Raw genomic sequence first — 55,951 nt, forward strand, 5'->3', positions numbered from 1 at the left:
CGTCTCCCGGCTTTCGCCCCACCTCCACTTCGGCGAGATCTCACCCCGCCATGCCTGGCAGCGCATCGCGACCCGGGCGGAGGATTATCCCGACGGCACCGCGGCCTGGCTGCGCGAGCTCGGCTGGCGGGAGTTCGCCCACCACGTGCTCTACCACTTCCCGCGCACGACCGACGAACCGCTATACGAGAAGTACCGGGACTTCCCCTGGCGGGAAGACGGCGAGGACATGCTGGAGGCCTGGCAGCGTGGCCGCACCGGCATACCCATCGTCGATGCCGGCATGCGCGAGCTGTGGCACACCGGCTGGATGCACAACCGGGTGCGCATGATCGTCGCCTCGCTGCTGGTGAAGAACATCCGCCTGCACTGGCTGGAGGGCGCGCGCTGGTTCTGGGACACGCTGGTGGACGCGGATCTGGCCAACAACACCATGGGCTGGCAGTGGTCGGCGGGCTGCGGCGCCGACGCCGCGCCCTATTTCCGCATCTTCAATCCGGTGCGCCAGGGCGAGCGCTTCGACGGCGACGGCAGCTATGTGCGCCGCTGGGTACCCGAACTCGAGCACGTGCCCGACCGCTACCTCCACGAGCCGTGGACGCTGCCCGCGGACGAGGCCCGACGCCTCGGTTTCACGCCGGGCGAGGACTACCCGCGGCCCATCGTCGACCTGAAGCAGTCCCGCAAGGAAGCCCTCGAGGCCCTCAAATCCGTGTAACACATGTAGGAGGGCCTTCAGGCCCGATCCGTCTTTCTTTTGGCGTTGGCCCGCCATCGACCGGGGCGTACCGCGGCGGACGCTCACTCGGACGTCCTGTCCTCGCTCGCTTCGGCCAGACCTCCTTCCCGCCGTCCTGGCTCCAGTCGGTCCGGACGGCCTCCGCAGTACGCCCCGGTCGATGGCGGGCCCTTAGCCGGAGGTTTGGCACCCGTCAGTCACCGCAACTGACTGGCGCTTCCTTTACGCCACCGCGAGCACGGCCGTCATGCGGGGGTATCCATCGCCGCGACCTTTTGTCGGGAGCAAGATGGATACCCCCGCAGGGCGGCCAGGAAAGAAAGGGTAATCAGGCGCGGCGGAGCGTGTTGACCGGCGGCGCATTCACCGCACCGCGGGCGGCCAGCGTGCCGCTGATACCCACCAGCAACATGCCGGCCACCATCCCGGCCAGCCACAGCACCGGATCGACGGTGTAGTCCAGGTCGAAGAGCCGTTTCGCGGCGAGCATGCCGAGGACTGTCGCGCCCGCCGCCGCGAATACGCCGGCGAGGAGTCCCAGCGCCAGGAACTCCGAGGCGAGACCGGCCATCACCGTCCGGCGTTTTGCGCCGAAGGTGCGCAGGAGCGCGCTCTCGTAGCGGCGCTCGTCCAGGGTGGCCTGAACCGCGGCGAACAGCACGACCAGCCCGGCCAGCAGGGTGAACAGGAAGACGTACTGCACCGCCAGGGCGGCCTTGTCGATGACGCCGCGCACCTGCGCGATCAGCGCCTGGATGTCGATCACCGAGATACTGGGGTGGCTGCGCACCAGCTCCAGCAGCACGCCCTTGCTGTCCGGATCGATGTAGAAACTGGAGATGTAGGTCTTCGGGTAGCCCTCCAGCGCGCCCGGCGAGAGCACCATGAAAAAGTTGGGCTCGAAGGAGTCCCACTGGATCTCGCGGATGCTCGCCACCTCGGCAGTGAGTGGCTCGCCCGCCACCAGATAGGAGAACTCGTCGCCCAGCCCCACCCCGAGTTCCTCGGCGGCATCGGCCTCCACGGACACCAGCGGCTCGCCGTCGTAGCCGGGCGGCCACCAGTTGCCCGCCACCACCCGGTTGCTGGCGGAGAGTTCTGCGGTGAAGGAGAGGTTTTGCTCCCGCTCCGACATGCCGCGGCCCCGCTCGTCCTCGAACGTGATCCGGCCGATGGGCGTCCCGTTGATGGCCGTCAGCCGCGCGCGCACGAGTGGCACGAACTCCGGCTCCTCGATGCCGGCGCCGCGGAGGATGTCGGCGACGCTCGCCCGGTCGTCCGGCTGGATGTTGATCAGGAAGTGGTTCGGCGCATCCTCGTCCAGGGTGGCGCGCCAGCCGGCCAGGAGGTCGTTGCGTACCAGCGTGAGCAGCAGCAGGACCATCAGCCCGAGCCCGAATGCCACCACCTGCACCGCGCTGTCGCCGCCGCGGCGGGCGACGTTCGCAAGTCCGTAGCGCCAGGCGACGCCCACCCGGCCCCGCATCCGCGACAGCGCGAGCACCAGCAGACGCCCGGCCAGATACAGCACACCGGCAATCACTGCCGTGCCGCCCAGGACCAGGACCAGCAGGGCGACGTCGCGCACCGCCCAGTAGACGAGCGCCGTCAGCGCACCGAGCGCAGCCAGCGTGGTGAGCCAGGCGGCGGGCGGCGGCGGCGTCATGTCCCTGCGCAGCACACGCAGGGGTGGCGTGCTCTTCAGGCGCATCAGCGAGGGCAGCGCGAAGCCGAGCAACAGGATGAGCGATGTGCCCACGCCGAGCGCCACCGGCGTCAGAGAGGGCGCCGGCAGGTCGCTGCCGATCAGGCCGGTGAGCAGCCGCGACAGCCCGCTTTCTGCCAGGAAACCGATGCCGGCGCCGACCAAGCCCGCGGCCAGCCCGATCATCAGGAGCTGCAGCAGCGAGACCCGGAATATGAACGACTGCGACGCCCCCAGGCTCTTCATCAGGGCCACCGAGTCCAGCCGCCGTTCCGCATAGCGCCGGCCGGACATGGCCACGGCCACGGCCGACAGCAGCAGGCTCACGAGCGACGCCAGCGAGAGGAAACGCCCGGCCCGTTCCACCGCCGCATTCAGCTCCTCACCCGCATCGCCGCGGTCCTCCAGCCGCACCGTGTCGGGCAGGCGCTCCTGCCACTCCTCGACGAAGCGGCGCACCGCTTCGCGTTCGCCGGCGAACAGCTGCGCGTGACTGACCCGGCTGCCGGTCTGCACCAGGCCGGTGGCGGCCACCTCGTCGAGGTTCATCAGCAGGCTGGGCGCCAGGCCGGCAAATCCGGGTGTCTGGTCCGGACGGTAGGTCAGCACGGCGTCCACGGTCAGCGTGGACGCGCCCACCTCGACCGCGTCGCCCACACCGGCGCCGATGCGGGCCAGCAGGGCGTCGTCGGCCCACACGGTACCCGGTGGCGGCAGACCGCCCACGGTCCGCTCCGCGCCGAAGATCTCGTCGGCGATGCGCACGGCGCCGCGCAGGGGATAGCCGGGGCCGACGGCCTTGATGGTCGCCAGCGCGTTTCGCTCGCCGGCGAATACGACGCTCGGAAAGGTCAGCGTCTCGGCCGTCTCGAGCCCCAGTTCGCGGGCGGAGGCGAGGGGCGCCTCGTCCATCCCCCGGGCCGAGCGCAGGCGGATATCGGCGGCAAGCACTTCGGCGGCCTGCAGCGCCACTGCCTGCGCGATGCGATCGGTGAGGAACCCGATCGCCGTGAGGGAGGTCACCGCGATGGCCAGCGCCGCCGCCAGTACGATCAGCTCGCCGGAGCGCGCCTCGCGCCTGAGCGCCGTGAATGCGAACGCGGCGGTCTTCATCACTGCCCGACCAGGCTTCCCGCCTCCAGCGACAGGCGCCGATCGCAGCGCCCGGCCAGCGGCTCGTCGTGGGTGACCAGCACCAGCGTGGCCTCCGACTCGCTGTTCAGGCGGAACAGCAGGTCGATGATGCGTTCGCCGGTGGCCGCGTCCAGGTTACCGGTGGGCTCGTCGGCAAACAGCACCGCCGGATTCGTGGCGAAGGCCCGGGCGATGGCCACCCGCTGCTTCTCGCCGCCCGATAGCTGGTTCGGGTAATGGCCCTTGCGGGCTGCCAGCCCCACCTCGGCGAGGATGGCCGCGGCCCGCTCCCTGGCATCCTCGGCCCCGTCGAGTTCCATCGGCAGCATGACGTTCTCGATGGCCGTGAGCGACGGCACCAGGTGGAACGACTGGAAGACGAAGCCCACGCGGGCGGCGCGCACCGCAGCGCGGCCGTCCTCGTCCAGCGCCGAGAGTTCCCGGCCCTCCAGCCATACCCGGCCGGAGGTGGGCGTGTCCAGACCGGCGAGCAGCGCCAGCAGTGTCGACTTGCCGGCGCCGGACGGCCCGACGATGGCCACCGACTCCGCGCGGCCGATCGCGAAACTGACGTCGTCCAGAATGGTCAGACTTCCTTCCGGACTGGTAACCTTTTTACTGAGATGCTCGGCGACGAGCGCCGCATTTGAATCCACTGACATGAACAAGCTCTTCCTGACCCTGCTGCTGGTATTCGGCGTGCCGGCTGTTGCGGATGTTTCCCTGGCGGATACTGCGCGCAGCGATATCGCAGACGGCCCGCCGCCCACCGTCCTCGTGCTGGGCGACAGCCTCAGCGCCGGCTACGGCCTCACCGTGGAGGAATCCTGGGTGTCGTTGCTGGCCTCGCGGCTCGCGCACGAAGGTTACGGGCATCGGGTCGTCAACGCCAGCGTGAGCGGCGACACCACCTCCGGCGGGCTGGCGCGCCTCGGCTCGGCACTCACGCGCCACGAACCGGAGCTGGTGATCATCGAACTCGGCGGCAACGATGGCCTGCGCGGGCTGCCGCTGGGCGTGGTGCGATCGAATTTCGAGGCCATGATCGAGCAGAGCCGGGAGGCCGGCGCCGAGGTGGTACTGCTCGGCATGCGCATTCCGGTCAATTACGGTCCCCGCTACGCCGAGAGCTTCCATGCCCTGTACGGCGAGCTGGCCGAGACCTACGATCTGGAGTGGGTGGAGTTCTTCCTGGACGGGGTTGCGCTCGACGACGGGCTCATGCAGGCCGACGGCATCCATCCCAACGCCGAGGCCCAGCCGTTGATGCTGGACAACGCCTGGCCGGCGGTGGCGGCGGCACTGGCGGAATGATGGCCAGCTGATGACGAGCTGCCGCCCGGCAGCCGCTTGCCCGCCTGTCCTGCCCCGTGTATAGGTAGTCGGGTGACACATTCTCCCCGGCGCCCGCGGCGCGCCGGCCACACGAGGGGGATTCCGTGGAGAAATTCTGGCTGAAGGAATATGCGCCGGGCGTGCCGGCGGAAGTGGACAACGGCGGCTTCCGCTCGCTCCGGGACCTGATCGAGACGAGCTTCAAGGAGTACGGCGGGCGGCCCGCCTACACCTGTATGGACGTCACCCTGAGCTACGCCGACCTGGACCGCCTGTCCCGGCACATGGCGGCCTGGCTGCAGGAGCGGGCGGGCCTGTCGAAGGGCGATCGCATCGCGATCATGCTGCCGAACATCCTGCAGTACCCCGTGGTGCTCTGCGCGGCGCTCAGGGCCGGGCTGGTGATCGTCAACGTGAACCCGCTCTACACGCCGCGGGAACTCGAGCATCAGCTCAGGGACTCCGGCGCAAAGGCTATAGTCATACTCGAGAATTTCGCCACGACCCTCGAGAAGGTGATCGGCGAAACCCCCGTCGAGACGGTGGTCACGACGGCGGTGGGCGACCTGTTCGGCACGCCGAAACGCCAGATCGTCAATTTCGTCGTGAAGCGCATCAGAAAGCAGGTGCCGGCCTACGACCTGCCCGGGTCCGTATCTTTCCGGGACGCCCTCTACGACGGCGGCAGCCTCGTGTTCCAGCCGCCGGATATCGACCTCGGCGATCTCGCCTTCCTGCAGTACACCGGCGGGACGACCGGCGTGGCCAAGGGCGCGATGCTGAGCCACCGCAACCTGGTCTACAACGTGGAGCAGTCCACCGCCTGGCTGGGCGCGAAGCTGGACCCGGACCAGGACGTCGTCGCCATCACGGCGCTGCCGCTTTATCACATCTTCTCGCTGGAGGGGAACTGCCTGGGCATCATGAAGCTGGGCGGCCACAACATCCTGATCCCGAACCCACGCGACTTCCAGGGCTTCGTAAAGGAGCTCTCCAAGTATCCGTTCACCTATTTCACCGGCGTGAACACCCTGTTCAGCGGGCTGCTGAACACACCGGGCTTCGCCGATCTCGACTTCAGCAGCCTGCAGATCACGGTGGGCGGCGGCATGGCCGTGCAGGAACCGGTGGCCCGGCGCTGGAAGGAAGTAACGGGCAACACGCTGACCCAGGCCTACGGCCTCACCGAGACCTCTCCGGCCGCGGTCATCAACCCCATCACGGACGATGCTGCATTCAACGGCTCCATCGGTCTGCCGATCTCCTCCACGGAGGTCAGCATCCGCGACGACAACGGTGGCGAGGTGCCCGGCGGCGAGGTCGGCGAGATCTGCATCCGCGGACCCCAGGTGATGGAGGGCTACTGGAACCACCCGGAAGAGACCGAGAAGGTGATGCTCGAGGGCGGCTGGTTCCGTACGGGCGACATGGGCCGCATGGACGACCGCGGCTACGTCTACATCGAGGACCGCAAGAAGGACATGATCCTGGTCTCCGGCTTCAACGTATACCCGAACGAGATCGAGGAGGTGATCGCCGAGATGGACAGCGTGCTCGAGGTGGCGGCGGTCGGCCAGCCCGACGAGCGCGCCGGCGAGGTGGTGAAGGTGTTCGTGGTGCGCAAGGTCCCGTCGCTGACGGAGAAGGCTGTCGTCGCCCACTGCCGGGAGAATCTGACGGGCTACAAGGTGCCGAAGGTGGTCGAGTTCCGCGACGAGCTGCCGAAGACCAACGTGGGCAAGATACTCCGCCGCGCGCTCCGCGACGAAGAGCAGTAACAAGGCACCAGACGGCGCCGTGCCTCAGATGACGAACTGCCAGAGGGTGTAGAGGGTCAGCCCGACGAGCCCGCCCACCAGCGTGCCGTTGATGCGGATGAACTGCAGGTCGCGGCCGACGTGCAGCTCGATGCGCCGCGCGGTGGCCTCGGCATCCCAGCCGGAGATGGTCTCGCTGATGATCGAGGAGATGTTGGTCCGGTAGCGGGTGACCATGTAGAGCAGCGTGTCCCGGAACCAGCTGTCCAGCTCCAGGCGCAGCCCCGGGTTGGCCGCCAGCGTATCCCCCGCGCCGGCCAGCGATTCGGCGATGCGCCGGCGCATGCCCGACTCCGGATCGGCCGCCTCTACCTCCAGGAAGCGGTTCACGTCGGCTACGACGCCGGACAGGTAACGCTTCAGCGACGGGTGCTTCAGCAGCCGGTGCTTGATCTCCTCGCCGCGCTCGATCAGCGCCTCGTCGGTCTTCAGCGAAGCCACCAGCTCCTCCAGAGTGCGCCGCAGACGCTGGCGGGCCTCGGTGTCCGTGTCGCTGGCGGTGATGCCGGTGAGCACCTCCTCGATCTCGGCGACCATGCGGCGATAGATCTGCTCGTCGACGAAGTTGGGCAGCCACCACGGCGTGCGCTCGCCGATGTGCTGACGCAGCTGGAGCCGGTTCTCGTCGAGCTGGGTGCGGGCGAGGCCGACCAGGCCGTTTATCACCGTCTGGTCCGGGTCCTGCAGGAGCAGCAGGTCGAGCAGCTGGCCCACCGTCGGCGTCAGCCGGGTCTCGCTCAGCGCCCGCTGCAGGTTCGACTTGACGAGATCCCGCAGCAGCCGGTTGTCGGTGCTGGCAAGCACCCGACCCAGGATCACCGACAGGTCCTGGGTGAGCCGGTCGGCGTTGCCGGGGGTGGCAAGCCAGCGGCCCATACCCTCGGCGAAGTCCGCTTTCTCGAGCCGCGGCGCCAGCGCCTCGGCGGTCAGAAAATGGGTCTCCACGAAACCGGCCAGGCTCGCGCCGATGTCGTCCTTGCGCCGGGAGATGATCGCCGTGTGGGGAATCGGCAGGCCGAGCGGGTGACGGAACAGTGCCGTGACCGCGAACCAGTCGGCCAGGGCGCCGACGGTCGCCGCCTCCGCGAAGGCGCGCACGTATCCCAGCCACGGGTAGTGCTCTTCGCCGAAGCCTGTGACGACGTACAGGACGACCATCGCCACCAGCAGGCCGGCGGCCACCCGCTTCATGCGGCGCAGGCGCTGAGCGCGCAGCGCGTCGAGACCGTCTGACAGCGTCGCTTCCATGACTTTTCCGCGCCCGGGTGCGGCCCCGCGGTATCCCTGCCGCGGCGGCGCTCCCGTCAGGACTCCGCGTTCAGTGGAGCGGATTCAGTGACAAGGGCTCAATGGCATCAATGATACTGGGGGCTCAGCCTGTGCACGGCTTCCAGCATGGCACTGACGTGCTCCGGATCGATGTCCGGATGGATGCCGTGGCCCAGGTTGAACACGTGACCGGGTCCCTTGCCGTAGCTTGCCAGGACGCCGGCCACGGCCTCGGCTATCGCCTCGGGCCCTGCGTAGAGCATGGACGGATCCAGGTTGCCCTGCAGCGCCACCTTGTCGCCGGTGTAGCGGCGTGCATCGGCGAGGTCCGTGGTCCAGTCCACGCCTAGGCCGTCACAGCCCGTCTCCGCCATGTCGGCGAGCAACGGGCCGGCGTTCTTCGTGAACAGCACCACGGGGACGCGGCGGCCGTCCTGCTCGCGCTCGAGGCCGTCCATCACCCGCTGCATCGCCGCCAGCGAGAACCGCCGGTAGGTATCCGGCGTCAGCACGCCGCCCCAGGTGTCGAAGATCATCACCGCCTGGGCACCGGCCCGGATCTGGGCGTTCAGATAGTCCCGGGTGGTATCGGCGAGTTTGTTCAGCAGCAGCTCCATCAGATCGGGACGGTCGTAGAGCAGGGCCTTGATGCGGCCGAAGTTCTTGCTGCTGCCGCCTTCGACCATGTAGGTGGCCACCGTCCAGGGGCTGCCGGAGAAACCGATCAGCGGCACCCGGCCGGCCAGCTCCCGGCGGATCACCCGCACGGCGTCGATGACGTAGCCGAGTTTCTCCGCGACGTCCGGCACCGCCAGCTGCTCGATCTGGGCGGGGGTGCGCACCGGGTGCTCGAACTTCGGCCCCTCGCCGGTCTCGAAATACAGGCCGCAGCCCATCGCATCCGGCACCGTCAGGATGTCGGAGAACAGGATGGCGGCGTCCAGCGGGTAGCGCTCCAGCGGCTGCAGGGTCACCTCGCAGGCCAGATCCGGGTTCGAGCACAGGGCCATGAAATCCCCGGCCTGCGCCCGGGTGGCGCGGTACTCGGGCAGGTAGCGGCCCGCCTGGCGCATCATCCACACCGGCGTGCGCGGCACGGGTTCGCGCAGCAGGGCGCGCAGCAACAGATCGTTCTCGAGTTCGCTCATCAATCTACTCCGCCGGGAACAGGCCGGCGATGGTGGTCTGTATGGCTTCCGCGGCAGCCCGCGGCGAATCGGCGTCCCGGATGGGTCGGCCGACGACAATGTGATCCGCGCCGTTGGCGAAGGCCTGCTGGACGCTGACCACCCGCTTCTGGTCGTCCGCCGGGCGGTTGTCGACCGGACGGATGCCGGGCGTCACGACCAGCAGGCGGTTGTCGACGTGTTCGCGCAGGCGCGGCACCTCCAGCCCGGAGGAGATCACGCCGTCGCAGCCGGCCTCGAAGGCGCGGCGGGCCCGGGACAGCACCAGCTCCTCCACGTCGCAGTCGAAGCCGAGATCGTCCAGGTCGCCGCGGTCCAGGCTGGTGAGCACGGTCACCGCCAGCACCTTCAGGTCGCCCTTGTTCTCGGCCGCGGCCTCCATGATGGACTGGTTGCCATGCACCGTGGCGAAGGTGGCGCCGCGGGCGGCGAGATTGCGGACGGCCGCAGCGACGGTGGCGGGCACGTCGAACAGCTTCACGTCCAGGAACACCTTCTTGTCCCGCTCGATCAGCCAGTCGGCCAGCTCGAAGTAGCCACCGCTCATGGCTAGCTCCAGACCGATCTTGTAGAACGAAACGCTGTCGCCGAGCTCTCCGGCCAGGCGGCGGGCCACGGCGACGTCCGGCACGTCGAGTGCGAAGATCAGTCTGTCCCTGGCTGCTATGTCTGCGATGCTGTCGTCGGTCACGGTGTCCCCTCGGCTGCGGGCGTGCATTCTATCACCGCTCCGCGCGGCCGGGGCGCCGCGGCTCAGGTGTTGCCGACGGCAGGGTCGGTGAGCCGCTCGTGCTCCGCGATGGCATAGCGGTCGGTCATGCCGGCGACGTAGTCCGCCACCACCCGTGCGCGGGCGGCGTCGCCGTGCTCCCGGCCGGCGGAGCGGGCCGCGGTGGCGAACTCGGCCGGCATCAGCCGCGGCTCGTCCATGTAGGCGGCGAACAGGGTCTCGACGACCCGGCGCGCCTTCAGCGTCATGCCCAGCACGCGGTGATGGCGATAGAGGTTCGCGTGCAGGAATCGCTTCAGCGAGAGATGCTGCTCCCGGATCTCGTCGCCGAAACCCACCAGCGGCCCTTCCTGGTCCCGCACCTGGTCGATGGAGCGGGGGTTCGCGGCGCGCAGCCGCCCGGCGGTCTCCCGGATGAGGTCGGTGACCACCCGATTGATCATGCGCCGGATCACCTCGTGGATCAGACGCCGGCCTTCCAGACCGGGATAGCGCGCCAGCACATCGTCGTGCTGCACCGCGAACAGCGGCTCGCCGCGCAGCATCTCCACGCCCAGCAGGCCGGCGCGCAGCCCGTCGTCCACGTCGTGGTTGTTGTAGGCGATCTCGTCGGCCAGATTCGCGAGCTGAGCTTCCAGTCCCGGCTGGCGGCGCTCCAGGAAGCGCCGCCCGAGCTCGCCGAGCTCCCGGGCATGGCGGGCCGAGCAGTGCTTCAGGATGCCCTCCCGGGTCTCGTACATGAGGTTCAGGCCGGCGAACTCTGCGTACTTCTCCTCCAGCTCGTCGACGACGCGCAGGGACTGCAGGTTGTGCTCGAAGCCGCCGTAGTCGCGCATGCACTCGTTCAGCGCGTCCTGCCCCGCGTGGCCGAAGGGGGTATGGCCGAGATCATGAGCCAGGCAGACGGCCTCGGCCAGGGTCTCGTTGAGCCCGAGGGTATGGGCCACGCTGCGGGCGATCTGGGCGACTTCCAGCGAGTGGGTCAGGCGCGTGCGGTACAGGTCGCCCTCGTGGTTGACGAATACCTGCGTCTTGTAGACCAGCCGGCGGAAGGCGCTGGCATGGATGATGCGGTCGCGGTCGCGCTGGTACTCGCCGCGGTAGACCGGGGGTGGCTCGGCGTGGCGGCGGCCCGGGCTGTGCGACTCCCGCGCGGCCCCCGGCAGCAGGCCGTCGTCGGCTCGCTCCAGATCCACGTATTCCCTCGTTCCCGACACCCGCTCAGCCCGCCTCGGGAGCGGCCGGCGCCAGCGCTTCGGCCAGCGCCTGCGCGGAGAAATCCGCGGTCACGTACGCTTCGCCGATACCGCGCAGCAGCACCAAGCGCAGGCGTCCGGCCTGCACCTTCTTGTCGAACTGCATCGCCTCGCGCAACCGCGCGGCGCCCACCGGCGGCGGCGCCACGGGCAGCCCGGCCGCCGCGATCAGATCGCGGACGCGGTCGAATTCCGCCCCGCCCAGGCCGCTGGCACGGGCCGCCATCAGCATGCCCGCGGCCACCGCCTCGCCGTGCAGCCATTCGCCGTAGCCGGTGACCGACTCGATGGCGTGACCGAAGGTGTGCCCGAGGTTCAGGAGCGCCCGCCGGCCCGCCTCGCGCTCGTCCGCCGCGACGATGGCGGCCTTCATCTCGCAGCAGCGGCGCACCGCGTGCTGCAGCGCGCTCCTGTCCCGGCGCCGCAGCGCCGCCATGTTGTCCTCCAGCCAGGCGAAGAAGACCGCGTCGCCCAGCAGCCCGTACTTGATGACCTCGGCGAGGCCCGCCGCCAGCTCCCGGTCCGGCAGGGTATCCAGGGTGGCGAGGTCGATCAGCACGAAGGTCGGCTGATGGAATGCCCCGATCAGATTCTTGCCCCGGACGTGGTTGACGCCGGTCTTGCCGCCCACCGACGAGTCCACCTGGGCCAGCAGCGTGGTCGGCACCTGGATGAAGTCCACGCCCCGCTGGTAGCAGGCCGCCGCGAAACCGGCCATGTCGCCCACGACGCCGCCGCCGAGGGCCACCACGGTAGTATCCCGGTTGGCGCCCGCGCCCACCAGCGTGTCGATGATCGCGGCGACGTGATCCAGGTCTTTGTGCGCCTCTCCGTCCGGCAGCACGTGCACGGCGGCCAGCCGATCACCGAGCGCGCGCCGGGCAGCATCCAGGTACAGCGGCCCCACCACGTCGTTGGTCACTACCACCGCGTCCGGCCCGCGCAGGCGGGCGGCGAGCGCCCCGGCCTCGGCGAGCAGGCCCTCGCCGACATCGATCGGGTAGCTTCTGGCGCCCAGCTGGACGGTGAGCGTCTCGGGGTCTGTCACGGAAGGCGGCTCCTGATGCCGGCGGAACGCCTAAGTTGCCGGGCGCCGGCGGCAGAATCAAGCGCCCTGCGGACCGGTCACAGCCGGCTGCGGATATCCGCGACCACGTGGTGCACCCGGCGGCCGTCGGTCTCGATCACCAGGTCGGCGATCTCCCGGTACAGGGGCTCGCGTTCGGCGAACAAACGGCCCAGCGTCTCCGCCGGGTCGCCTTCCGCCAGCATGGGCCGCTCGCGGCCGCGGCGGGTGCGCTCCAGTTGTTGCGCGACCGTGGCATGAAGGTAGACCACGGTGCCTCGCGCAGCCAGGTTGCGACGGTTGTCCGGGTCACCCACCACGCCGCCGCCGGTGGCCAGCACCAGGTCCGGCCGCGCCGTGAGTTCGTCGACGACCGCCGCCTCGCGCTTGCGGAAACCCGCCTCGCCTTCCTTCTCGAAGATGAACGGAATATCGACGCCGGTCCGCCGCTCGATCTCGTCGTCGGTATCCACGAACTCGAGATTCAGCGCCCGTGCCAGCGCGCGGCCGACAGCGGACTTCCCCGCCCCCATGGGGCCTACGAGGAATATCCTGGAGCCGTCAGTCAAGATGCCGCCCGGAAGGAAGAAAGCCGGCCCGCAGGCCGGCTTTCCCGATCACTCGGTCAGAGCGTATCGGCGCAGCTGTTCGACTCACCGAACGGGCTCGGATTGCCCGGCGGATTCGTGTTCTGGTCGGTCACATCGCTCGCGGCAATCGGCAACCGGAACTTCGAAGTCTCCGTGGTCTCCGTCCCCTGGACCGTCGCCTGGGCGGTGAGGGTCACGTCAACCCAGCGCGCGAACTCCTGGGGATAGATCACGTCGACGATGCCGAAGCCGTTCTGGTCGGTGGAGAAGGTACCGTTGCCGGTGCTCTGGGCGGCCACCGTCGCGATATTGCCGGCCTCCAGAGTACCGTTACCGTTGTTGTCCTCGCCCGGATCCAGCACACCATTGCGATTGACGTCCTCGTCGGCACAGGGCCCGGCGGTGATCACCTGGACCCACTGGCTGGCCACGGTGTCGTAGAACCAGTAGCCCTTGTAATAGGCGTCCGACTGGATACGCATCTGCACGGTCACATCGGCCACACCTGCGCCCTGGGAGTCGGTAACCTGAACCGCGTATTCCTTGCGGTACTGGGCCTGGTTCGGCTCGTTGATCTCGTTGCCGGTACCCAGCGTGAGGAATACCTCGAGCTGGGCGACGGTGAGATTCACCGAACCGGTGACCGCCGGCGTGTCCCGCACGGTGGCGGTGATGGTGACGCCGTTGCTGGCACTCGTGCTGGAGCCGGCGGTGTAGGAGACAGTGGCCCGGCCCTGGGTGTTGGTGGTCGCCGAGCCGGCAGACAGCGAGCCGCCGGTGACGTCGTCGAGGCCGAAGTCCACGACCTTGTTCGCCACGAGGTTGCCAGCCGCATCCCGCACGATGGCGGTGATCGCGCTCTGCTCGCTGGGCGCCACGGTGAAGGGACTCGCCTGCACCTCGATGCTGTCGGCAGTGGTCGCGACGAACTGGATCTGCACCGTCGTCTCGGTGCCGTCCGGATTGGTGGCCGTGATCACCGCGGGTCCGGCATTCGACGCCTGCAGGTCGACCGAGGCGTCGCCGTTGCCGTCGGTGGTGGCCGTCGCTGCAGACAGCGTGCCGCGGGTGGTTGAGAAGGTGACGTTCTCACCGGCCTGGGCCACGCCGCCGACGGTCCAGTTCACCGTGACGGTGACCGGCGTGTTCAGCGGCACCTGGGTGCCCGAGGCCGGGGCCGTGATGACGAAGGAGTCGTCCGAGACGGTGAGCGTCACCTCGTCGGTGATCCCGAGCGCCGTCGCCGACAGGGTATCCGCACCGGCGGCCGAAGCCGTCACCTGCACCTGCGCCTGGCCGAGATTGTCCGTGGTCAGCGAACTGGAGGCCAGTGTGTTGCCGTTCGACGAGGCCACGTCCACGGTCTGGCCGGCGATACCGTCGCCGTTGGAATCCGCCAGCACGATACTGTAGGTCGCGCTGTCGCCCTGAGCCAGACTGGCCGGGCCCTGCAGCGTGATGGTCGTGCCCGCTACGTTGACGTCCACGCTGTTCGTAAGACCGTTCACGTCGGCCGTCACGGTAATGGTGCGGTTGGTGGGGTCACCCGCGGTGCCCAGCGAGGCCGTCGCAGTGCCGTTCTCCAGCGTGGTGACCTCGTTGACCGTGAGGATGCCCGAGGTGGAGGAGAACACGACCGGCTGGTCGGCCATCACCCGGTTGTCCGCGTCGCGGACCAGCGCGGTGATCGTCACCTCTGAACCGCCCGCCGAGGGCAGCTGTGGGCTGCTGGTCAGCACCGTGACGGTGGCCGGCGTGGGCGCATCGGGTCCGGCGCCGCCGCCGGTGCCGCCATTGCCGCTGCCGGCGAACGAGTTGTCGGTGCCGCCGCTGGAGCAGGCGCCGAGTGCGAGCCCCATGAATGCGATAAGCAGTGTCGGCAGAGTCGAGAGTTTTCTCATCGGTTCGATTCCCAAGCGTTAGGGCGGTCGTGCGCCATCAGTAAACGACTGCGTTCTCTTCCAGGATCTTCGGTGTCACGAAGATGAGCAGTTCCGACTTGTTCGCCACGTTCTGGGTGGAGCGGAACAGCGCGCCCACGCCGGGGATGTCGCCCAGCAGCGGGACCTTGTTGGCCACTTCTCGTCGCTCTGTCTCGTAGATTCCTCCGAGCACGACGGTCTGGCCGTCGCGCACGAGCACCTGGGTGCGGATCTCGCGGGTGTCGATACTCGGTACGAAGCCGCCGGTGGCGCTCGCCACGAGCTCGCCGACACTGTCCGAATTCACCTGCAGATCCATGATGATGTTGTCGTCCGGCGTGATCTGCGGGGTCACCGTCAGACTCAGCACCGCCTTTTTGAACTGGGTGGTGGTCGCGCCGCTGGAGGAGGACTCCTGGAACGGGATCTCCACGCCCTGCTCGATCAGCGCTTCCTTCTGGTTGGCAGTGATCACCCGCGGCGTCGAGACGATCTCGCCCCGACCCTCGGCCTGCAGGGCGGAGAGCTCGAGGTCCACGATGTAGTCCGAATCCAGGATCGCGAGCGCGATCTGCCCGGCCGGATTGCTCACCGGTAGGTTGACGTTATAGCGGTTGTTCACCGTCGGCGCCTCGACCGGGAACGGCTGACCCGTGTTAGCCAGGTTATCCAGCGCCGATGCTGTGATCACGTCGGAACCGGCGCTGCTGCCGGTGACCGAGAACAGTCCGTCGCTGGAATTCTCCTGCACGGCGGTGAGGCCGAGACGAACGCCGAGCTCGCGGCTGAAGTCGTCGTTCACGACCACGATGCGGGACTCGATCAGCACCTGGCGCACCGGGATGTCCAGGGTCTGTACCAGGCGGCGCACGTCACGCAGACGGTCCACGGTATCCTGCACGAGCAGCGTGTTGGTGCGCTCGTCGATGGCCACCGAGCCGCGCTCGGAGAGCATCGAGTTCTCGCCTTCCTTGATCAGCGCAGCCAGATCGCTGGCCTTGGCGTAGTTGACCTGGAGAAACTCGGAGAACAGGGGCTCCAGTTCCTGGATGGCCTGTTTGGCTTCCAGGTCGGCCTTCTCGCGCGCCGCGATCTCCTCCGCCGGCGCCACGATGATCACGTTGCCGTTCTGGCGCATGTCCAGACCCTTGGTGGTCAGGACGATGTCGAGCGCCTGATCCCAGGGCACGCTGTTCAGCCGCAGGGTGACATTGCCCTGGACGGTATCGGAGACCACGATGTTGCGGCCGCTGATCTCGGCCAGCAGCTGCAGCACGGCACGGGTCTCGATATCCTGGAAGTTCAGCGTGACCCGCTCGCCCTCGTAGTCCTTGTCTTCGGCGAACAGGCTGGAGACCTGCTCGTCCTCCTCGGCCACCGGATTGATCTCGATCGTGAAGACGTCGTCCGACTGATAGGCGAGCTGCTCGTAGTCACCGTCGGCAGAGATCAGCACGCGAGCGTCGGCGTTGACGCGCACCGCGTCGATGGTGGTGACAGGGGTGGCGAAGTCCTGGACGTCCAGACGGCGGATGAGTTCGCCCGGCAGGTCCGTGCCCTTGAACACGGCGACCACGCGGCCGCCTTCCTGACGGATGTCGACCGGCGTGGACGGGTCGGTGAGGTCGATGATGATCCGGCCGCCGCCTTCGCGGGTGCGCCGGAAGTCGACGTTCTCGATGGCACGCGGTCCGCTTGCGGCCGCGGAGGAGGCCGGCGGTGAGCCGGCGAACGTGGTGGTCTCTGCCACCATGTCGCCGCCCTCGCCGAGGGTCAGGATGACGGTATTGCCGGACACGCGGGTCTCGTAAGGCACCATGCTGTCCAGATTCAGCACCACGCGGGTGCGGCCGTTGGCTTCCGCGGTGAGCACGGTATCCAGCATGCGCAGGTCCACGTCACGGCGCCGTGAGCTGAGGCCGAGGGCGGTGTCGGGCAGGTCGAGTGCGATGCGCGCCGGGTTTTCGATGGTGAAGCTGAGCGGCTCCGGAGCAGGCCCCGAGAGAATCAGCCGCAGTTCCACCTGCTGCCCGGGCAGCGACTGGACCTGGATGTCCTGCAGGGTATTCCCCGGGGCGTCCTGTGCGTGGGTGCCCGCCGAGGCGAACAGCAGCACGAGGGCGGCGAGCCAGCCGAGAGGATGCCTGAGGACGTCCAGCCCGTGATTGTTCGCCGGCAGCGGCTTCGTTGTGCGAGTCATTCCAGTTTCTCCCAGTGCCATCTGCTTGGCCTCAGTCCGAAATACTGATAGCGGCATCTCTCTCCAGATACCCGCCTATGCCGTCGGAGACGATCTCTTTGACCACGATCTCCGACTCGTTTATCTCGATGATGCGGCCGTCGTTCTGGCCCACGTAATTGCCGACGGTCACCCGGTTGATGAGTCCGTCGGCCGTCTGCACGAGACCGTAGGTCGTCGCGCCCTGCTGCAGCGTGCCGACCATGTCGAGGGAATCCAGCGGGAACTGCTCCAGGTATTCCCGGCTGCGGTTGACGTCCGGACGGATGCCGCCGCCGCCCGCGGAGCGCGTATCCGCCACCGGGGAGTCCGGCACGAAGGGCGAGCGCAGCCCGTCCACGTCGGCCGTGTAGACGTAGCTCTCGTAGGTCTGGATCTCGGGCAGCGGGTCCGGCCGGTCGCCGGGCCTCGCCTTCACCTGGTCGATGTAGGCGTTGAGATCATTCATGCCGCCGCCGCAGCCGGCCGCGAGAGGCAGCGCGAGCGCTGCCAGCACGGCGAAGATTCCGGCGGGGCGCAGGCTCACGCGATTTACCCGGAAACGAGGTTCCTGCCTCATCACTCGGTCTCCTCTTCCAGGTAGCGATAGGTCTTGGCGGTCACGTCGAGCGACAGCTCGTCGAACTGCTCGTCGGTGGCCGGCTGGATCTGGATGTCGTGCAGCGTCACGATCCGGGGCAGCGCGGCCACGCTGCTGGCGAAGTTCGCGAGCTCGTGGTAGCTGCCGGCCAGCTGGATCTTGATAGGCTTCTCGGCATAGAAGTCCTTGCGGATCTCGCCCTGCGGCTCGAACAGCTTCTCCTCCAGCCCCGCCGCCAGACCGGTCTGGGAGATATCGACGATCAGGTTCGGTATCTCGGTCTCCCCGGGCAGCTGGCGCAGCATCGTGCCGAAGGACTGCTGCATCTGCGCGAGCTGGGCGCGGTAAGCGTCGAAGTTGGCCGCCTTGCTCTGCTTGGTCTCGAACGTCTGCCTGAGCTCCTGCTCGCGTGCCTCGGCGCGCTCGAGCAGCGGCACCTTGTTCTTCACCACCGTCATGTAGATGCCGAACACGGTGACCGCGACGAAGACGATGACGATGGCGCCGACCCGGAAGGCCAGCGGCCAGCGGCCGACGTCGTTGGTATCGAGATTACGCAGTTCCTCGAGGACGTTCATGCGGCCTCCTCCTCATCCTCGTCCAGGACCTTCACCTGCTTCGCCTTCAGGGTGAAATTGAAGCGCTCGGCCTGCCCCGCGTCCACGGTGCGGATCTGCTCGAGGTCCGGGTCGGTGAGCCACTCCGAGGCGTCTATGTTGCGCATGAAGGCGGACACCCGGGTGCTGGACTGGGCGGTGCCGGTGATCTGGATCTCCCGGCCGGTCTGCTTGATGCCGGTGAGATAGACGCCCTCAGGCAGCGTGCGCACCAGTTCGTCGAACAGGTGCACGACCATCGGGCGGCTGGTCTGCAGCTGCTCGATGATCTCCATGCGGGCCAGCAGGCGTTCCTTCTGCCGCTCCAGGCCCTCGATCTCCTTGATGGCCTTGTTCAGTTCGGTGATCTCGGCCTCGAGCCGCTGGTTGCGCTCTTCCTGGTAGTCGATGCGGCTCTGGTAGAACATGTTGCCCAGCCAGATCACGAGGCCGGCCAGCAGCACCGACAGCACGATGGCGATGCCGAATTGTTGCTGGCGTTGCTTGCGCTGCTCTTCGCGCCAAGGCAGTAGGTTGATACGCGGCATCAGTCGAAGCTCCTCAATGCGAGCCCGCAGGCGATCAGCAGCGCCGTGGAATCCTTGGTGACGCCCTGGGATTTGGCTTTCGATGCGATCTTCATCTGGCCGAGCGGGTCACCGATCTCCGTCGGGATGCCCACCCGGCTGGAGATGACGTCGGCGATACCCGGTATGTTGGCGCAGCCGCCGCAGACCAGGATCATGTCGGGCTGCTCGCGGCCGCCGCCGGAGGCCAGGTAGAACTGCAGTGAACGGCTGACCTGCTGGGTCATGTCGTCGATGAACGGGTCGAGCACCTCGGGCTGGTAATTGCTGGGCAGTCCGCCTTCCTTCTTCGCCCGGCCCGCGTCCTCCATGGACAGTCCGTAGGTCCGCATGATCTCTTCGGTGAGCTGCACGCCGCCGAAGGCGAAGTCACGAGTGTAGATGACCTTCAGGTCGTCCAGCACACTGAAAGTGGTGGCGCTGGCACCGATGTCGACCACCGCGACCGACTGACCCACGCCGCCGTTCGGCATCTGATGGGTGAGGAGCTGGCAGGCATTCTCCAGGGCGAAGGCCTCGACGTCGACCACCCGCGCGCCGAGCCCGGCAGCGTCGACTGCCGCCTGGCGCTGGTCCACGTTGTCCGTCCGCGTGGCCACCAGCAGCACGTCGTTCATGTCCGGGTCGTTCTCGTTCGGCCCGATCACCTCGAAATCGAAGCTGACCTCTTCCATGGGGAAGGGGATGTACTGGTCGGCCTGGATCTCCACCTGCCCCTCGAGATCCTTGTCCGCCAGCGAGGCCGGCATCTGGATCACCTTGGTAATGGCGGCATCGCCGCTGATGGCGATGGCCACGTCCTTGCACTTGGTGGCGGCACGCTTCACTGCCCGCCGGATGGCACCGCCAACGGCCTGGGCATCGACGATGTTTTTCTCGTTGATGGAATTGGGCGGGGTCGGCTCCGCCGCGTACGACTCGACGCGGTAGCGCTTGCCGCTCTGGGACAGCTCGATGAGCTTGACCGACGATGTCGTTATGTCAAGCCCCAGGAGCGGACGATTTTTCTTGCCGAATTGCACCTGTTTTCCCTTCCCAGTCCGTAGGTTACGCTAGATAAGTGGTGGGGCGCCTGAAGAAACCGGTTTAACTATATATCAACGTAATGTTAAATAAAACGACGCTGATCCCCTGCTGAATGCCCGCGTATAGTAAGGCACGCCCCGCCGCCTATTCTGTGAACTGTGTACCGGTAGTGAGCCAGGCTCGAAAGTGGAGGGTGCGGGGAGTTTCGCTGCAACGAGACGAGACAGGCCGGGTGCAGCCTGCCGGGTATGGTTGTAGACTCTCGCCGCGAAGCATTGCGGTCTGGCCCCCCGCTGACGGTATGATCCGGTCTTCGCCCTGACCCGGACCGCCCCATGCCCCCTTTTCAACAAGGAACGGTCCGCTTCGGCCGCAGTCACTATGCAGTAAGCCCCTGACGCTGGCAAGGACCGGAAAGCCCTTTGGCAACACGATCTCTCACTCGCATCCTCGCCGGACTGGCCGGCACGCTGGCAATACTCGCCCTGTCACTGGCGGCGGGCGTCGTCGGCGCGTACCACTACACCCTGGCAGGCCTGCCCGAGGCGGCGACCATCCGGGACATCCCCCTGCAGATACCGCTCAGGGTGTACAGCCGCGACGGGAAGCTGGTCGCCGAGATAGGTGAGCAGCGCCGCATACCGGTGGAGTACGAAGAGATTCCCGGTCACGTGGTGCAGGCATTCCTGGCCGCCGAGGACGACCGCTTTTTCGAACATCCGGGCATCGACTATCAGGGCGTGCTGCGCGCCGGCATCAATTTCCTGCTGACCGGCTCGCGCAGCCAGGGCGGCAGCACGATCACGCAGCAGCTGGCCCGGGACTACTTCCTCACCCGCGAGCGGCTGTTCACGCGCAAGATCCGCGAGGCGTTTCTGGCCTGGAAGATCGAGAAGGAATTCAGCAAGGAAGAGATCCTCGCCATGTTCCTGAACAAGATGTTCTTCGGCCAGCGGGCCTACGGCGTGGCCGCCGCCTCCCGGGTGTACTTCAACAAGACCCTCGAAGAGATAAACGCCGCGGAAGCCGCCACCCTCGCCGGCCTGTTGCAGGCGCCTTCTGCCTACAACCCGGTGCGCAGCCCGGAGAAGGCCACCTCGCGGCGGAGCTACGTGCTGCGCCGCATGCGCGAACTTGACTACCTCACGGCAGCCGAATACGACGCGGCCATGGAATACCCCATGGAGTCCCGCCTGTACGGGCCTGCGGTCGAGCTGACCGCCCCCTATCTGGCCGAGATGGTGCGCCGCGAGATGCTGGAGCGCTACGGGCCCGAGATCTATTCCGGGGGCTATCGGGTGACCACAACGCTCGACTCATCGCTGCAGACCGCCGCCGTGTACGCCGTGCGCAACGGCCTGCTGGAATACGACCGGCGCCACGGCTACCGGGGGCCGCTCGCGAGGCTCGAGCTGCCCGTGCCGACCGGTGGCGCAGAGGGCACGAATGGTCAGGGAAATGGCCAGGGGAATGGCCAGGGCAATGGCGGCGACGGCCGCTATTCCGGCAGCGGCTATCCGGCGCTCCCGGCGGAGGTTCTGCAGACCCTGGAAGACTACCCCGAGCCCGGCGGCCTGCGCGTCGGTGTGGTAGTCGGCCTCGGCGAGGACAACAGCGCGGCCGTCGCGCTGCGGCGCGACCGCATCGTGCGGGTACCCTGGTCGGGCATCAGCTGGGCCAAACGCTACATCGACGACGACCGGGTGGGCTCACCGCCGGAGTCGGTCGGCGAGGTGCTGGCCGTGGGCGACGTCATCCATGTGATGCCGACGGTCTCCGATAGATGGGCCCTGGCCCAGGTGCCGGCCGCCCAGGGCGCGCTGGTGTCCGTGGATCCTGACGACGGCGCAGTGGTGGGCCTCGTCGGCGGTTTCGATTACGCGGCCAGCAAATTCAACCGGGCGGTGCAGATCCGGCGCCAGCCCGGCTCCGCCTTCAAGCCCTTCATCTACTCCGCCGCGCTGGAGAACGGCTTCACGGCGGCCACTATCGTCAACGACACGCCGGTGGTCTTCGAGTCGGAGGAACTGGAGGGGCCGTGGAAGCCGATCAACTATACGGGCAAGTTCTACGGGCCGGTGCGGCTGCGCGAGGCGCTTTACCGGTCGCTGAACCTGGCCTCGGTGCGGGTGCTGATCGGCACCGGGCTTGGCGATGCGGTGCCCCACATCCGCAGTTTCGGCTTCGCCGACGAGGCCGTGCCCTACAATTACTCGCTGGCGCTCGGCAGCGGCGCCGTCTCGCCGCTGGACATGGCACTGGGCTATTCCGTGTTCGCCAACGGCGGCTACCGCGTGGAGCCTTACTTCATCGACCGCATCGAGGACAGCGTAGGCAATGTACTGCACCGGGCCGACCCGCCGCTGGTATGCCCGGAGTGCGAGTACAGCGAGGAACTGGCGGAGATCGACGCCGACCCCTTCGCGGATCCGCTCACCGGACGAGACGTCAATCGGACTGGCAATCGGGCAGACTCCCTCGCCGGCGTCGAGCAACTGTCGGCCCGGACCCTCGAGTGGCGGCCCACGGCGAATGAGGACCCCAGACTCTACGCCGGCATTCGCCTCGCCGACCGGGCGGTCACCAGGGAGAATGCCTTCCTGGTAGCCGACATGATGCGCGACGTCATCCGCCGCGGTACCGGGCGACGCGCCCGCTCGCTCGGCCGGGACGATCTTTACGGCAAGACCGGCACCTCCAACGACCGCCGCGACGCCTGGTTCGGCGGCTTCAACGCCGATCTGGTGGCCGTCACCTGGGTGGGCTTCGACGAGGACAAGCCGCTGGGAGCGGGCGAGGAGGGTTCGCGCACGGCGTTGCCGGTCTGGATCCACTTCATGGAACGGGCGCTCGACGGCGCGCCGACCGCCCGCGTCGAGGAACCGGAGGGCCTGGTCACCGTGCGTGTCTCGCCGGAGACCGGCCGGCCGGTGAGCTCGGACGACGGCAGTTTCATCTTCGAGAAATTCCGCGTCGGCAACGAGCCGGAAGCTGGTACGATCGGCGGCGCGGACGAGATCTACAACGATACCGGCTCGCGCGGCGACATCGAAGATCCCATCTTCTGAGAGCCGCCGGGTGACGGCCTGATCGCAGGAGAGCGCCATGCCGAAGCATGACGAGGTGTGCCGGACCCGCCAGCTGCTGGCACGCGAAGCGGCTCGCATCATCGCCGACCAGGGCATCGAGAACTACCGCCAGGCCAAGGTGAAGGCCGCGGAGCGGCTGGGCTTCCGGGAAAGGGGCGCGCTGCCGAGCAATAGCGAGATCGAATCGGCGCTGATCGAGCATCACCGGCTGTTCGGCGCCTCCGGTCATTCCGAGCTGTTGGAGCGCCTGCGGCGCATCGCCCTGGAGGTAATGCACCGTTTCGCCGAGTTCCGCCCCCGCCTCGTCGGCCCGGTGCTGGCCGGCACGGCGGCTTCCCATTCCGCCATCAACCTGCATCTGTTCGCCGACTCGCCGGAGGAGGTGGCCTGGCAGCTGGAAGGGGAGCAGACCGCCTACCAGCTCTACGAGCGGCGGCTGAAGAGCCGGCAGGACCGGCTGGATACTTACCCCGGTTATCGTTTCCGCTGCGCCGAGGCGACGGTGGAGGCGACGGTATTTCCCGAGAAAGGCCTCAGGCAGGCACCCATCAGCCCCGTGGACGGACGGCCGATGCGCCGGGCCGACAAACGCAAGCTGGAGAAGCTGCTGGCCGAGGCGCCCGCCCCCATAATCTGAGCGATAGTCCGAACCGGCGACCCTGGCCCCGTCCGGATGCGCCGGGTCAGCGCTGGTCCAGGGCTACGTAGTCCCGGACGCCGGGCCCGGTGTAGAGCTGGCGCGGCCGGCTGATGCGCCGCCCGGGTTCGGTGATCATCTCCCGCCAGTGAGCCACCCAACCGACCGTGCGGCCGATGGCGAACATCACCGTGAACATGGAAGTGGGGATGCCGAGCGCCCGGTAGATGATGCCCGAGTAGAAGTCCACGTTCGGGTACAGGTTCTTCTCGACGAAGTAATCGTCCTTCAGCGCGACCTGCTCCAGCTCCAGGGCGAGCTCGAACAACGGGCTGTCGTCGTTGCCGAGCTTCTTGAGCACCTTGTGGCACATCTCGCGGATGATCTTCGCCCGGGGATCGAAATTCTTGTAGACGCGATGGCCGAAGCCCATCAGCCGGAAGGGATCGTCCTTGTCCTTGGCCTTCTCGACGTACTTCGGGATGTTTTTCACATCGCCGATCTCCTCGAGCATCTCCAGGACGGCCTCGTTGGCGCCGCCGTGGGCCGGGCCCCAGAGCGCCGAGATGCCGGCAGCGATGGCGGAATAGGGGTTCGCGCCGGAGCTGCCCGCCATGCGCACCGTCGAGGTGGAGCAGTTCTGCTCGTGGTCGGCGTGCAGGATGAACAGGAGGTCCAGAGCCTCCGCGGCGACCGGATCCACGTGGTACGGCTCGGCCGGCACGGCAAAGAACATGTTCAGCAGGTTCGAGCAGTAGTCCAGGTCGTTGCGCGGATAGATGAACGGCTGACCGATGGAATGCTTGTAGGCCGCCGCGGCGATGGTGGGCAGCTTGGCGATGATCCGGTGGGCGAAGATGTCGCGCTGGCGCTCGTCGTGGATGTCCATCGTGTCGTGGTAGAACGCCGACATGGAACCCACCACGGCCGACAGCATCGCCATGGGATGGGCATCGTAGCGGAAGCCCATGAAGAACCGGGACACCGACTCGTTGAGCATGGTGTGGCGGCGGATGATCGACTCGAAGTCTTCCAGCTCGTCCTTGGTAGGCAGATCGCCGTAGAGGAGCAGGTAGCAGACCTCGATGAAGGACGAGTGCTCTGCGAGCTGTTCCACGGGATAGCCGCGGTAGAGCAACACGCCCTCGGCGCCGTCGATGAAGGTCACCTTGCTCTCGCAGCTGGCGGTGGCCATGAAACCCGGGTCGTAGGTAAAGACACCGCGCTCCCGGTACAGGCTGGAGATATCGACCACGGCCGGACCCAGGCTGCCCTCGAGTACGGGCAGCTCTGTGCCGTCCCCCTCGGGGCTCGTCAGCGTGAAGTGTTTGTTGCTCATCGTTGATTCCTGGCTTATCCGGGATCGCGCAAGCAGGCGGGCGCCGGCACACGGCGCCCGGCGCGATCCTGATTCTTTATGGTCCCGGGTCCGTGCGGTGGGCAGGACCTGCCGCGAGATGCTTCTATGGTGCCGCAGACGGAGCGGGGCCGGCAAGCGCCCGGCGCACCCGGGAAGGCGTCCCAGGACCGGACGCCGGGTCCCTCAGGACATGCCGTACTTGCGGCGGAAACGGTCGACGCGGCCGCCCGAGTCCATGATCTTCTGCTTGCCCGTGTAGAACGGGTGGCAGGCGGAGCAGACTTCAACGTGCAGCTCCTCGCCGGCGGTCGAGCGGGTCACGAACTCGTTCCCGCAGCTGCAGATCACCTTGATCTCGTCGTAGCGGGGATGGATATCGGCTTTCATCGTCATTCTCCGGTCGTCGGCCCGCCGGGCGGACAGCGAAAAGGGGCGCGGAGCATACAGCGCGGCAGGGCTGCTGGCAAGTCCGCCCGGGACCTCCGGGAGGGGCCGCCCGTTATCCACAAATCCTGTGGATAACTCTGTGGAAGGATTTTGGCTAAACGCCGCAACCCCACGATTTTCAAGCCTCCCGGTTAGAATGTCTATTTTCTGTTCACAATAATAATTACAGTAATTTCAGTCGGTTAAAAGACTCTTACAAAGTCAGGTTGCAGCTGATTGCGACTCTACAAGCCAAATATAGGGCTAGTCCCGACATTGTGCATAACGGTCGCCGGCCGGACCGGCGCGGAGTCACCCGGCGGCTGCCCCGGAAGAGGGCAGGAACAGGGCCTGGAGGTCGTTCAGAAAACGCATGCCGAGGGCGCTCGGGCGCAGCGCGCCGGCGGCGTCGGCTTCGACCAGGCCGCGTCGGCGCGCGACCGTCAGCCCGGGTTCCAGAGCCCCCTGGTCCAGACCGGTGCGGGCCACGAAATCGGGCGTCGAGAAGCCCCGGGTGAGGCGCAGCGCATTCAGCATGTATTCGAAGACGAGATCTTCCGTGGCGACGGCGGCAGCTGCCTCTGCGGTGCCCCCGGCCAGCGCGGACTCCATCCAGGCCCGGGGGCTCGCCGGCTTGGCGTAGCGGCGCACGGTGCCCTCGGCATCGGTGATCTTGCCGTGGGCGCCGGCCCCGGCCGCCAGATAGTCGCCGAATTCCCAGTAGTTCAGGTTGTGCCGGCATTCCCTTCCTGCGCGCGCGAACGCCGACACCTCGTAGCGGCGGTAGCCGGCCGCCTCCAGCGCCTCGTGGCAGCGTTCCTGCATATCCCATGCGCTATCCGCGTCCGGGAGCGGCGGCGGAGAACGATAGAAGCGGGTGTTCGGCTCCAGCGTCAGCTGGTAATGGGAGATATGCGCCGGCGCCAGGGCGAGTGCCGACGAGACGTCCGCCAGCGCACCCGCCACGCTCTGCCGCGGCAACGCGAACATGACGTCCAGGTTCAGGTTGTCGATGCCAGCGCGCCGGGCCTCGTCGACCGCCGCGCGGGTCTCCGCCGCGGTATGGATGCGCCCGAGCGCGGCGAGCGAGGCATCATCGAAGCTCTGCGCCCCCAGCGACACCCGGTTGACGCCCGCGGCCCGGTACGCCGCGAAACTGCCCCGCTCGACGGTGCCCGGGTTGGCCTCCAGCGTGATCTCGGCGTCCGCGGCCAGGGTGTAACGGTCGGCCACTGCGTCGAGCAGACGGCCGATCTGCCCGGCGCTGAACAGTGACGGCGTACCGCCACCAATGAAAACCGTCTCGAGCGGCCGGCCGGCCGCGCGGACCGCCTCCGCCTCGAGGTCGGCGATCAGCGCGTCGATATAACGGTCACGGGGCGGCTCGTCACCGGCCCGGTGGGAGTTGAAGTCGCAGTAGGGGCACTTGCGCACGCACCAGGGCAGATGCAGGTAGAGGGTGAGGGGAATAGGCACGCCAGCCACCGTAGCGGCCCGGTCCACCTCGGGGCCGGCACTCATCCCGCTTCTCCCGCCCCGAGGCGACGGGCCAGCTCCCGGAGCGCCCGCGCGCGGTGGCTCACGCGGTTCTTCTCCGCCGGCGGCAATTCGGCCGCACTCCGCCCGAGCTCCGGATCGAAGAAAACCGGATCGTAGCCGAAGCCGCCCCCGCCGCGGCGCCCGGTCAGGATGCGTCCCCGCCAGACGCCCTCGGCGATCACGGGCTCCGGGTCTTCGGCGTGGCGCAGGAACACCATGACGCAGCGGAAGGCGGCGGTGCGGTCCCGCGTGCCTTCCAGCGCGGCGAGCAGCCGGTCGATGTTCGCAGAGTCGTCGGCGGGCTCACCCGCATAGCGGGCCGAGCGGATGCCCGGGGCGCCCCCGAGCGCATCCACTTCCAGGCCGGAGTCGTCCGCGATGGCCGGCCGTCCCGCGTGTGCGGCCGCGTTGCGGGCCTTCAGGAGCGCGTTCTCGACGAAGGTGAGGCCGGTCTCCTCCACATCGCCGATGCCTAACTCGCCCTGGGAGACCACCTCCACCCGGAACTCCGCCAGGATGGCCCGGATCTCGGCGAGCTTGCCCTGGTTGCCTGTGGCCACCACGATGCTCGAGCCCGCCTGCAGCACGGCTTACTCCTCAGGCGGCGGCCAGCGCCTGGTTCTGCGCCGCCACGAGCTGACCGATGCCGGCGCCGGCGAGGTCCAGCAGGCGTTCGAGTTCGTCGCGACGGAAGGCATGACCCTCGGCGGTACCCTGCACTTCGATGAAGGCGCCCGCATCGTTCATCACGATGTTCATGTCGGTCTCGGCTTCGGAATCCTCGGCATAGTCCAGGTCGAGCAAGGGCTCGCCCCGGTAGATGCCCACCGAGACGGCGGCCACCTGGCCGTGCAGCGGGTTCTTTGCCAGGGCGCCCTTCTTCTTCAGCCGCTCCATGGCCAGGGCCAGGGCCACGTAGCCCCCGGTGATCGAGGCGGTGCGGGTGCCCCCGTCCGCCTGCAGCACGTCGCAGTCCACGGTGACGGTGCGCTCGCCCAGCGCGGAGAGATCCGCCACGGCGCGCAGCGAGCGGCCGATCAGACGCTGTATCTCCTGGGTGCGTCCGCCCTGCCGGCCGCGGGCGGCCTCCCGGGCCGTGCGCGTATGCGTGGCGCGGGGCAGCATGCCGTATTCGGCGGTGATCCAGCCCTGGTGGCGCCCCCTGAGCCAGGGCGGCACGCGGTCCTCCACGCTGGCCGTGCACAGGACACGGGTGTGGCCGCACTCGATGAGGACGGCGCCCTCGGCGTGGCGGGTGTAATCGGCAATGAAGACCACCGGACGCAGTTCGTCCGGGCGGCGCCCGCTTGGTCGCATATCGCTACTGCCTTGTTCTGTTCCGGAGAGTCATTCTCCGGAGGGTTCTGTTCCGGAGAATTGTGTTCCGGCGAGTCTGGTTGCGGCGTGGTGCCGACCCGGTCAGCCGAGCCAGCGAATGGAGGCCGCCGTCGTGTTGTCGCTGTGGGGACCGTTGGCGCGGACGGCGCGCTCGCCCAGCTCGCGCAGATTCTCCACCACCGCATGATCGGCCCGTCCGGCTATCCTGGCGATGTCGCGCTCGCCGAGCCCCGACCACAGCCCGTCCGTGCAAGCTATCAGCACATCCCCGCTTTGCAAAGGCTTCTTGCGCGTCACGGTGATGCCGGGCAGGGCCTGGTCGCCGCCCAGGCAGGACTCGACGAAATTGCGCATCGGGTGTTCGCGGGCCTCGCGCTCGTCAATCACGCCTTCGCGCAGCAGCACCTCCACGTGGCTGTGGTCACGGGTGCGGCCGCGGATGCGCCCGCCGCGTACCTGATAGATGCGGCTGTCGCCGACATGCGCCCACCAGGAGGCCTGATCCTGCACGAGGCAGACCGCGCCGGTGGCGCGGGGGCGGTGATCCACGTCGGTCTGCGCGCCCACCGCCACCACGGCGTCATGGGCGCGGCCCATGGCGGCATACAGGAAGCCCTGGGGATCGAATACAGGGTGCTCCGCGGCGGCGAAGTCCTTCTGCACCGATTCCAGCGCCACCTCCGCGGCCAGCGCGCCGTCCGAGTGGCCCCCCATGCCGTCGAACACCAGCAGCATCGCGGCCCGCTCGCTGACGACGATGGCGACCCGGTCCTGGTTGTCCCGGCGATCGCCGGTGAGAGAGATTTTCGCGTATTCGATGCGCACGTGTTCCCGGGCGGGCGCAGCGCCCGCAAGCAGCACGACTCCTGAAGAACGGTGACGGAGGGTATACCACTTGCGCCGCCCCGGGGAGGGCACGGGTCGCAGATTCGCAGAGACCCCCCGTGGCAACGATCGGTGGCAGCGTGCGCCGGGGCACGCTTACAATGCCGGCCCTCCGTCACCGCATCCCGAGTGGAGACACCGATGTTACGCAGCATGACAGGGTTCGCCCGCAGCGAGCGCCAGACAGAGTTCGGCGATCTCGCCTGGGAGGTGCGCTCGGTCAACCATCGCTACCTGGATCTGCAGTTCCGGCTGCCGGACGTGCTGCGGGGCGCCGAGGCGGAGTTCCGCCGCGCCGCCGGCGAGCGACTGGGGCGCGGCAAGGTGGACCTGAGCCTGACGCTGCGGCGCGGCGGCGGTGCCCGGCGGGAACTCGCCATCGACTCAGCGCTGGTCGGGCGCATCGCCGAGGGCGTCGCGGTGGTCCGCGAGCGATTCGGCGAGACCGGCCCGGTGGACCCGATGGAAGTGCTGCGCTGGCCCGGCGTCATCGAGGAGCCGGCCGTGGAGCAGGATGCCTTGCTCGCCGAGAGCCTGTCTCTGCTGGACGAGGCGCTAACGACCCTGGACGAGATGCGCCGCGCGGAGGGCGCGCGGCTGGCCGAGACGCTGCTGGGCCGCACGGAAGACGTGGCCCGACTCGCCGCCGCCGTGCGGGCGCGGCGCCCGGAGGTGCTGGCCGGCATCGAGCAGAAGCTGCGGGAACGCCTGGCCCGCCTGGACGTGGAGGCAGAACCCGGCCGGCTGGAGACGGAACTGGCCATCATCGCCCAGAAGATGGATGTGGATGAGGAACTGGATCGGCTGGACAGCCACGTCGAGGAGATGCGCAGCGCGCTCGAACGGGACGAGCCCGTGGGCCGACGGATCGACTTCCTGATGCAGGAGTTCAACCGGGAGGCCAATACGCTCGGCTCGAAATCCGGCGACCCCGAAACCACCCGCGCCTCGGTCGAGCTCAAGGTGCTCATCGAGCAGATGCGCGAGCAGATCCAGAACATCGAGTAGCGCCATGGCGACAGGCAGGCCCTTGGTTACACAGAGGGAAAGACAGAGCGGAAAGCTCATCGTCATCGCGGCGCCGTCGGGGGCCGGCAAGACGACGCTGGTGCACGCGCTGATCGCACGCAACCCGGACTTCGTCTTCTCGGTGTCCTACACCACCCGGCCGAAGCGGCCGAACGAGGAGCACGGCCGGGACTACTTCTTCGTCAGCGAAGAGGAATTCCGGCGCCTGGACCGGCAGGGGGAGTTCCTGGAGAGCGCCCGGGTATTCGACAACTATTACGGCACCAGCCGCAGGCAGGTGGAGAGCGAACTCGCGGCGGGCCGCAACGTGGTGCTGGAAATCGACTGGCAGGGGGCCCGGCAGGTGCGCGCCGCCATGCCCGAGTGCCGCAGCATATTCATCCTGCCGCCCTCGGTGGAAGCGCTGGAGCGGCGGCTGCGCAGCCGCCGCACCGACCCCGAGGACGTGATCCGGCGGCGTCTCCGCGACTCCCTCAGCGACCTCTCCCACTGGGACGAGTTCGACTACGTGGTGATCAACGACGACCTCGAGCGCGCCATCGACGAGCTGGAGGGCATCGCCACCGGGCGTTACCGCCGCAATCGGGTCGGCGCCGAGGCCACCCGGAAAAAGCTCGCTCACCTACTGGTTTAGGAGCGGCTCCTTACAGTACACTGACGGGTCCGGAGTCCGATTCTTCCCGCGGTCCGCAACGTTCCGCATTATTCGAGACAGGCTGGGGTCGCCTTTTTACAGCCTTGCAACAGCCTTGGAGTAGCCGATTATGGCCAGAATTACCGTCGAGGACTGCCTCGAGAACATCGACAACATTTTCGAACTCGTGCTGGTCGCATCCAAGCGCGCCCGGCGCGTCGCCAATGGTGCCGATCCCTACGTGGAGCTGGAGAACGACAAGCCCACGGTCGTCGCTCTGCGCGAGATCGCCGAGGGCCACGTGACCCCGGCCATACTCGACGAGGCGGACCAGCCTGCAGAGGACCTGCTGCGCGCGGAATCCGGCTCCGAGGACCTGATGCCCATGCGAGGGCTGTCGCTCGGCGAGTAAGCGCTGACAAAACCGGTGCCGCCCCCCGGCACCGACCGGTTCACCCCATGGATTACGCCGCCTCGATCCGCTCCAAACTGCCCAAGACGCGGCGCTCCACGGGTCTCAAGCAGCTCCTGCAGAAACTCGAAGACTACATGGCCGACGACCAGATCGCGCTGGTCGTCAAGGCTTACGAGTTCGGCGCCGAGGCGCACGCCGGGCAGATGCGCCAGTCCGGCGAGCCCTACATCTCCCACCCGGTCGCGGTCGCCGGCATCCTCGCGGACATGCGCATGGACGCCAAGGGCATAGCTGCGGCCATCCTGCATGACGTGATCGAGGACACGCCGGCGGCCAAGGGACAGCTCGAGAGCGAGTTCGGCGCGGATATCGCCGCCCTCGTCGACGGCGTCACCAAGCTGGACCAGCTGCAGTTCCGCAGCCGGCTGGAGGCCCAGGCGGAGAGCTTCCGCAAGATGCTGCTGGCGATGGTCGAGGACATCCGGGTGATCCTGGTGAAGCTCGCCGATCGTCTGCACAACATGCGCACGCTGGAAGCCCTGCCCCGCGAGAAGCAATCCCGCATCGCCCGGGAGACGCTGGAGATCTATGCCCCCATCGCCAACCGGCTCGGCATCAATACGCTGAAGGTCGAACTGGAGGACCTGGGCTTCCGCTACACACGACCCTACCGCTACCGGGTGCTGGAGCGTGCGCTGAAGAAGGCGCAGGGCAACCAGCGCCAGATCGTCAAGAAGATCAGCGACACCCTCGAGAAGGAGCTGGCGCGCCACGAGATCGCGGCCAGCGTCGCCGGGCGGCAGAAGCACCTGTACTCCATCTACCGCAAGATGCTGGTGAAGGGGCGCACCCTCGGCGAGATCGTGGACGTCTACGGCTTCCGCATCGTCGTCGAGGACGTCGACGACTGCTACCGCGCGCTGGGCCTGGTACACAAGGTCTACAAGCCGATGCCGGGCCGTTTCAAGGACTACGTGGCCATACCGCGGGTAAACGGCTATCAGTCCCTGCACACCACCTGCTTCGGCCCGCGGGGGCTGCCGCTGGAGGTGCAGATCCGCACCCGGGAGATGGAGCTGGTGGCGGAGAGCGGCATCGCCTCCCACTGGCGCTACAAGGCCGAGGACAAGTCCGCCGCCTCGCCCCAGCTGAGGGCCCGGGAATGGCTCTCCAACCTGGTGGAGCTGCAGCAGGACGACAGCTCGGAGGAATTCCTGGAGAGCGTGAAGGTGGACCTGTTCCCCGACAAGGTCTACGTGTTCACACCCAAGGGCGACATCCGCCGCCTGCCCCGGGGCGCCACCGCGGTGGACTTTGCCTACGCCGTGCACACGGATATCGGCAACCGCTGCGTCGCCGCCAAGATCGACCGGCGCCTGGTACCGCTGAGGACGCCGCTGTCCAACGGCCAGACCGTGGAGATCATCACCAACAAGGGCGCCCGGCCGAACCCGAACTGGGTCAACTTCGTGGTCACCGCAAAGGCACGTTCCGCCATTCGCCACTATCTGAAGAACCTGCGCCGGGGCGAGGCCGCGGAACTCGGCAAACGCCTGCTGGAGCAGGCGCTGAAGGAGCAGAAGTCCTCGCTGCGCAAGGTGGACAAGAGCTCCATGACGCAGGTGCTGGAAGCCTTCGGCCTGAACAACAAGATCGAGCTTTACGAGCAGCTCGGCCTGGGCGAGCGGCTGTCGCCGATCGTCGCTCGCCTGCTGCTCGGGGTCGACGCCGGCGAGGTGCAGCCGGCCGTGCGCGAGAGCACATCGCTCACCATCACCGGCACCGAGGGCATGGTGGTGACCTATGCGCGCTGCTGCCACCCGATCCCCGGCGATGCCATCATGGGGCACCTGTCCAGCGGCCGCGGCGTCGTCATCCACAGGAACGTCTGTCACAACCTGGCGAATTTCCGCAAACACCCCGAGAAGTGGGTGACGGTGAACTGGCGCAGCGACATCGACCAGGACTTCACGGCCCAGGTAACGCTGATCGCCGTCAACCGGATGGGGGTTCTGGCGGAGGTGGCGGCCACCATCTCGGCGGCCCAGTCGAACATCGAGCAGGTTTCGGTGCGGGAAGGCGACGACGACGCCTCGGTGATGACCTTCCTGCTGCAGGTGCGGGACCGCCAGCATCTGGCTGCCGTGCTGCGCAGCATCCGCAAGATGCCCAGCGTCATCAAAGTCACCCGCGACTGCGCCTGACCGGAGGAAGCATGCAGAAGAAACACGTGGTCACACCGGCCGCACCCGCCGCCATCGGCACCTACTCCCAGGCCGTCGAGACGGGCGGCGTCGTCTATGTCTCGGGGCAGATCCCGCTCGATCCCGCCACCATGCAGATCGTACAGGGGGAGTTCGCCGACCGCGTGCGGCAGGTGTTCCGTAACCTGGCGGCCATCGCGGAGGCGGCGGGCGGCAGCCTCGCCGATGCCGTGAAGCTCACCATCTATCTCACCGACATGGCCAACTTCGCCACCGTGAACGAAGTGATGGCAGAGTTCTTCGATGAGCCGTATCCCGCCCGGGCCGCCGTCGGCGTGGCCGCGCTGCCGAAGGGGGCCGACGTAGAGGCGGACGCCATCCTTATTCACGGCACCAGCATGCCGTGAACCGGGACGCCGGCGCCTCCGGGAGCCCGGGCCTCGGCTCGCCGCTGACGGCGCTGAAGGGCGTCGGCCCGGCGCTGGCGGAGAAGCTCGCCCGCCTCGGCGCGGAGTCGGTCGAGGATCTGTTGTTCCTGCTCCCGCTGCGCTACGAGGACCGCACGCGGGTGACCCGCATCGGCTCGGCCGGGCACGGCGAGCGGGTGCTGGTCGCCGGCGATATCCTGCTCTCGGAGACCGTATACCGGGGCCGGCGGTCCCTGCTCGTGCGCGTCACCGACGGCAGCGGGCAGCTCACGCTGCGCTTCTTCCATTTCTCCCGCTCCCAGCAGGCGCGCCTGTCCCGGGGCTCGCGCATCGCCTGCTACGGCGAGGTCCGTCCCGGCCCGGCGGGCAAGGAAATGGTGCATCCCGAGTACCGGCTGCTGGGCGCACAAGAACCGGTGCCGGTGGAGGACAGGCTGACACCGGTGTACCCGACCACCGAGGGCGTGCAGCAGGGTCGCCTGCGGCGCCTCGTGGCGGAGGCACTGGACATGATGCGCCGGGAGGCTCCCACCGAGCTGGTGCCGCGCCAGGTGCTGGAACGCACGGACCTGCCGACGCTGACGGAGGCGGTGCAATACCTGCACCGGCCGCCGCGGGGAGTGGACCTGGCGGAACTCGCCGGCGGCAGCCACCCCTGCCAGCAGCGCCTGGCCTTCGAGGAGCTGCTGGCTCATCACCTCAGCCTGCGACGGCTTCGTCATCGGATTCGCGACGAGCTGGCACCGGCGCTGGCCGACGACGACGGCCTGGCGCAGCGGTTCCTGGACAGCCTGCCGTTCCGGCTGACGGACGCCCAGAAACGGGTGCTGGCCGAGATCTCGGCGGACATCGCCCGGCCCCACCCCATGCTGCGCCTGGTGCAGGGCGACGTCGGCTCGGGCAAGACCGTGGTCGCGGCCGCTGCCTGCCTGAAGGCCATCGCGGCGGGGTGCCAGGCGGCGCTCATGGCACCGACCGAGCTGCTCGCCGAGCAGCATTATCGGAGCTTCAGCGCCTGGCTCGAGCCGCTCGGCATCCGGCCGGTCTGGCTCACCGGCAGCCTCCGTTCCGCGGTGCGGCGCGAGGCGCTGGCCGCCATTGCCGACGGCAGCGCGGCAATGGTCATCGGCACCCATGCGCTGTTCCAGGAATCCGTCGCCTTCGACAACCTCGCGCTGGTGGTGATCGACGAACAGCACCGCTTCGGCGTACACCAGCGCCTCGCCCTGCGGCAGAAAGGCGAGCAGGGCGTAACCCGGCCGCACCAGCTGGTGATGACGGCCACGCCCATCCCGCGCACGCTCGCCATGACCGCCTACGCCGATCTCGATACCTCCGTCATCGACGAGCTGCCGCCGGGCCGCAGGCCCGTGACCACCGTGGTGCTGCCGGAGACGCGCCGCGAAGAGGTCATCGAGCGGGTGCGGCGTGCCTGTGCCGAGGGTCGCCAGGCCTACTGGGTGTGCCCGCTGGTGGAGGAGAGCGAGCAGCTCGACTACCAGGCGGCCGAGGCCAGCTACCGGATGCTCGGCGAGGCGCTGCCCGACATACCGGTGGGCCTGGTGCACGGCCGCATGAAGCCGGCCGGGAAGGAAGCCGTGATGCAGGCATTCAAGGCCGGAGAACTCAGGCTGCTGGTGGCCACCACCGTGATCGAGGTGGGCGTGGACGTGCCGAACGCCAGCCTGATGATCGTCGAGAACGCCGAACGCATGGGCCTGTCCCAGCTCCACCAGCTGCGCGGGCGGGTGGGTCGCGGCAGCCGCGAGAGCACCTGCCTGCTCATGTACCGGCCGCCGCTGTCGGAGATGGCGCGGCGGCGCCTGGCCGTGCTGCGTGAGACGGGCGACGGTTTCCTGGTGGCAGAGGAAGACCTGAAGCTGCGCGGGCCCGGCGAGGTGCTGGGCACGCGGCAGACCGGCGCCATGCAGCTGCGCATCGCCGATCTCAGCCGCGATGCCGATCTCATGCCCAAGGTGCAGCTCGCCGCCGCAGCCGTCTCGCCGGCGGACGCCGAAGCCATCATCCAGCGCTGGCTGGGCGGCGCCAGCCGCTACGGCAGCGTTTGACGAAGCCGGGACCGCCGCGCTGCACTGTCATGGAGCGCGATCTCGTCTACACTCTGCAACCCATGCTTCCCGCTAACGAACAAGCCTCGGGCGACGGCCGCTGGTCGGAGACCATCCCGGCCTCGGTGCCCGCCGGCCTGACCGGCTGGCTGGCCGACCACGGTCTGCTCACGCCCCGTATCCGTTCGTTCCAGCCGGCGAGCTTCCGCCTCGCGGTGCACGCCGAGCGCCGCCGGCGGCTCGACAGGGAGGAACGGGCGCTGCTCGACGGCGACGCCGGGGAGGCACTGGTCCGCGAGATCAGCATGGGCGGGGCCGCCGGCGAACTGGTGGTGGCCTCGAGCATCATCCCGGCAGAGACCCTGGAGCGTTTCCCGAGCCTGGCCGCGTTGGGCGAGCGCCCTCTCGGCGAGGCACTGGCGCGCCTGGACGAGGTGAGCCGGGAGCCGTTCTGCTACGCCGTATTCGAGCCGGGGGACCGCGGCTACCCGGCGCTGCCCGAGCGCATGCCGGCCGGACGGCTGTTCGCGCGGCGTTCGGTGATCCGCGTGGCGGGCGCGCCGATTCTGGTAATCGAGTATTTTCCCGCCAGCCTGGCGGCACCGGAGGGCGCGGCGCTGTGAGGACGGGGGCCGCTTCCCGCGGGCAGGCCCGGGCAGCGGACGGTACCCGCCCCGGCTTCCTGGCGGTGCTGCTCTCCCAGCTCGGGGTCTACGCCCGGCTCATGCGGCTCGACCGGCCCATCGGCTTCTACCTGCTGATGTGGCCCACGCTGTGGGCGCTGTGGGTGGCAGGCGACGGCCGCCCGGACGAGGGCATCTTCGCCATCTTCATGGCCGGCGTCGTGGTCACCCGCTGCGCCGGCTGCATCATCAACGACATTGCCGACCGTGGGTTCGACCCCTATGTGACCCGCACCCGGGAGCGGCCGCTGGCCACGGGCAAGGTGAGCGTCGTCGAGGCGGCCCTGCTGTTCGTCGGCCTCGGCCTGATCGCCATCGGCCTGGTGACGCTGCTGAATCCGCTCTCCCGGGTGGTCGCCGCCGCCGCAGCGGTGCTCATTATCGTCTACCCCTTCGTGAAGCGCATACTCTCGGTGCCCCAGCTCGTGCTGGGGGCGGCCTTCGCCATGGCCATTCCGCTGGCGTTCGCCGCACAGACGGGCGAGATTCCGGAGATCGCCTGGCTGATGTTCGCCGTCACCGTGATCTGGGCCATCATCTACGACACGATGTATGCCATGGTCGACCGGCCGGACGACCTGCAGGTGGGCATCAAGTCGACGGCGATCCTGTTCGGCGACGCCGACCGCTTCATGATCGCCGCGCTGCAGGGCCTCATGCTGCTGGGACTCGTGCTGATGGGCACCCGTCTCGCCATGGGCCTCTGGTTCTTCCTCGGCGTGGCGCTGGCCGGCGGCTTCATGGCCTGGCACCAGTATCTCATCCGTGACCGGAATACCGCCGACTGCTTCCGCGCCTTCCTGAACAACCACTACATCGGCATGATGGTGTTCATCGGCATCGCGCTGGATTACCTGTTCCGCTGAGCGCACGTGCCGCGGCGACCACGCTGACCCGGGCGCAACCGCCGTCGCGCAGCAGGGCCGCGATCTCCCGCGTGGTTGCGCCGGTGGTGACGACGTCGTCCACGATCACGGCGTGCCCGAAATCGGCGGGGCGCTGCAGCCGGAAGGCGCCGGCCACGTTTCGGCGCCGCGCCCGGGCGCTCAGGGACGACTGTTCCCGGGTGGGACGAATGCGGACGACCAGATCCCCCGCCAGGCGGCAACCGAGACGCCGGGCCAGCGGCCGCGCGATTTCCAGAGCCTGATTGTAACCCCGGGCGGCGAGCCTCCGGCGATGCAGCGGCACCGGGATCAGCACCGCCGCTGGGCCGGGGCAGAACGCCGGCTGCGCCTCCAGCGCTGCGGCGACGATCCCGGCCAGCAGCGGCCCGTGCCAGAGACGGGCGTTGAACTTCAGCTCGGTGAGCAGCCAGTCCGCGGGGAAGGCGTAATGCAGCGGCGCCAGCGTCAGGTCCATCGGCGGCGGGTATCGCCGGCAGGCGATGCACAGGCTGCCCGCGCTCACGGGTTCGGCGCAGCGTCGGCAGGCGTCGGCAATACGGGGCAGGTCGCCGAGACACCCGGCGCAGATGTCCGGCACGGTCCATTGGTCGCCGCGCTGGTCGCCGAGTTGGTCGTCGATTTCGCCGCCGGGACGGTTGCCGTCCGGGTAACAAACGGGCTCGCCGCACAGCGCACAGCGCGGCGGGAACAGGAGGCGGGCCAGGGAATCGAGTGCGGCGCGGCAGCGCGTCATGGCGCAGGTTACGGCAGTCGTCATAGCCGGATCTTGCGGGTGCGCGTCCACGGGTACAGCCGGATTTTCCGCCGGCAGCCGGCATTTTTGCCGTAAGCTTCCCGGCCTCATGGATGTGCCCGACCGACCAGCCGCCTCCGCCCCGCGCCGCCGGGAGGTACGCCGCCGCACCGACGCCAGCGTGGCCGGGGCGGACGACTTCCTGTCGGCCCGGACCCGCGAGGAACTGCTTTCCCGCTTGAATCTCGCCGCCATCCGGCCACGGCGCGTGCTGGACGCCGGCGCTGCCACCGGCCGCGCCTCGGCAGAACTCGCGCGCCGCTACCGGGGCTGCCGCGTGGTCTCGCTGGACCTCTCGCCGGCCCGGCTCGCCGCGGCCCGACGGAGCCACAGCCGCTTCGCCCGCCGCGACGAGGTGGCCGGCGATGCCGCCCGCCTGCCCTTCCGCGACCGGGTCTTCGACATGGTGTTCGCCAACCTGCTGCTGCCCTGGTTCGCCGATCCGGCTCCGGTGCTGGCGGAGACCGCCCGCGTGCTGCGCCCCGAGGGTCTGTTCACCTTCACCAGCCTGGGCCCGGACAGCTTCCGGGAGCTGCGCGACGCCTGGCGGGCGCTGGATGAGGGCGAACACGTGCAGGCATTCCCGGACATGCACGACCTCGGCGATGCGCTGGTCCGTGCGGGCCTGCGCGACCCGGTACTCGACGTCGAGCATCTCACCGTGACCTATGCGGAGCCTGCCGCGCTGTGGCGAGACCTCACCGCGGCGGGTGCCCGCAACACGCTGGCCGGCCGCGGCCGGGGACTGGCGACGCCCGCACGCTTTCGGCGCCTCGCAGACGCCTGGGGAAGGCTGCGTGGGGAAGACGGCCGCCTGCCGCTGACCGTCGAACTGGTCTACGGCCACTGCTGGGGCGGCAGCGGGCTGCCCGGGGCCGATGCCGACGGCGCGGTACGCATCAGTCCGCAACAGATAATGAGACGCACTTGAGACGTGGTGACCCGGTCTCTTGCACGGCGGGCGGGCGCCCCGATAATCGAAACATCACGGAAGTTCAGGCACCTCGGCCATCGCTTGCCGCAATTCCATGATTTATCAACATTAATTCGAGATGGAAAGCCACTTGCGCAGTTGCACCCGGAAGGCCGTTTCTTTAGACTCCCGTGTCCGCGGTCCGGCGGGTCCGGACCGGCGGACCGAGGACCAGGGAAATTCAGGATCAGCTGCAGGATCTATCCAGTTGCACCGCTTCGAACTGAAGCCGAATTGTTCCCTGGATTCCCGCACGGCAACGCTCTTTTTCGTCTCGATCCTGGCGGTCTCCATGACGGTCGCCGGCGGCTTCGCGGCGATGGGTTACTGGCCGGTGCTGCCGATGGCCGGGCTGGAACTCTCCGGGCTAGGCGCGGCGCTCTGGCTGAGCATGAGACGCGGCCGCGACCGTGACCTGATCGACGTCGGGCCGGACGAGGTACTCGTCAGCCGTCTGCGGGGCCGGGAACGGCGTGACCAGCGCTTCCTGCGGGCCTGGACGCGGGTACGCTATGCCGGTGGCCGGCGAGCCGGCGCGCCCGGCAGGCTGGAGATCGGCGCCCACGGGCGCTGGTGCGCGGTCGGGGAATTCCTGACCGACGCCGAGCGTCGTGGGCTCGGAGAGAGATTGAAGCGAGTACTGGCAGAGCCGGCGGCGCCGGACGACGACCGCGGGGCGCAGCAGGATGCGCAACCGTGACAGGATGACCACACCGGCCGCGGCCGGCAGGACAACAGACCGATGATCAGAAAAATCTCCCTCTTCTTGCTGACCCTCCCGGCTTCGGCGGCCGCGCTGGCGGAGTCGAAGATCAACATGCCCCAGGGCGTGACCGAGGTCAGCCGCGACATCTACGGCCTGCACATGCTCATCTTCCTGGTGTGCTGCGCCATCGCCGTTTTCGTGTTCGGCTGGATGATCATCGCGCTCGTCCTGCACCGGAAGTCCCGGGGCGTGGAGCCGGCGAAGTTCTCCCACTCCACGAAGGCGGAGATCATCTGGACCGTCATCCCGATCGGCATCCTGATCGGCATGGCCATCCCCTCGGCCGAGACGCTGGTGAAGATCGAGGACAGCCGCAACCCGGACATCACGGTGAAGGTCACCGGCTACCAGTGGAAGTGGCATTACGAATACCTGGACGAGGGTGTGGAGTTCTACTCGAACCTGGCCCGCTCGAGCAACGAGGCGCGCCGGCTCGGCTCGGGTATCGACCCGGCCAGCGTGCCGAACTACCTCCTCGAGGTGGACAACCCCATGGTGGTGCCGGTCGGCGCCAAGGTCCGGGTGCTGATCACCTCCAACGACGTCATCCACGCATGGTGGATGAAGGACTTCGGCATCAAGAAGGACGCGATCCCCGGCTTCATCAACGAGGCCTGGTTCCGGGCGGAGGAGCCCGGCGTGTACCGCGGCCAGTGCGCCGAACTCTGCGGCAAGGACCACGGCTTCATGCCGATCGTCGTGGAGGTGCTCGATCGGGCCGAGTACGAGGGCTGGGTCGCCGCCCGCCAGGAAGAGCAGGGCGTGAGCCCGAAGCTGGCCGCGGCGCCGGCGGCCGAGTGACCGCGGCGACAGGCGCCCGCAGCAGAACAGACAGGAACGAGCGCCGGGGCCCGAGCGGAGCCCCGGCAGGAAACCAGGAGCCATCCGTATGAGCAGTGCAACCGACGCGCTACACCACGACGACCATCATCACGGCCCGGAGATGACCGGCATCCGGCGGTGGCTGTTCACCACGAACCACAAGGACATCGGCACGATGTACCTAGTGTTCAGCCTGCTCATGTTCTTCGTGGGCGGCGCGATGGCGCTGATCGTCCGGGCGGAGCTGGGCCAGCCGGGCCTGCAGTTCGTCAACCCGGACTTCTATAACCAGATGGTCACGATGCACGCCCTGATCATGATCTTCGGCGCGGTGATGCCGGCCTTCGTCGGCCTGGCCAACTGGATGATCCCCATGATGGTGGGCGCGCCGGACATGGCGCTGCCGCGCATGAACAATTGGTCGTTCTGGATCCTGCCGGCGGCCTTCACGATCCTGCTGGCCACGCTGTTCGTGCCGGGCGGCGCACCCGCCAGCGGCTGGACCATGTATCCGCCGCTGGTACTGCAGACCGGTGATGCCTTCCCGCTGCTGATCTTCTCCGTCCACCTGATGGGCATCTCCTCCATCATGGGTGCGATCAACATCATCGTGACCATCATGAACATGCGCGCGCCCGGCATGACGCTGCTGAAGATGCCCATGTTCGTGTGGTCCTGGCTGATCACCGCGTACCTGCTCATCGCGGTCATGCCGGTGCTCGCCGGCGCGGTGACCATGCTACTGACCGACCAGTTCTTCGGCACCAGCTTCTTCCGCGCGGCCGGCGGCGGCGACCCGGTGATGTTCCAGCACATCTTCTGGTTCTTCGGCCATCCCGAGGTGTACATCATGATCCTGCCGGCCTTCGGCATCATCTCGGAGATCATCCCCACGTTCTCCCGGAAGCCGCTGTTCGGCTACGACTCCATGGTGTATGCGACAGCCAGCATCGCGTTCCTGTCCTTCATCGTCTGGGCGCACCACATGTTCACGGTCGGCATGCCGCTCACCGGGCAGCTGTTCTTCATGTTCTCCACCATGCTGATCGCCGTGCCGACGGGCGTGAAGATCTTCAACTGGACGTCGACGATGTGGCGGGGCTCGATGACCTTCGAGACGCCAATGCTGTTCGCCATCGCATTCCTGTTTCTGTTCACCATCGGCGGCTTCTCCGGCCTGATGCTCGCCATCGTGCCGGCGGACTTCCAGTACCACGACTCTTACTTCGTGGTGGCGCACTTCCACTACGTCCTCGTACCGGGCGCCATCTTCGCCATCATGGCGGCCGCCTACTACTGGCTGCCGAAGTGGACGGGGCACATGTACAACGAGACGCTGGGCAAGTGGCACTTCTGGCTTACGACCATCTTCGTGAACATGACCTTCTTCCCGATGCACTTCGTGGGCCTGGCGGGCATGCCGCGGCGTATCCCCGACTACGCCACCCAGTTCGCCGATTTCAACCTGCTGGCGACGGTGGGGGCCTTCGGCTTCGGCCTGTCCCAGCTGCTGTTCGTCTGGATCGTCGTTTCCTGCGCGCGCGGCGGCAAACCCGCCACGGCGGAGGTCTGGGACAACCCGAAGGGCCTGGAGTGGACGGTGCCCTCGCCGGCGCCATACCACACCTTCGACCAGGCGCCGGAGGTCAAGTAAGCGCCCGTGGATGAACGCAAGCCGGAACAGCGTCGCAAGGCCCTGCGCAACGCCATCATCCTGGCGGTGGTGGCGGTGGGGTTCTACGCCGGCTTCATATTCGTCGAGTATCTGCGCAGCCAGGGAGGCAGCTAGCCCATGACGGAAGACAGCGGCGAGCGGAACCACAGGGGGCTGTCCTGGCAGCTGCTGGTGATGACCGTCGCCATGTTCGGCTTCGGCTTCGCCCTGGTGCCTTTGTACGACGTGTTCTGCGAGATCACCGGCCTGGGCGGCCGCACGAATGCCGAAGCCGTGACGGTCACCGAGCAGCCCGACGAGAACCGGCTGATCACGGTGGAGTTCGTCGCCACGGTCAACCAGCGGGGCCCGTGGGAGTTCGAGCCCACCGTCACGAAGTTGCAGGTGCATCCCGGCAAGCTCTACGACACCACCTTCTTCGCGAAGAACCTGCAGAATCACGGCACCGTCGGCCGTGCGGTACCCAGCGTGTCGCCGCCGGTGGCCGCGCGGCACTTCACGAAGACGGAGTGCTTCTGCTTCACCAACCAGCCCTTCGAGGCTCAGCAAGGCAGGGACATGCCGGTGCGTTTCATCGTGGACCGGGCGCTGCCCGCCCATATCGACACGGTGACGCTTTCCTATACGCTGTTCGACACCGAACAGCAGGTGGCTGCGGCGGACGACTGACCGTCCACCGCAACCCGGCTCATAACAAGACAGCCAGTCAAGACAGCGGGACATCTCCATGGCACAGACCAAAGACAGCTATTACGTACCCCACGGCAGCCACTGGCCCGTGGTGGGCACCGTCGGCCTCTTCCTCCTCATGGTCGGGGTATCGATGTGGCTGAACGGCTCGGACATCGGCAGCTGGATCATGTTCGCGGGTATCGGCGTGGTCGTCGTGATGCTGTTCGGCTGGTTCGGCGACGTCATCGACGAGAGCGAGGGCGGCGTCTACAACGCCCAGGTGGACAAGTCGTTCCGCATGGGGATGATGTGGTTCATCTTCTCCGAAGTGATGTTCTTCGCCGCCTTCTTCGGCGCGCTGTTCTACGCCCGCTCCTTCGTGCTGCCCTGGCTGGACGGCGAGGGCAACAACTTCTTCACCAATCTGCTGCTGTGGCCCGGCTTCGAGGACACGTGGCCCACCAACGGACCCGCCGACATCGGCGGCGAGTTCCGGAAGATGGGCGCGCTGGGTCTGCCCCTGATCAATACCGCCATCCTGCTCACCTCGAGCGTGACCGTGACCATCGCCCACCACGCCATCCGCGAGGGCAACCGCGGCATGACGGCGCTGTTCCTGGCACTGACGTTCCTGCTCGGCTACGTGTTCGTAGGCCTGCAGGCCTACGAGTACGTGCACGCCTACCAGGATCTGAATCTGACGCTCGAGTCGGGCATCTACGGTTCGACGTTCTTCATGCTCACGGGCTTCCACGGCATGCACGTCACCGTCGGCGCGATCATGCTGACCGTGATCTTCCTGCGGGTGATACGGGGCCACTTCACGGCCAAGCACCACTTCGCCTTCGAGGCGACCGCGTGGTACTGGCACTTCGTGGACGTGGTCTGGCTGGGCCTCTACATCTTCGTCTATTGGCTCTAGCCGGCCGCGGCCGGCGCCGGCCGGGCGCGATCAGGCGTTGGGCGCGATCCAGCCGTTGAGCCCGGCGACGATGAGGAAGATGAACAGGACCACGGACAGGCCGATGCGCCAAGTGAGCGCCTTCACCAGACGGCCGGAGCCGTCCTTGTCGCTGACCAGGTAGAAGAGCCCGGAGCCGAGGCTCGCGATGATCCCGCCGAGGATCAGGATGACGAGGAGTTTCATAGCTTCGATATGTGGGCTGCCGCCGGACCGTCAAGTATAGCGGTCCGGCCGCGAGGCCGCCCGCGGGTCAGGCGCTGTCGAGGAATGCGGCGGAACGCCCGGGAAGCGGGCGTGTCCATGGACAGGCGATGAGCGACGTCGATGACACGCGGCGGGAATTCCGGCCGGCTCTGGTACCCACCCTGCTGACGGTGGCCCTGATGCCGGTGCTGATCGGACTCGGCGTCTGGCAGCTCTCCCGCTACGAATACAAGACGGGACTGGAGCAGGCCTACGCGGCCTCCGGCGCCGAGCCCGTGGCCGCCGATGCGGTGAGCGCAGACGACCGGGACCGCTTCCGGCCGGTGACCGCGCGGGGCCGTTACGACAGCGAGCGGCAGTTCCTGATCGACAACATGGTGAGCCGTGGCCGCAACGGGTTCTTAGTGATTACGCCGTTTCGGCTCGACAGCGGCGGCCTGCTGCTGGTGAACCGGGGCTGGATCGCCCAGGATGCCCGCCGCCGGCCGGCCGCCGACATCGCGGTGGGCGAGGGGACGCGGCGCATCGAGGGCCGGGTCGGCCGCCTGCCGGTCGCGGGTCTCGACCTCGGCGGTGGCGACGGTGCCGCCGGTGCCTGGCCGTCGGTGCGCCAGTTCCCGGACATCCCGGAGCTCTCGGCGGCGCTGTCGCACCCGGTGGCGCCCTGGGTGCTGCTGCTCGCGCCGGAGGCCGCCGACGGTTTCCGGCGGGAATGGGAGCCTGGCGGAATGCCGGCGTCCCGGCACCTGGGTTACGCGGTCCAGTGGTTCGCGCTGGCGGCGGCGCTCGCGGTGATCTACGTGGTGGTCAACGTCAGGCGGCGGCCGCAGGCCGCGAGTGGCAACGAGTAGCCGGGCTGGCGGCCTCGGGCGAGACGACGGACGAACGAACGGAAATGAACGAACAGAAAGAGCAACGACGAGGCCGCCTGCAGTTCATCCTGCTGGCAGTGATCTTCCTGGGACCGCTGGCCCTGGCCATGTACCTGTACTACGGCGTGGACGACTGGAGTCCGCCGGGCCAGACCAACCACGGCATGCTGATCGAGCCGGTGGTGGTACTGCCGGAGGTGCCCATCGAGACGCTGGCGGGCGAAAGCATTCCGCCGGACGGTTGGCGCCATCACTGGACCATGCTGTACGTGAACCCGGAGCCCTGCGACGAGACCTGCCGCCAGGAGATCATCAAGATCCGGCAGATCCGGCTGGCGCTGGGCGCGGAGGCCGACCGGGTGGAGCGGCTCTACCTCTCCGGCACCGAGCCGCCGGCCGCAGACTGGCTGCAGCGCACCCAGGCCGGCCTGACCAGCGCCGCGCTGGACGACAACCCGGCGCTGGCCGACGCCCTGCCGTCCCGGGAAGCGGCGATCTATTTCATCGACCCGCTCGGCAACCTGATGATGCGCTTCCCCACCGATGCGGACCCGGAAGACATCAAGGACGATTTGAAGAAGCTGCTGAAGATCTCGCGGATCGGATGAAACCGGAACACAGGATCGAAGAGACAGGACCATGAACAGAGCGGCAAGAATCTACCGCGTACTCGTCCCGGCGGCGACCGTGCTGACCCTCTGCGTGGTCGTGCTCGGCGCCTGGGTGCGCCTCACCGACGCCGGCCTCGGCTGCCCGGACTGGCCCGGCTGCTACGGCACGCTGACCGTGCCGAAGACCGCCGAGCAGCTCGATTTTGCCGCCGGCGCCTTCCCGGAGCGCCCGGTGGACCACGGCAAGGCCTGGCGGGAGATGATCCACCGCTACTTCGCGGGCGCGCTCGGCCTGATGATATTCGCCATCGCCGCGGCCGCCTGGGCCAACCGGCGGGACCCGGCGCAGCCGGTGCGCCTGCCCCTCGCGCTGGCCGGCGTCATCGTCGCCCAGGCACTGCTGGGCATGTGGACCGTGACGCTGCTTCTGAAGCCGTTCATCGTGACGCTGCACCTGCTGGGCGGCCTGACGACGCTGGGCCTGCTGTTCTGGCTGACGCTGGGCGTGATCAGACCGGAGCCGGCCGGACCGGTGATCCGCGTCCCGCGTCGGCTGCGCACGCTGGCAGTGGCCGGGCTCGTGCTGCTCGGCGTGCAGATCACCCTGGGCGGCTGGACCAGCACCAACTACGCGGCCCTGGCCTGCCCGGACTTCCCCACCTGCCAGACCCAGTGGTGGCCGGAGATGGACTTCGCCGAGGGCTTCCGACCCTGGCACGGCCTCGGCATCGACTACGAGGGTGGCATCCTGGACAGCCCGGCCCGCACCGCCATCCATTATGTCCACCGCATCGGCGCGCTCGTGGTCACGCTGGTACTCGGCGGCCTCGCGATCGCGGCGCTGGGCGGCGGCCGCCCGCCGGCCCTGCGCCGGGCCGGAGCTTTCCTGCTGGGGGCACTGGCAGTGCAGCTGGCGATCGGTATAGGTATCATTCACTATTCACTGCCGCTCTCACTCGCGACTGCTCACAACGCCGGCGCCGCGCTCCTGCTGCTGGCGCTGCTCAACTACAACCATCTGGTCCGGCATGCCGAACACTGACGCACAGACTCTCGAGAGAAGCCGCCCCGTCCACTGGCGGGATTACTACGAGCTCACCAAGCCCCGCGTGGTGGCGCTGATCGTGTTCACCGCCATCGTCGGCATGTTCCTGGCCGTGCCGGGACTGCCGGATCCGGTGGCGCTGATCCTTGGCACGCTCGGCATCGGTCTGGCCAGCGCCGGGGCCGCCGCGGTGAACCAGATCCTGGACGCGCGCTTCGACGCCATCATGGCCCGCACCCAGCACCGGCCGCTGCCCACCGGCACGGTGTCCGAGCCCCAGGCGTTCGCCTTCGCCGGCGCGCTGTCGGCGGTGTCCATGCTCATTCTGTGGTTCGGGGTCAATCCCCTGACCGCGGTGCTGACCTTCTGTTCGCTGATCGGCTATGCCGTCATCTACACGGTATTCCTGAAGCATGCGACGCCCCAGAACATCGTCATCGGCGGCGCCGCCGGCGCCGCGCCGCCGGTGCTCGGCTGGACGGCCATCACCGGCGAGGTGCACGCCCACGCGCTGATCCTGTTCCTGATCATCTTCGTGTGGACGCCGCCCCACTTCTGGGCGCTGGCCATCGCCCGCAAGGACGAGTACGCGAAGGTGGGCATCCCGATGCTGCCGGTCTCCTACGGCGAGCAGTTCACCCGCCTCTACGTGCTGCTCTATACCATCCTGCTCGTGATGGTCACGCTGCTGCCCTGGCTCACGGGCATGAGCGGCCCGCTCTACCTCGCCAGCGCGCTGGTGCTGGGCGGGGTGTTCCTCGGGTACGCCTGGCGCATGAAGGTCAGTGACGACCCGTCACTGCCGATGCGCACCTTCTCCTGGTCCATCACCTATCTCATGGCGCTGTTCACGGCGCTGCTCGTCGATCACTACCTGTTCTGATTCCCCATCCGTTATCCTCGGCGGCATGGCCGGGGACAGAGACAGCGCCAGACTGGAACCCGACGAGGTCGTCAGCGCGGTCTATTATCCGAACAAGGCGCGCCTGGTCGCCGCCACCGTCTCCGGCAGCATCGCCGGTCTCATCGTCGGTATCGGCGTGGCGCTGCTGCTGACCGGGGACGGCGCCGCCGGCTTCCTCACGGCGGCAGCCTCCGTCATCCTCGGCGCAGGCGTCTCCCTGTTCGGTTCGGCCAGCAAAGCCCGACTGCGATTCGGCACGGACTGGGTGGAGGGCCCGGTCGATGGCGGCGTCGGCTACGTCCTGATGCGGCGGGATGACATCGCCGCGCTCGAGGTGGTCGACCAGGACAAGCTTCGCCTGGCGCGTCAGGACGGCGAGCGAATACTGGTCCACCTCGCCCATTACGAGTTCATGGATCAGCAGATGATCCGGATGCGGCTCACTTCGCTCGCCGGCGGGCGCACGTCCACGCCGCCGGAGATGCTGGTGCAGGAGTCGAAGCGGCACCGGCTCGGGTTCCGGCGCAAGCGGGACCCGGTGCCCTCGTCAGACCGCGAAGGCAATTCATGAAGCCGATCAGCTGGCAGGATTTCGAGCAGGTGGAACTGCGGGTGGGGACAGTGACACGGGTGGAGCCCTTCCCGGCGGCCCGCAAGCCCGCCTACAAGCTCACCGTCGACTTCGGCCCCGAAGTGGGCGTGCGGCGCTCCTCGGCGCAGATCACCGAGCGCTACGAGCCTGACGAGCTGGTGGGCCGTCAGGTGCTGGCGGTGACCAACTTCCCCCCGAAACAGATCGGTCCGTTCATGTCGGAGTGCCTGGTGACGGGCTTCGTGCAGACTGACGGCAGCGTCGTTCTGGCCGTGCCTGACAGTCCGGTGGCCGACGGGAGCCGTCTGGCATGAGCGGCCGCGAGAGCCGCGCGCGCATCGCCGCCCGGCTGCGCGATACCCAGCGCCGCCAGCAGCGGCGCGAACTCCTGCTCACCGCGGGGGTTCTGATCGGCGGCGGCCTGCTCATCGCCGGCTGGAGTCTCGGCTGGTTCGCCACGGAGATCACGCTGGAGAGTTCCGACGGCCACTGGGCCGACCGGGAAGCGCTGGACGAAGGGCGCGATTACACGGACAGCGTCGCGCTGTTCATGCAGTACCGCATCGAATGCGGTGCGCCGGAGGCCGAACTCTATCGCGCCACCGCCAGACCCTGGTGGAACCCGTTCCTCTGGCCCAGCCTGTTTGCCGACGACAAGTGGTCCATACCCTACCGGGAAACCCTGGGCGCGGCGGAGCCCACCGGCATCCCGGAGGTGAGCTGCACGCCCGTGCGCGGGGCGTGGGAGCGGGCGGACCGTCAGGCCGACGCCTACCTGGAATCGCTGTGAGCGGGCCGCGCGGAGAGACGCGGGAGACGGTCGTCATCGACACCCGGCATTGCGGGCCGCCGGAGTCGGGCAACGGCGGCTACAGCGCAGGACTGCTGGGCACCCGCCTGCCCGGCACGCCTGAGGTGCGCCTGCACAGGCCGCCACCCCTCGACCGGCCGCTGACGCTGCGCCTGGCTGGGGGCGAACTCCTGGACGGTGAGACCGTTGTCGCGAGCGCGCGGCCGGGCGCGATCGAAGGCGAACTGCCGCCGGCCCCGACCCTCGCGGAAGCCAGCGCGGCTGCAAGGGATTATCTCGGCTTCGAGGCCCACACGTTCCCCACTTGCTTTGTCTGTGGCCCGGCGCGCAGCCCGGCGGACGGCGGACTGTGCATCTATCCCGGTCCCGTCCCGGGCGCCGAACGGGTGGCGGCGCCCTGGCAGCCGGCGGACACGCTGGCCGACGAGTCGGGCCACGTACGGCCCGTCTATCTCTGGTCCGCCCTGGACTGCCCGTCGGGCTTCGGCGCGATGGGACGCAATCCGGCTCCGGTCGTCCTGGGCACCATAACGGTGCAGATCGCGGCGCCGCTGCCGGCCGGCCAGCCCTGCGTCGTCGCCGGCTGGCCCATCCGCAGGTCCGGGCGCAAGCACTACGCGGGATCGGCCATCTACACGGCGGACGGGGAGCCCGTGGCCCGCGCCAGCACCATCTGGATCGCCCTCTGACGGCGCGTTTTGAGGGCACCGACAGTGCCTCCGAGGATGGGACAATCCGGTTGCGGCGACGCCCGACACTGAAAACGAACGGCCGCCTCCGCTATAGTCGGGCGTTCGTCGCGCTGCCATCGGAGTCATCATCCGCCATCCCATGCTCACCATCCCGACGCGTCCCGGCCTCAACAGGATCGTCGTCCTGAACACGAAAGGCGGCTGCGGCAAGACCACGATCGCGACCAACCTCGCCAGTCACTACGCCCTCCGGGGACCGCGGCCGGCGCTGATGGACTGTGATCCCCAGGGCTCCGCCATCCGCTGGCTGGAACGAAGGCCGGCGGAGGCGCCGCCCGTGCACGGCATCGCCGCGTACAAGCGCAACATGGCGGCGACGCAGAGCTGGCAGCTGCGCGTGCCGCAAGAGGCGGAGACGCTCATCGTGGACTCGCCGGCCGGTCTCGACCGGGACGCGCTGCGGCAGCTGACCCGGGACGCCACCAGCCTGATCATCCCGGTGATGCCCTCGGCCATCGACATCCACGCTACGGCCCGGTTCATCGGCGAGCTGCTGATCGGTGCCGGCGTCGACCGGCGGCGCCGCAACGTGGCCGTGGTCGCGAACCGCATCCGTCGCAATACCCGCAGTTTCATCAAGCTGACCCGCTTCCTGGAATCGCTGGAGATCCCCGTCATCGCCGCGCTGCGCGACGTGCAGGCGTACGTAAGGGCGGCGGAAGAGGGCATCGGCCTGTACGAGATGAAGCCCTACCGGGTCAGGAAGGATCTCGTGCACCTCGACCGCATCGTCGCCTGGCTGGACGGCTGGCACGCCCGCGAACCCGGCGCGGAGTCCGAGGGAGCGCTGCGGGGCAGAACGGAGGCGACCGCACCCACGGTCCGTGACGGTCCCCTATGGCCGGTACCCGGGTCGGGACCCGACGCCGATCACCGGTAGCACTACGTAGTGCCGCAGTGTACGGCGGCGTGTTTCAATGGGCACACCGCAGGAGGCAAGGAGGTACCCCGTGAAACAGATCACCGAATCGTCGAAAAGCGTCGAGCAGGCCACCGCGGATCTGCAGGAAGCGGTAAAGAAACACGGCTTCGGCGTGCTGCACATCTACGACCTGAAGGCGACCCTGAAGGAGAAGGGCGCACCCATCGAGAACGAGTGCCGCGTGCTGGAAGTCTGCAATCCCCAGCAGGCGCAGAAGGTGCTCTCCAGTGACATGAGCATGAACATGGCGCTGCCGTGCCGGGTGTCCGTCTACGAGCAGGACGGTCGTACCCGCATCGGCCTGCTGAGCCCGAAGGAGATGCTGGGACAGTTGTCGGACCAGCCGGAGCTCGCGGAAGTGGCCGGGGAGGTCGAGGCGGCCATGCAGCGCATGATCGAGGATGCAAAATAGGCCGGGCGCGACCGCCCCGCAGCGGCCGGAGCCCGAGCCGGAACCGGCAATAACCCTGCGGCGGCCGGAGCGCAGCATGGCCGGCGAGTTCCTCACTGCCGTGCGGCTCAGCCGGGACCTGCACGGGCCCTGGGTGGTCGCGCCGGATTCCCTGGCCGGCTACCGGGCCTACCTCGACCGGCTGCAGCAGGACAGCAACCTGGGCTATTTCGTGATGACGGCGGACGAGCGCATCGCCGGCGTCATCAACGTCAACGAGATCGTCCGGGGCGTGTTCCGCAGCGGCTACCTGGGCTACTACGCCTTCCTCCCCTGGACGGGACGCGGCTACATGCGCGCTGGCATGCGCAGGGTCATCACGCGGGCGTTCAGGGTGCATCGGCTGCACCGTCTCGAAGCGAATATCCAGCCGGGCAACGAGCCGTCCCGGCGGCTGGTTGGCGCCCTCGGCTTCCGCCTCGAGGGCTACTCGCCGCGCTATCTGAAGATCCGTGGGCGCTGGCGGGATCACGAGCGCTGGGCCATCACCCGCGAGGAGTGGCGGCCGGGATAGCGGGGCAGTGCTGGCGGCGGCCCTGCTCTGCGCCTATGCTGCTCCGGGGAGGGCCGCGACGATGAGACTCGAGACCGAACGACTGCTGCTGCGGCTGCCCGAGGAACGCGACCTCGACGCGCTCGCTCGCATGCATGCCGACGAAGCGCACATGCGCTACATGGGAGGCCCGCTCGACCGCGAGGGGACCTGGCGGCAGATCGCATGGATGCTGGGCCACTGGCAGATTCGCGGTTACGGACTGTTCGCCGTGGAAGACCGGCGGGACGGCACCTTCCTCGGCCGCGTCGGTTTCATTTATCCGGAGGGCTGGCCCGGCTTCGAGATCGGCTGGCTCATCGGCCCGGAATACGCCGGCCGCGGCTACGCCACGGAGGCAGCCGAAGCCGCCCTCGACTGGTGTTTCGACAATCTGGATCACGACCATGTGATCAGTCTGATCCATCCCGACAACCGCGCGTCCATCCGGGTGGCCGAGAAACTCGGCGAGCGGCCCTGGGGCGAGGCGCGGGTCAAGGACATCGACGTAATCATCCACCGCCTCGAGCGCCCGGACTGGAACGGGCGCAGACGCTAGGAGTTTCGCAATGCACGCAGTCCGCATGCGCTTCGGCGTGGCGTTGCTCGCAGCCGCCGTATTCCTGTTCGCCGGCACGCACCTCGCGGGCGCGGCGGCAGAGGCCGGCGGCGGTGCCTACCGCTACGGGACGCCGAGCCGCGACGGGATCGGCAAGTTCTACATGGGGCGAGAGATCTCCCATGTCATGGGCCACCTGGGCGCCGGCTGGCTGGAGCGGCCGTCGCGGCAGCAGGAGGAGCGCACCGATCTCCTGGTCCGGAATCTGCCGCTGGCGGAGGACGACGTGGTCGCGGACGTCGGCGCCGGGACCGGTTACTTCAGCTTCCGTATCGCGCCGGCCGTGCCCCGGGGAGAGGTACTGGCCGTGGATATCCAGCCCGAGATGCTCGCCATCATCGAGGAGCGCGGGCGCGAGGAGGGCGTGGAAAACGTCCGCGGTGTCCGCGGCAGCGTCACCGACCCGAACCTGCCCGAGGCGGCCGTCGACCTGGCCCTGATCGTCGATGCCTACCACGAGTTTTCGCATCCGCGGGAGATGGCCGCGGGCCTGCTGCGCGCACTGCGGCCGGGCGGCCTCCTGGTACTGGTCGAATACCGCGCCGAGGATCGCTCGGTGCCGATCAAGCGCCTGCACAAGATGAGCGAGGCGCAGGCGCGGCGCGAGCTCGAGGCGGCCGGCTTCGAGTTCGTCCGCAACGAGGACTTCCTGCCGCAGCAGCATTTCCTGGTGTTCCGGCGGCCGCACTGACACGCTGCTGCGGTAGCCGTCGGCGATGTTAGGATTCGTCCTTTTTCGCGGGACGGAGAAAACGTGACCCATGCGCAACGCGACGCGGGGAATGGCGGCACTTCTTGCGATCTGGATGACGGCAGCGGGGCCGCTGCCGGCAGGAGACACCATGAGCGCTGATACGCCCGAAGCCCCGTGCTATGACCCTTGCGATGACCCCTGCGATGACAAGTGGATCTGGCTCGAGGAAGTGGCAGGAGAACGGGCGCTCTCGTGGGTGGAGGGACGCAATGAGGCCTCCCTCGGCTACCTGGAGTCGCGGCCGCTGTTCGGGCCACTGCAAGAGCGCAGCCTGGAGATCCTGGATTCTGACGAACGGATTCCCGAACCGGCGTTGCGCGGCGGGCTGGTCTACAACTTCTGGCAGGACGCGGACAACCGCCGCGGCCTCTGGCGCCGCATGACGCTGGACGACTACGCCCAGGGCGGCAGCGACTGGGAGGTGCTGCTGGACCTGGACGCACTCGCCCGGCGCGAAGACGAGGACTGGGTCTGGAAGGGCGCGAGCTGCCTGCCGCCGGAATACCGCCGCTGCCTCGTGCACCTCTCCAGGGGCGGCGCCGACGCCACGGTCGTGCGTGAATTCGACACCGTAGCCGGGCGCTTCGTCGACGACGGCTTCCGGCTGGAAGAGGCGAAGCACGTGGTGAGCTGGGCCGACGGGGACACCCTGTACGCAGGGACGGACTTCGGGCCGGGCAGTCTGACCGACTCCGGCTATGCGCGCACCGCGCGGCGGTGGCGCCGCGGCCAGCCGCTGGCCGAGGCGCCGGAGATCTTCGCCGGCAAGACGACCGATGTGGCCGTCAGCGTCGTCCGCCTTCGCGACGGCGAGCGGCACTACGACATCGCCAGCCGTGCCCGGACCTTTTTCACCACCGAACGCTATCTCTACCGCGACGGCGAGCTCACGAAGATCGACATACCGGAAGACGCCGAAATGCACGGCATACTGGACGGGCAGATGATCGTGGAGCTGAAGAGCGCCTGGTCGCCCGCCGGCCGGGAGTATCCCCAGGGCGCACTGCTCGCCACGGACTTCGCGGCATTCATGGACGGCGAGCCGGACTTCGAGATGCTGATAGAGCCCGGCCCCGCGACGGCGATCGTCAGCGGTTCGGCGACCGGCGTGATGCGCACGCGCAGTCACCTGGTGGTGAACGAACTCAACGACGTGGTCAGCCGGCTCACCCGCTTCGGCCGGGAGGACGGCCGCTGGACCCGCCAGCGGATCGAGGCACCGGAGGACGGCGACATCACGCTGGTGAGCGCCACCGAAACGTCGGACTGGTTCTTCTTCCGCTACGAGAGCTTCCTCACCCCCGACACGCTCTACCTCGCCCGCGACGGCGGCGGCAAGACGGGCGAAGTGCGCTCGCTGCCGGGCTACTTCGACACGGCCGGCATGCGCGTGGAGCAACACTTCGCCACCAGCCGCGACGGCACCCGGGTGCCGTACTTCCTGGTGCTGCCCGCCGGCTTCGAGGCCGACGGCGGCACGCCCACACTGCTGTACGGCTACGGCGGTTTCGAGGTGAGTATGGCGCCCTCCTACAGCGCCGTCCTGGGCTCGAGCTGGCTCGCCCGCGGCGGTGCCTACGCGCTGGCCAACATCCGCGGCGGCGGCGAATACGGCCCGCGCTGGCATCGTGCGGCGCTGCGCGAGAACCGCCAGCGCGCCTATGATGACTTCATCGCGGTGGCCGAAGATCTGGTGGAAAGGGGCATCACCGCACCCGAGCATCTCGGCATCCGCGGCGGCTCCAACGGCGGCCTGCTCACCGGCGTCATGCTAACCCAGCGCCCCGATCTGTTCGGCGGCGTGGTCGTGCAGGTGCCGCTCCTCGACATGAAGCGCTACCACAAGCTGCTTGCCGGCGCCTCCTGGATGGGCGAGTACGGCAACCCGGACACCGGCGACTGGGACTTCATTGCCGAATACTCGCCCTACCACAATCTCGATCCGGAGGCGGACTACCCGCGGGCCTTCTTCACGACCTCCACCCGGGACGACCGGGTGCACCCCGCTCACGCGCGCAAGATGGTGGCGCGGATGGAGTCGCTGGGGCACGACGTCCTGTACTACGAGAACACGGTCGGCGGTCATGCGGGAGCCGCGGACAACGCACAGAGGGCACGGGTAGAGGCGCTGATCTACACCTATCTGTGGGACGCGTTGGACGGCGGCGGGGACTAACTGTGCGCGGGTTCACGCCCCCGGCCCGTGCGGGTCTGTAGACTCGACTGCGGTTATGACCTTCTCGCAGCAAAACGCCCAGGTCCGGAAGAAGCTCACGGCCCTGCTGGAAGAGATCGTCGCGGCCGGGGAGGCAGGCGAGGACGCCGGGCGGACGGTGGAGCTGGACCAGGCACGCGTGGGGCGGCTGTCGCGGATGGACGCCCTGCAGGCCCAGGCCATGTCCCGGGCGACCAGCCGGCGGCGCAGCGAGAACATCCTGCGCATCCGCGCCGCGCTGCAGCGCCTGGACGAAGACGAATACGGCCGCTGCGTGCGCTGCGGCGCAGCCATCAATCCGAAGCGCCTCGAACTCGATCCGGCCGCCGCGCTGTGCATCGGCTGCGCAGAGAGCGCCGAGCAACCTCGGCGCTGAGCCGCCCCGCACGCCGGCCACACCCGCGCCTCGACAGCCACAGCTGATCTCCGCTCCCGCCGCTCCGATGTGCTGCCGCGCGGGCCCGCCGCCGTCACATTGCGGAAACTGCGACTGTTCGCGGCATCCCTGCCGGTTACCATGGGCACGAGCGGCCTTGCAGGCTGCCCGTTTTTTTATGTCCAGAGAAAGTGGAGTGGCTCC

The 55,951-nt window shown here is 68.2% G+C and carries 57 protein-coding genes (1 of these 57 running past the window's edge); 35 read left to right on the plus strand and 22 right to left on the minus strand.

What is annotated here, in order from left to right; translation table 11 throughout:
• Positions 1-718: the 3' portion of a cryptochrome/photolyase family protein gene (locus ACJMKX_RS11135; RefSeq protein ID WP_405225038.1), read on the plus strand. 707 nt of this gene lie to the left of the window's left edge; 718 of the gene's 1,425 nt are visible here — the last part of the coding sequence; the start codon falls outside the window, past its left edge; the stop codon is at positions 716-718.
• 349 nt (positions 719-1,067) lie between these two features.
• On the opposite strand, the gene ACJMKX_RS11140 is transcribed toward ACJMKX_RS11135, so the two are convergent.
• Entirely contained in the window at positions 1,068-3,557 is a 2,490-nt protein-coding gene (locus ACJMKX_RS11140) for an ABC transporter permease (protein ID WP_405226616.1), read from the minus strand.
• Complete coding sequence (locus ACJMKX_RS11145; RefSeq protein ID WP_405225041.1) at positions 3,557-4,240, minus strand: ABC transporter ATP-binding protein; 684 nt, start codon at positions 4,238-4,240, stop codon at positions 3,557-3,559. The genes ACJMKX_RS11140 and ACJMKX_RS11145 overlap by 1 nt, the downstream gene beginning before the upstream one ends.
• On the opposite strand from ACJMKX_RS11145, the gene ACJMKX_RS11150 reads away from it, so the two are divergent.
• A complete protein-coding gene (locus ACJMKX_RS11150) occupies positions 4,239-4,892 on the plus strand; it encodes an arylesterase (protein WP_405225043.1) in 654 nt (217 codons plus the stop codon). The two genes, ACJMKX_RS11145 and ACJMKX_RS11150, sit on opposite strands and share 2 nt — an antisense overlap.
• Before the next feature lie 125 nt (positions 4,893-5,017).
• Positions 5,018-6,691, plus strand: coding sequence for an AMP-binding protein (locus tag ACJMKX_RS11155; RefSeq protein ID WP_405225045.1), 1,674 nt, complete (start codon positions 5,018-5,020; stop codon positions 6,689-6,691).
• 24 nt (positions 6,692-6,715) lie between these two features.
• On the opposite strand, the gene ACJMKX_RS11160 is transcribed toward ACJMKX_RS11155, so the two are convergent.
• From ACJMKX_RS11160 to ACJMKX_RS11215, 12 genes are all read right to left on the minus strand, one after another.
• Positions 6,716-7,978, minus strand: coding sequence for a DUF445 domain-containing protein (locus ACJMKX_RS11160; protein WP_405225048.1), 1,263 nt, complete (start codon positions 7,976-7,978; stop codon positions 6,716-6,718).
• A gap of 107 nt (positions 7,979-8,085) precedes the next feature.
• Complete coding sequence (hemE, locus tag ACJMKX_RS11165) at positions 8,086-9,147, minus strand: uroporphyrinogen decarboxylase (protein ID WP_405225051.1); 1,062 nt, start codon at positions 9,145-9,147, stop codon at positions 8,086-8,088.
• A 4-nt stretch (positions 9,148-9,151) separates the two neighbouring features.
• Positions 9,152-9,904, minus strand: a complete 753-nt coding sequence (pyrF, locus tag ACJMKX_RS11170) for an orotidine-5'-phosphate decarboxylase (RefSeq protein ID WP_405225054.1) — start codon at positions 9,902-9,904, stop codon at positions 9,152-9,154.
• Positions 9,905-9,939: 35 nt separating this feature from the next.
• A complete protein-coding gene (locus tag ACJMKX_RS11175; protein WP_405225057.1) occupies positions 9,940-11,112 on the minus strand; it encodes a deoxyguanosinetriphosphate triphosphohydrolase in 1,173 nt (390 codons plus the stop codon).
• Positions 11,113-11,137: 25 nt separating this feature from the next.
• The gene (gene aroB / locus ACJMKX_RS11180) at positions 11,138-12,220 is read right to left on the minus strand and encodes a 3-dehydroquinate synthase (RefSeq protein ID WP_405225060.1); all 1,083 of its coding nucleotides are present in this window, start codon (positions 12,218-12,220) and stop codon (positions 11,138-11,140) included.
• A gap of 77 nt (positions 12,221-12,297) precedes the next feature.
• Positions 12,298-12,807, minus strand: a complete 510-nt coding sequence (gene aroK, locus ACJMKX_RS11185; RefSeq protein ID WP_405225063.1) for a shikimate kinase AroK — start codon at positions 12,805-12,807, stop codon at positions 12,298-12,300.
• 56 nt (positions 12,808-12,863) lie between these two features.
• On the minus strand, positions 12,864-14,729 hold the full coding sequence (locus ACJMKX_RS11190; protein WP_405225066.1) for an Ig-like domain-containing protein: 1,866 nt from the start codon (positions 14,727-14,729) through the stop codon (positions 12,864-12,866).
• 37 nt (positions 14,730-14,766) lie between these two features.
• Positions 14,767-16,950: a type IV pilus secretin PilQ gene (gene pilQ, locus ACJMKX_RS11195; protein WP_405225069.1), complete on the minus strand. Its 2,184-nt coding sequence runs from the start codon at positions 16,948-16,950 to the stop codon at positions 14,767-14,769.
• A gap of 31 nt (positions 16,951-16,981) precedes the next feature.
• Positions 16,982-17,548, minus strand: coding sequence for a pilus assembly protein PilP (locus ACJMKX_RS11200; protein WP_405225072.1), 567 nt, complete (start codon positions 17,546-17,548; stop codon positions 16,982-16,984).
• Complete coding sequence (gene pilO / locus ACJMKX_RS11205) at positions 17,548-18,147, minus strand: type IV pilus inner membrane component PilO (protein ID WP_405225075.1); 600 nt, start codon at positions 18,145-18,147, stop codon at positions 17,548-17,550. Before pilO ends, ACJMKX_RS11200 begins: the two co-directional genes overlap by 1 nt.
• A complete protein-coding gene (locus tag ACJMKX_RS11210; protein ID WP_405225078.1) occupies positions 18,144-18,713 on the minus strand; it encodes a PilN domain-containing protein in 570 nt (189 codons plus the stop codon). Before ACJMKX_RS11210 ends, pilO begins: the two co-directional genes overlap by 4 nt.
• Positions 18,713-19,774 (minus strand): pilus assembly protein PilM, encoded by a 1,062-nt coding sequence (locus tag ACJMKX_RS11215; RefSeq protein ID WP_405225081.1) that lies wholly within the window; start codon positions 19,772-19,774, stop codon positions 18,713-18,715. The genes ACJMKX_RS11210 and ACJMKX_RS11215 overlap by 1 nt, the downstream gene beginning before the upstream one ends.
• A gap of 426 nt (positions 19,775-20,200) precedes the next feature.
• On the opposite strand from ACJMKX_RS11215, the gene ACJMKX_RS11220 reads away from it, so the two are divergent.
• Positions 20,201-22,846 carry a penicillin-binding protein 1A gene (locus ACJMKX_RS11220; RefSeq protein ID WP_405225084.1) on the plus strand — a complete coding sequence of 882 codons (2,646 nt, stop codon included), beginning with the start codon at positions 20,201-20,203 and terminating at the stop codon, positions 22,844-22,846.
• Between the two features lie 37 nt (positions 22,847-22,883).
• Positions 22,884-23,504, plus strand: a complete 621-nt coding sequence (locus tag ACJMKX_RS11225) for a hypothetical protein (protein ID WP_405225087.1) — start codon at positions 22,884-22,886, stop codon at positions 23,502-23,504.
• A gap of 46 nt (positions 23,505-23,550) precedes the next feature.
• On the opposite strand, the gene ACJMKX_RS11230 is transcribed toward ACJMKX_RS11225, so the two are convergent.
• The 6 genes from ACJMKX_RS11230 to ACJMKX_RS11255 all read right to left on the minus strand — a co-directional run bounded on the left by ACJMKX_RS11230 (position 23,551) and on the right by ACJMKX_RS11255 (position 29,028).
• Complete coding sequence (locus ACJMKX_RS11230) at positions 23,551-24,843, minus strand: citrate synthase (RefSeq protein ID WP_405225090.1); 1,293 nt, start codon at positions 24,841-24,843, stop codon at positions 23,551-23,553.
• A 204-nt stretch (positions 24,844-25,047) separates the two neighbouring features.
• Positions 25,048-25,251 (minus strand): 50S ribosomal protein L31, encoded by a 204-nt coding sequence (rpmE, locus tag ACJMKX_RS11235; RefSeq protein ID WP_405225093.1) that lies wholly within the window; start codon positions 25,249-25,251, stop codon positions 25,048-25,050.
• A 351-nt stretch (positions 25,252-25,602) separates the two neighbouring features.
• The gene (gene hemW, locus ACJMKX_RS11240) at positions 25,603-26,811 is read right to left on the minus strand and encodes a radical SAM family heme chaperone HemW (RefSeq protein WP_405225095.1); all 1,209 of its coding nucleotides are present in this window, start codon (positions 26,809-26,811) and stop codon (positions 25,603-25,605) included.
• Positions 26,808-27,416, minus strand: coding sequence for an RdgB/HAM1 family non-canonical purine NTP pyrophosphatase (gene rdgB / locus ACJMKX_RS11245; protein WP_405225098.1), 609 nt, complete (start codon positions 27,414-27,416; stop codon positions 26,808-26,810). The genes hemW and rdgB overlap by 4 nt, the downstream gene beginning before the upstream one ends.
• 10 nt (positions 27,417-27,426) lie before the next feature.
• Positions 27,427-28,146 (minus strand): ribonuclease PH, encoded by a 720-nt coding sequence (gene rph, locus ACJMKX_RS11250; RefSeq protein WP_405225101.1) that lies wholly within the window; start codon positions 28,144-28,146, stop codon positions 27,427-27,429.
• Between the two features lie 102 nt (positions 28,147-28,248).
• A complete protein-coding gene (locus tag ACJMKX_RS11255) occupies positions 28,249-29,028 on the minus strand; it encodes a PP2C family protein-serine/threonine phosphatase (RefSeq protein WP_405225104.1) in 780 nt (259 codons plus the stop codon).
• A gap of 177 nt (positions 29,029-29,205) precedes the next feature.
• Here ACJMKX_RS11255 and ACJMKX_RS11260 point away from each other — a divergent pair, with 177 nt between their 5' ends.
• The 8 genes from ACJMKX_RS11260 to ubiA all read left to right on the plus strand — a co-directional run bounded on the left by ACJMKX_RS11260 (position 29,206) and on the right by ubiA (position 37,380).
• Positions 29,206-30,060: a YicC/YloC family endoribonuclease gene (locus ACJMKX_RS11260; RefSeq protein ID WP_405225107.1), complete on the plus strand. Its 855-nt coding sequence runs from the start codon at positions 29,206-29,208 to the stop codon at positions 30,058-30,060.
• Between the two features lie 22 nt (positions 30,061-30,082).
• Complete coding sequence (gene gmk, locus ACJMKX_RS11265; RefSeq protein WP_405225110.1) at positions 30,083-30,715, plus strand: guanylate kinase; 633 nt, start codon at positions 30,083-30,085, stop codon at positions 30,713-30,715.
• A 130-nt stretch (positions 30,716-30,845) separates the two neighbouring features.
• Positions 30,846-31,127: a DNA-directed RNA polymerase subunit omega gene (gene rpoZ, locus ACJMKX_RS11270; protein ID WP_405225112.1), complete on the plus strand. Its 282-nt coding sequence runs from the start codon at positions 30,846-30,848 to the stop codon at positions 31,125-31,127.
• A gap of 47 nt (positions 31,128-31,174) precedes the next feature.
• Positions 31,175-33,334 (plus strand): RelA/SpoT family protein, encoded by a 2,160-nt coding sequence (locus tag ACJMKX_RS11275; RefSeq protein ID WP_405225115.1) that lies wholly within the window; start codon positions 31,175-31,177, stop codon positions 33,332-33,334.
• Positions 33,335-33,345: 11 nt separating this feature from the next.
• Positions 33,346-33,741 (plus strand): RidA family protein, encoded by a 396-nt coding sequence (locus ACJMKX_RS11280; protein ID WP_405225118.1) that lies wholly within the window; start codon positions 33,346-33,348, stop codon positions 33,739-33,741.
• Positions 33,738-35,831 carry an ATP-dependent DNA helicase RecG gene (gene recG, locus ACJMKX_RS11285; protein ID WP_405225121.1) on the plus strand — a complete coding sequence of 698 codons (2,094 nt, stop codon included), beginning with the start codon at positions 33,738-33,740 and terminating at the stop codon, positions 35,829-35,831. The genes ACJMKX_RS11280 and recG overlap by 4 nt, the downstream gene beginning before the upstream one ends.
• Positions 35,828-36,454 (plus strand): chorismate--pyruvate lyase family protein, encoded by a 627-nt coding sequence (locus tag ACJMKX_RS11290; RefSeq protein ID WP_405225124.1) that lies wholly within the window; start codon positions 35,828-35,830, stop codon positions 36,452-36,454. The genes recG and ACJMKX_RS11290 overlap by 4 nt, the downstream gene beginning before the upstream one ends.
• 101 nt (positions 36,455-36,555) lie before the next feature.
• On the plus strand, positions 36,556-37,380 hold the full coding sequence (gene ubiA / locus ACJMKX_RS11295; RefSeq protein WP_405226619.1) for a 4-hydroxybenzoate octaprenyltransferase: 825 nt from the start codon (positions 36,556-36,558) through the stop codon (positions 37,378-37,380).
• Here ubiA and ACJMKX_RS11300 read toward each other — a convergent pair.
• Positions 37,346-38,179, minus strand: a complete 834-nt coding sequence (locus tag ACJMKX_RS11300; RefSeq protein ID WP_405225127.1) for a phosphoribosyltransferase family protein — start codon at positions 38,177-38,179, stop codon at positions 37,346-37,348. The genes ubiA and ACJMKX_RS11300 overlap by 35 nt on opposite strands.
• Before the next feature lie 85 nt (positions 38,180-38,264).
• On the opposite strand from ACJMKX_RS11300, the gene ACJMKX_RS11305 reads away from it, so the two are divergent.
• The 7 genes from ACJMKX_RS11305 (at position 38,265) to ACJMKX_RS11335 (ending at position 44,045) form a co-directional block, all read left to right on the plus strand.
• Entirely contained in the window at positions 38,265-39,146 is an 882-nt protein-coding gene (locus ACJMKX_RS11305) for a methyltransferase domain-containing protein (RefSeq protein WP_405225129.1), read from the plus strand.
• Positions 39,147-39,396: 250 nt separating this feature from the next.
• On the plus strand, positions 39,397-39,888 hold the full coding sequence (locus ACJMKX_RS11310) for a DUF2244 domain-containing protein (protein ID WP_405225132.1): 492 nt from the start codon (positions 39,397-39,399) through the stop codon (positions 39,886-39,888).
• 42 nt (positions 39,889-39,930) lie between these two features.
• Positions 39,931-40,755, plus strand: coding sequence for a cytochrome c oxidase subunit II (gene coxB / locus ACJMKX_RS11315; RefSeq protein WP_405225134.1), 825 nt, complete (start codon positions 39,931-39,933; stop codon positions 40,753-40,755).
• Positions 40,756-40,843: 88 nt separating this feature from the next.
• Positions 40,844-42,430, plus strand: a complete 1,587-nt coding sequence (ctaD, locus tag ACJMKX_RS11320) for a cytochrome c oxidase subunit I (protein WP_405225137.1) — start codon at positions 40,844-40,846, stop codon at positions 42,428-42,430.
• A gap of 6 nt (positions 42,431-42,436) precedes the next feature.
• Positions 42,437-42,565, plus strand: coding sequence for a hypothetical protein (locus ACJMKX_RS11325; protein WP_405225140.1), 129 nt, complete (start codon positions 42,437-42,439; stop codon positions 42,563-42,565).
• 3 nt (positions 42,566-42,568) lie between these two features.
• On the plus strand, positions 42,569-43,120 hold the full coding sequence (locus ACJMKX_RS11330; protein WP_405225143.1) for a cytochrome c oxidase assembly protein: 552 nt from the start codon (positions 42,569-42,571) through the stop codon (positions 43,118-43,120).
• A 58-nt stretch (positions 43,121-43,178) separates the two neighbouring features.
• Positions 43,179-44,045 (plus strand): cytochrome c oxidase subunit 3, encoded by an 867-nt coding sequence (locus tag ACJMKX_RS11335; RefSeq protein WP_405225146.1) that lies wholly within the window; start codon positions 43,179-43,181, stop codon positions 44,043-44,045.
• Between the two features lie 30 nt (positions 44,046-44,075).
• Here the strand turns inward: ACJMKX_RS11335 and ACJMKX_RS11340 are convergent, their stop codons facing one another.
• The gene (locus ACJMKX_RS11340; RefSeq protein WP_405225148.1) at positions 44,076-44,270 is read right to left on the minus strand and encodes a twin transmembrane helix small protein; all 195 of its coding nucleotides are present in this window, start codon (positions 44,268-44,270) and stop codon (positions 44,076-44,078) included.
• 128 nt (positions 44,271-44,398) lie between these two features.
• On the opposite strand from ACJMKX_RS11340, the gene ACJMKX_RS11345 reads away from it, so the two are divergent.
• The 15 genes from ACJMKX_RS11345 (at position 44,399) to ACJMKX_RS11415 (ending at position 55,747) form a co-directional block, all read left to right on the plus strand.
• Positions 44,399-45,142 carry an SURF1 family protein gene (locus ACJMKX_RS11345; protein WP_405225151.1) on the plus strand — a complete coding sequence of 248 codons (744 nt, stop codon included), beginning with the start codon at positions 44,399-44,401 and terminating at the stop codon, positions 45,140-45,142.
• A gap of 44 nt (positions 45,143-45,186) precedes the next feature.
• Complete coding sequence (locus ACJMKX_RS11350) at positions 45,187-45,771, plus strand: hypothetical protein (protein WP_405225153.1); 585 nt, start codon at positions 45,187-45,189, stop codon at positions 45,769-45,771.
• Positions 45,772-45,802: 31 nt separating this feature from the next.
• Positions 45,803-46,816: a COX15/CtaA family protein gene (locus ACJMKX_RS11355; protein ID WP_405225156.1), complete on the plus strand. Its 1,014-nt coding sequence runs from the start codon at positions 45,803-45,805 to the stop codon at positions 46,814-46,816.
• Complete coding sequence (locus ACJMKX_RS11360; RefSeq protein WP_405225159.1) at positions 46,803-47,702, plus strand: heme o synthase; 900 nt, start codon at positions 46,803-46,805, stop codon at positions 47,700-47,702. Before ACJMKX_RS11355 ends, ACJMKX_RS11360 begins: the two co-directional genes overlap by 14 nt.
• 25 nt (positions 47,703-47,727) lie before the next feature.
• On the plus strand, positions 47,728-48,294 hold the full coding sequence (locus tag ACJMKX_RS11365; protein WP_405225162.1) for a hypothetical protein: 567 nt from the start codon (positions 47,728-47,730) through the stop codon (positions 48,292-48,294).
• Positions 48,291-48,629 (plus strand): tRNA-binding protein, encoded by a 339-nt coding sequence (locus ACJMKX_RS11370; protein ID WP_405225165.1) that lies wholly within the window; start codon positions 48,291-48,293, stop codon positions 48,627-48,629. The genes ACJMKX_RS11365 and ACJMKX_RS11370 overlap by 4 nt, the downstream gene beginning before the upstream one ends.
• Entirely contained in the window at positions 48,626-49,105 is a 480-nt protein-coding gene (locus ACJMKX_RS11375; RefSeq protein WP_405225168.1) for a hypothetical protein, read from the plus strand. Before ACJMKX_RS11370 ends, ACJMKX_RS11375 begins: the two co-directional genes overlap by 4 nt.
• Positions 49,102-49,815, plus strand: a complete 714-nt coding sequence (locus ACJMKX_RS11380; protein ID WP_405225171.1) for a hypothetical protein — start codon at positions 49,102-49,104, stop codon at positions 49,813-49,815. The genes ACJMKX_RS11375 and ACJMKX_RS11380 overlap by 4 nt, the downstream gene beginning before the upstream one ends.
• Before the next feature lie 142 nt (positions 49,816-49,957).
• A complete protein-coding gene (locus ACJMKX_RS11385) occupies positions 49,958-50,758 on the plus strand; it encodes a nucleotide-binding protein (RefSeq protein ID WP_405225174.1) in 801 nt (266 codons plus the stop codon).
• 70 nt (positions 50,759-50,828) lie between these two features.
• Positions 50,829-51,212 (plus strand): DUF302 domain-containing protein, encoded by a 384-nt coding sequence (locus tag ACJMKX_RS11390; protein ID WP_405225177.1) that lies wholly within the window; start codon positions 50,829-50,831, stop codon positions 51,210-51,212.
• A complete protein-coding gene (locus ACJMKX_RS11395; protein WP_405225180.1) occupies positions 51,202-51,765 on the plus strand; it encodes a GNAT family N-acetyltransferase in 564 nt (187 codons plus the stop codon). Before ACJMKX_RS11390 ends, ACJMKX_RS11395 begins: the two co-directional genes overlap by 11 nt.
• Before the next feature lie 61 nt (positions 51,766-51,826).
• The gene (locus ACJMKX_RS11400; RefSeq protein WP_405225183.1) at positions 51,827-52,342 is read left to right on the plus strand and encodes a GNAT family N-acetyltransferase; all 516 of its coding nucleotides are present in this window, start codon (positions 51,827-51,829) and stop codon (positions 52,340-52,342) included.
• Positions 52,343-52,352: 10 nt separating this feature from the next.
• Positions 52,353-53,093: a class I SAM-dependent methyltransferase gene (locus ACJMKX_RS11405; protein ID WP_405225186.1), complete on the plus strand. Its 741-nt coding sequence runs from the start codon at positions 52,353-52,355 to the stop codon at positions 53,091-53,093.
• Between the two features lie 151 nt (positions 53,094-53,244).
• Entirely contained in the window at positions 53,245-55,332 is a 2,088-nt protein-coding gene (locus ACJMKX_RS11410) for a prolyl oligopeptidase family serine peptidase (RefSeq protein ID WP_405225189.1), read from the plus strand.
• Positions 55,333-55,387: 55 nt separating this feature from the next.
• Complete coding sequence (locus ACJMKX_RS11415) at positions 55,388-55,747, plus strand: TraR/DksA family transcriptional regulator (protein WP_405225192.1); 360 nt, start codon at positions 55,388-55,390, stop codon at positions 55,745-55,747.
• Positions 55,748-55,951: the final 204 nt, after the last annotated feature.

This window comes from Lentisalinibacter sediminis, assembly GCF_040706615.1.
Taxonomy (GTDB): Bacteria; Pseudomonadota; Gammaproteobacteria; order Steroidobacterales; family Woeseiaceae; genus Lentisalinibacter; species Lentisalinibacter sediminis.

Bases quoted from the DNA above. Each gene is read 5' to 3' on its own strand.
- ACJMKX_RS11350 (WP_405225153.1), top strand. From the start codon at position 45,187: ATGAACGAACAGAAAGAGCAACGACGAGGCCGCCTGCAGTTCATCCTG.
- ACJMKX_RS11260 (WP_405225107.1), top strand. From the start codon at position 29,206: ATGACAGGGTTCGCCCGCAGCGAGCGCCAGACAGAGTTCGGCGATCTC.
- ACJMKX_RS11150 (WP_405225043.1), top strand. From the start codon at position 4,239: ATGAACAAGCTCTTCCTGACCCTGCTGCTGGTATTCGGCGTGCCGGCT.
- hemE (WP_405225051.1), bottom strand. From the start codon at position 9,147: ATGAGCGAACTCGAGAACGATCTGTTGCTGCGCGCCCTGCTGCGCGAA.
- ACJMKX_RS11335 (WP_405225146.1), top strand. From the start codon at position 43,179: ATGGCACAGACCAAAGACAGCTATTACGTACCCCACGGCAGCCACTGG.
- ACJMKX_RS11375 (WP_405225168.1), top strand. From the start codon at position 48,626: ATGAGCGGCCGCGAGAGCCGCGCGCGCATCGCCGCCCGGCTGCGCGAT.
- ACJMKX_RS11280 (WP_405225118.1), top strand. From the start codon at position 33,346: ATGCAGAAGAAACACGTGGTCACACCGGCCGCACCCGCCGCCATCGGC.
- ctaD (WP_405225137.1), top strand. From the start codon at position 40,844: ATGAGCAGTGCAACCGACGCGCTACACCACGACGACCATCATCACGGC.
- ACJMKX_RS11330 (WP_405225143.1), top strand. From the start codon at position 42,569: ATGACGGAAGACAGCGGCGAGCGGAACCACAGGGGGCTGTCCTGGCAG.
- ACJMKX_RS11305 (WP_405225129.1), top strand. From the start codon at position 38,265: ATGGATGTGCCCGACCGACCAGCCGCCTCCGCCCCGCGCCGCCGGGAG.
- ACJMKX_RS11200 (WP_405225072.1), bottom strand. From the start codon at position 17,548: ATGAGGCAGGAACCTCGTTTCCGGGTAAATCGCGTGAGCCTGCGCCCC.
- ACJMKX_RS11340 (WP_405225148.1), bottom strand. From the start codon at position 44,270: ATGAAACTCCTCGTCATCCTGATCCTCGGCGGGATCATCGCGAGCCTC.
- ACJMKX_RS11405 (WP_405225186.1), top strand. From the start codon at position 52,353: ATGCACGCAGTCCGCATGCGCTTCGGCGTGGCGTTGCTCGCAGCCGCC.
- ACJMKX_RS11230 (WP_405225090.1), bottom strand. From the start codon at position 24,843: ATGAGCAACAAACACTTCACGCTGACGAGCCCCGAGGGGGACGGCACA.
- ACJMKX_RS11400 (WP_405225183.1), top strand. From the start codon at position 51,827: ATGAGACTCGAGACCGAACGACTGCTGCTGCGGCTGCCCGAGGAACGC.
- hemW (WP_405225095.1), bottom strand. From the start codon at position 26,811: ATGAGTGCCGGCCCCGAGGTGGACCGGGCCGCTACGGTGGCTGGCGTG.
- ACJMKX_RS11410 (WP_405225189.1), top strand. From the start codon at position 53,245: ATGAGCGCTGATACGCCCGAAGCCCCGTGCTATGACCCTTGCGATGAC.
- ACJMKX_RS11190 (WP_405225066.1), bottom strand. From the start codon at position 14,729: ATGAGAAAACTCTCGACTCTGCCGACACTGCTTATCGCATTCATGGGG.
- ACJMKX_RS11275 (WP_405225115.1), top strand. From the start codon at position 31,175: ATGGATTACGCCGCCTCGATCCGCTCCAAACTGCCCAAGACGCGGCGC.
- rpoZ (WP_405225112.1), top strand. From the start codon at position 30,846: ATGGCCAGAATTACCGTCGAGGACTGCCTCGAGAACATCGACAACATT.
- ACJMKX_RS11160 (WP_405225048.1), bottom strand. From the start codon at position 7,978: ATGGAAGCGACGCTGTCAGACGGTCTCGACGCGCTGCGCGCTCAGCGC.
- ACJMKX_RS11395 (WP_405225180.1), top strand. From the start codon at position 51,202: ATGCAAAATAGGCCGGGCGCGACCGCCCCGCAGCGGCCGGAGCCCGAG.
- ACJMKX_RS11225 (WP_405225087.1), top strand. From the start codon at position 22,884: ATGCCGAAGCATGACGAGGTGTGCCGGACCCGCCAGCTGCTGGCACGC.
- ACJMKX_RS11300 (WP_405225127.1), bottom strand. From the start codon at position 38,179: ATGACGACTGCCGTAACCTGCGCCATGACGCGCTGCCGCGCCGCACTC.
- ACJMKX_RS11145 (WP_405225041.1), bottom strand. From the start codon at position 4,240: ATGTCAGTGGATTCAAATGCGGCGCTCGTCGCCGAGCATCTCAGTAAA.
- ACJMKX_RS11415 (WP_405225192.1), top strand. From the start codon at position 55,388: ATGACCTTCTCGCAGCAAAACGCCCAGGTCCGGAAGAAGCTCACGGCC.
- ACJMKX_RS11365 (WP_405225162.1), top strand. From the start codon at position 47,728: ATGGCCGGGGACAGAGACAGCGCCAGACTGGAACCCGACGAGGTCGTC.
- pilQ (WP_405225069.1), bottom strand. From the start codon at position 16,950: ATGACTCGCACAACGAAGCCGCTGCCGGCGAACAATCACGGGCTGGAC.
- rpmE (WP_405225093.1), bottom strand. From the start codon at position 25,251: ATGAAAGCCGATATCCATCCCCGCTACGACGAGATCAAGGTGATCTGC.
- ACJMKX_RS11140 (WP_405226616.1), bottom strand. From the start codon at position 3,557: ATGAAGACCGCCGCGTTCGCATTCACGGCGCTCAGGCGCGAGGCGCGC.
- coxB (WP_405225134.1), top strand. From the start codon at position 39,931: ATGATCAGAAAAATCTCCCTCTTCTTGCTGACCCTCCCGGCTTCGGCG.
- ACJMKX_RS11370 (WP_405225165.1), top strand. From the start codon at position 48,291: ATGAAGCCGATCAGCTGGCAGGATTTCGAGCAGGTGGAACTGCGGGTG.
- ACJMKX_RS11355 (WP_405225156.1), top strand. From the start codon at position 45,803: ATGAACAGAGCGGCAAGAATCTACCGCGTACTCGTCCCGGCGGCGACC.
- rph (WP_405225101.1), bottom strand. From the start codon at position 28,146: ATGCGACCAAGCGGGCGCCGCCCGGACGAACTGCGTCCGGTGGTCTTC.
- ubiA (WP_405226619.1), top strand. From the start codon at position 36,556: ATGCGGCTCGACCGGCCCATCGGCTTCTACCTGCTGATGTGGCCCACG.
- pilO (WP_405225075.1), bottom strand. From the start codon at position 18,147: ATGAACGTCCTCGAGGAACTGCGTAATCTCGATACCAACGACGTCGGC.
- ACJMKX_RS11385 (WP_405225174.1), top strand. From the start codon at position 49,958: ATGCTCACCATCCCGACGCGTCCCGGCCTCAACAGGATCGTCGTCCTG.
- ACJMKX_RS11360 (WP_405225159.1), top strand. From the start codon at position 46,803: ATGCCGAACACTGACGCACAGACTCTCGAGAGAAGCCGCCCCGTCCAC.
- pyrF (WP_405225054.1), bottom strand. From the start codon at position 9,904: ATGCACGCCCGCAGCCGAGGGGACACCGTGACCGACGACAGCATCGCA.
- ACJMKX_RS11210 (WP_405225078.1), bottom strand. From the start codon at position 18,713: ATGCCGCGTATCAACCTACTGCCTTGGCGCGAAGAGCAGCGCAAGCAA.
- ACJMKX_RS11345 (WP_405225151.1), top strand. From the start codon at position 44,399: ATGAGCGACGTCGATGACACGCGGCGGGAATTCCGGCCGGCTCTGGTA.